60 protein-coding genes, 1 other RNA gene and 2 pseudogenes (1 of these 63 only partly in view) are annotated in these 57,671 nt (G+C 39.5%); 30 read left to right on the top strand and 33 right to left on the bottom strand.

Annotation, left to right across the window (positions count from 1 at the left end; genetic code table 11):
* Position 1: 1 nt before the first annotated feature.
* Positions 2–1,333, bottom strand: coding sequence for a cytochrome ubiquinol oxidase subunit I (locus EKQ44_RS04250; protein ID WP_237662300.1), 1,332 nt, complete (start codon positions 1,331–1,333; stop codon positions 2–4).
* A 372-nt stretch (positions 1,334–1,705) separates the two neighbouring features.
* Here EKQ44_RS04250 and EKQ44_RS04245 point away from each other — a divergent pair, with 372 nt between their 5' ends.
* From EKQ44_RS04245 to EKQ44_RS04200, 10 genes are all read left to right on the top strand, one after another.
* Positions 1,706–2,926 (top strand): tetratricopeptide repeat protein, encoded by a 1,221-nt coding sequence (locus tag EKQ44_RS04245; protein WP_237662299.1) that lies wholly within the window; start codon positions 1,706–1,708, stop codon positions 2,924–2,926.
* A gap of 489 nt (positions 2,927–3,415) precedes the next feature.
* Positions 3,416–3,901 carry a zinc metalloprotease gene (locus EKQ44_RS04240; RefSeq protein WP_237662298.1) on the top strand — a complete coding sequence of 162 codons (486 nt, stop codon included), beginning with the start codon at positions 3,416–3,418 and terminating at the stop codon, positions 3,899–3,901.
* Between the two features lie 381 nt (positions 3,902–4,282).
* The gene (locus tag EKQ44_RS04235) at positions 4,283–5,419 is read left to right on the top strand and encodes a sensor histidine kinase (RefSeq protein ID WP_237662297.1); all 1,137 of its coding nucleotides are present in this window, start codon (positions 4,283–4,285) and stop codon (positions 5,417–5,419) included.
* Positions 5,416–6,015 (top strand): response regulator transcription factor, encoded by a 600-nt coding sequence (locus tag EKQ44_RS04230; RefSeq protein WP_237662296.1) that lies wholly within the window; start codon positions 5,416–5,418, stop codon positions 6,013–6,015. The genes EKQ44_RS04235 and EKQ44_RS04230 overlap by 4 nt, the downstream gene beginning before the upstream one ends.
* A gap of 125 nt (positions 6,016–6,140) precedes the next feature.
* Positions 6,141–7,367, top strand: a complete 1,227-nt coding sequence (locus EKQ44_RS04225) for a DEAD/DEAH box helicase (protein WP_237662295.1) — start codon at positions 6,141–6,143, stop codon at positions 7,365–7,367.
* A 17-nt stretch (positions 7,368–7,384) separates the two neighbouring features.
* Positions 7,385–7,675: a DUF6509 family protein gene (locus EKQ44_RS04220; RefSeq protein ID WP_237662294.1), complete on the top strand. Its 291-nt coding sequence runs from the start codon at positions 7,385–7,387 to the stop codon at positions 7,673–7,675.
* A 43-nt stretch (positions 7,676–7,718) separates the two neighbouring features.
* Positions 7,719–7,907, top strand: a non-coding RNA gene (gene ssrS / locus EKQ44_RS04215) — 6S RNA.
* Between the two features lie 180 nt (positions 7,908–8,087).
* Positions 8,088–8,357, top strand: a complete 270-nt coding sequence (locus EKQ44_RS04210) for a DUF1292 domain-containing protein (RefSeq protein ID WP_237662293.1) — start codon at positions 8,088–8,090, stop codon at positions 8,355–8,357.
* 191 nt (positions 8,358–8,548) lie between these two features.
* Positions 8,549–9,943, top strand: a complete 1,395-nt coding sequence (locus EKQ44_RS04205) for an L-cystine transporter (protein WP_237662292.1) — start codon at positions 8,549–8,551, stop codon at positions 9,941–9,943.
* Between the two features lie 276 nt (positions 9,944–10,219).
* Positions 10,220–11,266 (top strand): ATP synthase beta subunit C-terminal domain-containing protein, encoded by a 1,047-nt coding sequence (locus EKQ44_RS04200; protein ID WP_237662291.1) that lies wholly within the window; start codon positions 10,220–10,222, stop codon positions 11,264–11,266.
* Positions 11,267–11,320: 54 nt separating this feature from the next.
* On the opposite strand, the gene EKQ44_RS04195 is transcribed toward EKQ44_RS04200, so the two are convergent.
* Entirely contained in the window at positions 11,321–12,676 is a 1,356-nt protein-coding gene (locus EKQ44_RS04195) for a glucoamylase family protein (protein ID WP_237662290.1), read from the bottom strand.
* A 275-nt stretch (positions 12,677–12,951) separates the two neighbouring features.
* Here EKQ44_RS04195 and trhO point away from each other — a divergent pair, with 275 nt between their 5' ends.
* A complete protein-coding gene (trhO, locus tag EKQ44_RS04190) occupies positions 12,952–13,911 on the top strand; it encodes an oxygen-dependent tRNA uridine(34) hydroxylase TrhO (RefSeq protein ID WP_237662563.1) in 960 nt (319 codons plus the stop codon).
* Between the two features lie 134 nt (positions 13,912–14,045).
* Positions 14,046–15,434, top strand: coding sequence for a class II fumarate hydratase (gene fumC, locus EKQ44_RS04185; RefSeq protein ID WP_237662289.1), 1,389 nt, complete (start codon positions 14,046–14,048; stop codon positions 15,432–15,434).
* Between the two features lie 51 nt (positions 15,435–15,485).
* On the opposite strand, the gene EKQ44_RS04180 is transcribed toward fumC, so the two are convergent.
* Positions 15,486–15,809: a hypothetical protein gene (locus tag EKQ44_RS04180; protein ID WP_237662288.1), complete on the bottom strand. Its 324-nt coding sequence runs from the start codon at positions 15,807–15,809 to the stop codon at positions 15,486–15,488.
* Positions 15,810–16,002: 193 nt separating this feature from the next.
* Here EKQ44_RS04180 and EKQ44_RS04175 point away from each other — a divergent pair, with 193 nt between their 5' ends.
* Complete coding sequence (locus tag EKQ44_RS04175; protein WP_237662287.1) at positions 16,003–16,698, top strand: sigma factor-like helix-turn-helix DNA-binding protein; 696 nt, start codon at positions 16,003–16,005, stop codon at positions 16,696–16,698.
* Between the two features lie 15 nt (positions 16,699–16,713).
* A pseudogene (gene clpP / locus EKQ44_RS04170) lies at positions 16,714–17,298 on the top strand (ATP-dependent Clp endopeptidase proteolytic subunit ClpP); the annotation flags it as partial.
* Positions 17,299–17,337: 39 nt separating this feature from the next.
* Here the strand turns inward: clpP and EKQ44_RS04165 are convergent.
* Complete coding sequence (locus tag EKQ44_RS04165) at positions 17,338–17,922, bottom strand: TetR/AcrR family transcriptional regulator (protein ID WP_237662285.1); 585 nt, start codon at positions 17,920–17,922, stop codon at positions 17,338–17,340.
* Positions 17,923–18,085: 163 nt separating this feature from the next.
* Between EKQ44_RS04165 and EKQ44_RS04160 the strand changes: the two genes are divergently transcribed.
* From EKQ44_RS04160 to EKQ44_RS04145, 4 genes are all read left to right on the top strand, one after another.
* Positions 18,086–19,000, top strand: a complete 915-nt coding sequence (locus tag EKQ44_RS04160; RefSeq protein WP_237662284.1) for an ABC transporter ATP-binding protein — start codon at positions 18,086–18,088, stop codon at positions 18,998–19,000.
* The gene (locus EKQ44_RS04155) at positions 19,000–20,604 is read left to right on the top strand and encodes an ABC transporter permease (RefSeq protein ID WP_237662283.1); all 1,605 of its coding nucleotides are present in this window, start codon (positions 19,000–19,002) and stop codon (positions 20,602–20,604) included. The genes EKQ44_RS04160 and EKQ44_RS04155 overlap by 1 nt, the downstream gene beginning before the upstream one ends.
* Before the next feature lie 89 nt (positions 20,605–20,693).
* Complete coding sequence (locus tag EKQ44_RS04150; RefSeq protein ID WP_237662282.1) at positions 20,694–21,143, top strand: DUF2512 family protein; 450 nt, start codon at positions 20,694–20,696, stop codon at positions 21,141–21,143.
* Between the two features lie 79 nt (positions 21,144–21,222).
* Positions 21,223–21,753: a cupin domain-containing protein gene (locus tag EKQ44_RS04145; RefSeq protein ID WP_237662281.1), complete on the top strand. Its 531-nt coding sequence runs from the start codon at positions 21,223–21,225 to the stop codon at positions 21,751–21,753.
* Positions 21,754–21,787: 34 nt separating this feature from the next.
* On the opposite strand, the pseudogene EKQ44_RS04140 reads toward EKQ44_RS04145, so the two are convergent.
* Positions 21,788–22,140: pseudogene (locus tag EKQ44_RS04140) on the bottom strand (winged helix-turn-helix transcriptional regulator).
* 202 nt (positions 22,141–22,342) lie between these two features.
* On the opposite strand from EKQ44_RS04140, the gene EKQ44_RS04135 reads away from it, so the two are divergent.
* Both EKQ44_RS04135 and EKQ44_RS04130 read left to right on the top strand, forming a co-directional pair.
* The gene (locus EKQ44_RS04135; RefSeq protein WP_237662280.1) at positions 22,343–23,560 is read left to right on the top strand and encodes an MFS transporter; all 1,218 of its coding nucleotides are present in this window, start codon (positions 22,343–22,345) and stop codon (positions 23,558–23,560) included.
* Positions 23,561–23,670: 110 nt separating this feature from the next.
* A complete protein-coding gene (locus EKQ44_RS04130; protein ID WP_237662279.1) occupies positions 23,671–24,609 on the top strand; it encodes a helix-turn-helix domain-containing protein in 939 nt (312 codons plus the stop codon).
* A 451-nt stretch (positions 24,610–25,060) separates the two neighbouring features.
* On the opposite strand, the gene EKQ44_RS04125 is transcribed toward EKQ44_RS04130, so the two are convergent.
* The gene (locus EKQ44_RS04125) at positions 25,061–27,457 is read right to left on the bottom strand and encodes a S8 family serine peptidase (RefSeq protein WP_269151528.1); all 2,397 of its coding nucleotides are present in this window, start codon (positions 27,455–27,457) and stop codon (positions 25,061–25,063) included.
* A gap of 377 nt (positions 27,458–27,834) precedes the next feature.
* Here EKQ44_RS04125 and EKQ44_RS04115 point away from each other — a divergent pair, with 377 nt between their 5' ends.
* A complete protein-coding gene (locus tag EKQ44_RS04115; protein WP_237662278.1) occupies positions 27,835–28,311 on the top strand; it encodes a nucleoside deaminase in 477 nt (158 codons plus the stop codon).
* Positions 28,312–28,332: 21 nt separating this feature from the next.
* Here EKQ44_RS04115 and EKQ44_RS04110 read toward each other — a convergent pair whose 3' ends face one another.
* The 4 genes from EKQ44_RS04110 to EKQ44_RS04095 all read right to left on the bottom strand — a co-directional run bounded on the left by EKQ44_RS04110 (position 28,333) and on the right by EKQ44_RS04095 (position 34,512).
* Positions 28,333–28,893 (bottom strand): cysteine hydrolase family protein, encoded by a 561-nt coding sequence (locus EKQ44_RS04110; RefSeq protein ID WP_237662561.1) that lies wholly within the window; start codon positions 28,891–28,893, stop codon positions 28,333–28,335.
* 358 nt (positions 28,894–29,251) lie between these two features.
* The gene (gene parC, locus EKQ44_RS04105; protein WP_237662277.1) at positions 29,252–31,690 is read right to left on the bottom strand and encodes a DNA topoisomerase IV subunit A; all 2,439 of its coding nucleotides are present in this window, start codon (positions 31,688–31,690) and stop codon (positions 29,252–29,254) included.
* 3 nt (positions 31,691–31,693) lie between these two features.
* Positions 31,694–33,670, bottom strand: coding sequence for a DNA topoisomerase IV subunit B (gene parE / locus EKQ44_RS04100; protein WP_237662276.1), 1,977 nt, complete (start codon positions 33,668–33,670; stop codon positions 31,694–31,696).
* Positions 33,671–34,098: 428 nt separating this feature from the next.
* A complete protein-coding gene (locus tag EKQ44_RS04095) occupies positions 34,099–34,512 on the bottom strand; it encodes a CoA-binding protein (RefSeq protein WP_237662275.1) in 414 nt (137 codons plus the stop codon).
* 187 nt (positions 34,513–34,699) lie between these two features.
* Between EKQ44_RS04095 and plsY the strand changes: the two genes are divergently transcribed.
* A complete protein-coding gene (plsY, locus tag EKQ44_RS04090) occupies positions 34,700–35,305 on the top strand; it encodes a glycerol-3-phosphate 1-O-acyltransferase PlsY (protein WP_237662274.1) in 606 nt (201 codons plus the stop codon).
* A gap of 35 nt (positions 35,306–35,340) precedes the next feature.
* Here the strand turns inward: plsY and EKQ44_RS04085 are convergent, their stop codons facing one another.
* The 6 genes from EKQ44_RS04085 to EKQ44_RS04065 are packed head-to-tail and all read right to left on the bottom strand — an operon-like array spanning position 35,341 to position 38,203.
* Positions 35,341–35,808, bottom strand: a complete 468-nt coding sequence (locus tag EKQ44_RS04085) for an 8-oxo-dGTP diphosphatase (RefSeq protein ID WP_237662273.1) — start codon at positions 35,806–35,808, stop codon at positions 35,341–35,343.
* A gap of 1 nt (position 35,809) precedes the next feature.
* Positions 35,810–35,941 (bottom strand): hypothetical protein, encoded by a 132-nt coding sequence (locus tag EKQ44_RS21385; RefSeq protein ID WP_269151526.1) that lies wholly within the window; start codon positions 35,939–35,941, stop codon positions 35,810–35,812.
* A 22-nt stretch (positions 35,942–35,963) separates the two neighbouring features.
* Positions 35,964–36,362: a VOC family protein gene (locus tag EKQ44_RS04080; RefSeq protein WP_269151525.1), complete on the bottom strand. Its 399-nt coding sequence runs from the start codon at positions 36,360–36,362 to the stop codon at positions 35,964–35,966.
* A complete protein-coding gene (locus EKQ44_RS04075; RefSeq protein ID WP_237662272.1) occupies positions 36,359–36,940 on the bottom strand; it encodes a nucleotidyltransferase family protein in 582 nt (193 codons plus the stop codon). Before EKQ44_RS04075 ends, EKQ44_RS04080 begins: the two co-directional genes overlap by 4 nt.
* A 52-nt stretch (positions 36,941–36,992) precedes the next feature.
* Complete coding sequence (locus EKQ44_RS04070; RefSeq protein ID WP_237662271.1) at positions 36,993–37,619, bottom strand: zinc dependent phospholipase C family protein; 627 nt, start codon at positions 37,617–37,619, stop codon at positions 36,993–36,995.
* Positions 37,620–37,621: 2 nt separating this feature from the next.
* Positions 37,622–38,203: a histidine phosphatase family protein gene (locus EKQ44_RS04065; RefSeq protein ID WP_237662559.1), complete on the bottom strand. Its 582-nt coding sequence runs from the start codon at positions 38,201–38,203 to the stop codon at positions 37,622–37,624.
* A 208-nt stretch (positions 38,204–38,411) separates the two neighbouring features.
* On the opposite strand from EKQ44_RS04065, the gene EKQ44_RS04060 reads away from it, so the two are divergent.
* Positions 38,412–38,669 carry a hypothetical protein gene (locus tag EKQ44_RS04060; RefSeq protein ID WP_237662270.1) on the top strand — a complete coding sequence of 86 codons (258 nt, stop codon included), beginning with the start codon at positions 38,412–38,414 and terminating at the stop codon, positions 38,667–38,669.
* 29 nt (positions 38,670–38,698) lie between these two features.
* On the top strand, positions 38,699–39,118 hold the full coding sequence (locus EKQ44_RS04055; protein ID WP_269151564.1) for a DUF3139 domain-containing protein: 420 nt from the start codon (positions 38,699–38,701) through the stop codon (positions 39,116–39,118).
* Positions 39,119–39,153: 35 nt separating this feature from the next.
* Here EKQ44_RS04055 and EKQ44_RS04050 read toward each other — a convergent pair whose 3' ends face one another.
* From EKQ44_RS04050 to EKQ44_RS04020, 7 genes are all read right to left on the bottom strand, one after another.
* On the bottom strand, positions 39,154–39,654 hold the full coding sequence (locus tag EKQ44_RS04050; protein WP_237662268.1) for an arsenate-mycothiol transferase ArsC: 501 nt from the start codon (positions 39,652–39,654) through the stop codon (positions 39,154–39,156).
* 10 nt (positions 39,655–39,664) lie between these two features.
* Positions 39,665–40,216, bottom strand: a complete 552-nt coding sequence (locus tag EKQ44_RS04045; protein WP_237662267.1) for a GNAT family N-acetyltransferase — start codon at positions 40,214–40,216, stop codon at positions 39,665–39,667.
* 40 nt (positions 40,217–40,256) lie between these two features.
* Positions 40,257–40,406 (bottom strand): hypothetical protein, encoded by a 150-nt coding sequence (locus tag EKQ44_RS04040; protein ID WP_237662266.1) that lies wholly within the window; start codon positions 40,404–40,406, stop codon positions 40,257–40,259.
* 390 nt (positions 40,407–40,796) lie between these two features.
* The gene (locus EKQ44_RS04035) at positions 40,797–41,384 is read right to left on the bottom strand and encodes an SGNH/GDSL hydrolase family protein (protein WP_237662265.1); all 588 of its coding nucleotides are present in this window, start codon (positions 41,382–41,384) and stop codon (positions 40,797–40,799) included.
* 788 nt (positions 41,385–42,172) lie between these two features.
* A complete protein-coding gene (locus EKQ44_RS04030) occupies positions 42,173–42,361 on the bottom strand; it encodes a hypothetical protein (RefSeq protein ID WP_237662264.1) in 189 nt (62 codons plus the stop codon).
* A 112-nt stretch (positions 42,362–42,473) separates the two neighbouring features.
* Entirely contained in the window at positions 42,474–45,530 is a 3,057-nt protein-coding gene (locus EKQ44_RS04025) for an efflux RND transporter permease subunit (protein WP_237662263.1), read from the bottom strand.
* A 288-nt stretch (positions 45,531–45,818) separates the two neighbouring features.
* On the bottom strand, positions 45,819–47,597 hold the full coding sequence (locus EKQ44_RS04020; protein WP_237662262.1) for a S9 family peptidase: 1,779 nt from the start codon (positions 47,595–47,597) through the stop codon (positions 45,819–45,821).
* A gap of 155 nt (positions 47,598–47,752) precedes the next feature.
* Here EKQ44_RS04020 and EKQ44_RS04015 point away from each other — a divergent pair, with 155 nt between their 5' ends.
* Positions 47,753–48,943 (top strand): CapA family protein, encoded by a 1,191-nt coding sequence (locus EKQ44_RS04015; RefSeq protein ID WP_237662261.1) that lies wholly within the window; start codon positions 47,753–47,755, stop codon positions 48,941–48,943.
* A 277-nt stretch (positions 48,944–49,220) separates the two neighbouring features.
* Positions 49,221–49,508: a HesB/YadR/YfhF family protein gene (locus EKQ44_RS04010; RefSeq protein WP_237662260.1), complete on the top strand. Its 288-nt coding sequence runs from the start codon at positions 49,221–49,223 to the stop codon at positions 49,506–49,508.
* Positions 49,509–49,552: 44 nt separating this feature from the next.
* Here EKQ44_RS04010 and EKQ44_RS04005 read toward each other — a convergent pair whose 3' ends face one another.
* From EKQ44_RS04005 to EKQ44_RS03985, 5 genes are all read right to left on the bottom strand, one after another.
* On the bottom strand, positions 49,553–49,855 hold the full coding sequence (locus EKQ44_RS04005; protein WP_237662259.1) for a hypothetical protein: 303 nt from the start codon (positions 49,853–49,855) through the stop codon (positions 49,553–49,555).
* Positions 49,856–49,858: 3 nt separating this feature from the next.
* Complete coding sequence (locus EKQ44_RS04000) at positions 49,859–50,284, bottom strand: acyl-CoA thioesterase (protein ID WP_237662258.1); 426 nt, start codon at positions 50,282–50,284, stop codon at positions 49,859–49,861.
* 119 nt (positions 50,285–50,403) lie between these two features.
* Positions 50,404–50,646 carry a small acid-soluble spore protein Tlp gene (tlp, locus tag EKQ44_RS03995; RefSeq protein ID WP_237662257.1) on the bottom strand — a complete coding sequence of 81 codons (243 nt, stop codon included), beginning with the start codon at positions 50,644–50,646 and terminating at the stop codon, positions 50,404–50,406.
* 92 nt (positions 50,647–50,738) lie between these two features.
* Positions 50,739–50,882 carry an acid-soluble spore protein N gene (locus EKQ44_RS03990; protein WP_010193544.1) on the bottom strand — a complete coding sequence of 48 codons (144 nt, stop codon included), beginning with the start codon at positions 50,880–50,882 and terminating at the stop codon, positions 50,739–50,741.
* A gap of 67 nt (positions 50,883–50,949) precedes the next feature.
* A complete protein-coding gene (locus EKQ44_RS03985) occupies positions 50,950–51,084 on the bottom strand; it encodes an FbpB family small basic protein (RefSeq protein WP_082153446.1) in 135 nt (44 codons plus the stop codon).
* 278 nt (positions 51,085–51,362) lie between these two features.
* Here EKQ44_RS03985 and EKQ44_RS03980 point away from each other — a divergent pair, with 278 nt between their 5' ends.
* Together EKQ44_RS03980 and EKQ44_RS03975 are read left to right on the top strand one after the other, a co-directional pair.
* A complete protein-coding gene (locus EKQ44_RS03980) occupies positions 51,363–51,821 on the top strand; it encodes a DinB family protein (RefSeq protein ID WP_237662256.1) in 459 nt (152 codons plus the stop codon).
* A 14-nt stretch (positions 51,822–51,835) separates the two neighbouring features.
* Positions 51,836–52,531: a DUF1287 domain-containing protein gene (locus tag EKQ44_RS03975; protein ID WP_237662255.1), complete on the top strand. Its 696-nt coding sequence runs from the start codon at positions 51,836–51,838 to the stop codon at positions 52,529–52,531.
* A 39-nt stretch (positions 52,532–52,570) separates the two neighbouring features.
* Here EKQ44_RS03975 and EKQ44_RS03970 read toward each other — a convergent pair whose 3' ends face one another.
* The 3 genes from EKQ44_RS03970 to acnA all read right to left on the bottom strand — a co-directional run bounded on the left by EKQ44_RS03970 (position 52,571) and on the right by acnA (position 56,344).
* Entirely contained in the window at positions 52,571–53,077 is a 507-nt protein-coding gene (locus tag EKQ44_RS03970) for a TlpA family protein disulfide reductase (protein WP_237662254.1), read from the bottom strand.
* Positions 53,078–53,091: 14 nt separating this feature from the next.
* Positions 53,092–53,382, bottom strand: a complete 291-nt coding sequence (locus EKQ44_RS03965) for a hypothetical protein (protein ID WP_237662253.1) — start codon at positions 53,380–53,382, stop codon at positions 53,092–53,094.
* 256 nt (positions 53,383–53,638) lie between these two features.
* Positions 53,639–56,344 (bottom strand): aconitate hydratase AcnA, encoded by a 2,706-nt coding sequence (gene acnA, locus EKQ44_RS03960; RefSeq protein WP_237662252.1) that lies wholly within the window; start codon positions 56,342–56,344, stop codon positions 53,639–53,641.
* A gap of 296 nt (positions 56,345–56,640) precedes the next feature.
* Here acnA and sspO point away from each other — a divergent pair, with 296 nt between their 5' ends.
* Positions 56,641–56,790, top strand: coding sequence for a small acid-soluble spore protein O (gene sspO / locus EKQ44_RS03955; RefSeq protein WP_063561000.1), 150 nt, complete (start codon positions 56,641–56,643; stop codon positions 56,788–56,790).
* A gap of 120 nt (positions 56,791–56,910) precedes the next feature.
* Here sspO and EKQ44_RS03950 read toward each other — a convergent pair whose 3' ends face one another.
* Positions 56,911–57,177, bottom strand: a complete 267-nt coding sequence (locus EKQ44_RS03950) for a hypothetical protein (protein WP_010193531.1) — start codon at positions 57,175–57,177, stop codon at positions 56,911–56,913.
* A gap of 135 nt (positions 57,178–57,312) precedes the next feature.
* Here EKQ44_RS03950 and EKQ44_RS03945 point away from each other — a divergent pair, with 135 nt between their 5' ends.
* Positions 57,313–57,456, top strand: coding sequence for a small acid-soluble spore protein P (locus EKQ44_RS03945; protein WP_010193529.1), 144 nt, complete (start codon positions 57,313–57,315; stop codon positions 57,454–57,456).
* Here the strand turns inward: EKQ44_RS03945 and selA are convergent.
* Positions 57,440–57,671, bottom strand: partial view of an L-seryl-tRNA(Sec) selenium transferase gene (selA, locus tag EKQ44_RS03940; RefSeq protein ID WP_237662251.1) — the final stretch only. It continues 1,166 nt past the right edge of the window; 232 of the gene's 1,398 nt are visible here — the last part of the coding sequence; the start codon falls outside the window, past its right edge — the gene reads right to left on this strand; it ends in the stop codon at positions 57,440–57,442. The two genes, EKQ44_RS03945 and selA, sit on opposite strands and share 17 nt — an antisense overlap.

The following is a 57,671-nucleotide window of genomic DNA, read 5'->3' as shown; positions in this document are numbered from 1 at the left end:
CTTACTCCATGCCCCTGTCGCGGAGCTCTTTCTCCACGGGGTTATTTTTGAACATTTTCCTTAGGACGGTCGCACATGTGGTACATAAGACAATGTAAAGAAGGACAAACAATACAATCATCAGGTCTACATGTTCAGAAGTTGTTGCGCCTTCCTCCACTGTCATATAACCGACAAGAAGCCATGGCTGCCTGCCTAGTTCAGCGAAGAACCATCCCATTTCAATTGCCAAGAGGGACAATGGACCGCCAGCAACAATTGCCCATAATAAAGGCTTGTTCCATTGATTCCACTTTCTGACCCTAGCAAATAGGACGTATAAGATAGAAACCAATGCAAGAAACATTCCGATTCCCACCATCAAGTCAAAGAAATAATGCACAATCAGTGGGGGAAGTTCTTCTTCAGGGAATTCTTCCAGACCAATTACCTCGGCATCGGGAGAGCCATGAGCTAATATACTTAATGCATAAGGAATTTCCAATGCATACTTTACCTTATTATCATCTTGCAGGACCCCACCCAATATCAGGGGTGCTTCGGTTGATGTTTCAAAATGCCACTCTGCCGCAGCTAGTTTTTCTGGTTGATATTTTGCTAGATACTTACCTGAAAAATCTCCAATCATTGCTGTGGAGATAGCGAATACCGCCGCTGCAGTCATGGTTAAGTGCAAAGCTTTTTTATGATAAACATGATCTTTTCCTCGTAGTAGTGCAAATGCTGCAATTGCAGCAAGCAAAAAGGCGGTCGTCAAATAGGCGGATGATAACACATGCGCAACCTTTGTTGGGGTCGCTGGATTGAACATCGCTTCTAATGGCCGGATATTCGTCAGTACTCCATTTTCTAAATCAAATCCTCTAGGGGCATTCATGAAACCATTTACCGTGGTGATGAAAAATCCGGAAGCAGTGGCTCCAAGTGCAACTGGTATCAAAATAAAGAAATGATAGATTTTCTTTTTAAAACGATCCCATGTGTAAAGATAAATACCTAGAAAGATAGCTTCAAAGAAGAAGGCGAACGTCTCCATAAACAAAGGCAAGCTTATGACATGGCCCGCCATTTGCATGAAATTAGGCCAGAGCAAACTCAATTGGAGACCAATAGCGGTACCTGTTACCACTCCGATTGCTACGGTTATAACGAACCCCCGGGCCCAGCGTCTTGCAAGCAGGCGATAATGTTCATCGTTGCGTTTTATTCCCATCCATTCCGCTAACAAGATCATGAGGGGGACCCCTACACCGACAGTCGCGAAAATGGCATGAACAGCCAATGTAATACCGGTTAGTATTCGACTATATAAGACCGGATCGTATTCCAACATCCATATTCACTCCTTTTAAACACATTCAACATAGTTCGTTAATTTATGCTCTCTCACATTATACAACAGTTTGCTCAATACTTCACAATATTAAATCTGAGCAAACTCTCTTTCTAGTATATTCCCTATAAAGAATAAGAAAAACCGGGTAATGGCATTTGTTTATGACATCTTTATGGCAAAGTTTCGGCTAAATTGTGACATTTTAAGTCTCCTAACTACCTATGAACAAATTATGGACTAAAGTTTGACACCTATTACACTAGTTATAATAAAAATGTAAGAAAAAACATAGAAACTAATGGAAAATTGTATAATTATGCTGAATAAGGTGATAAAATATTCTTATAATTCACACAAAGGGTGTTTGCGATGAGGAATATAAACAATCATACGATGGGTCTGTCACTGGACAAATCTTCACTGAATTCTAGTAAAGATAATAGAATCGTTGGCACTGTTAATTTAACCGGTGAATTGCACCACAAATCAAGAGCAGATTACACGAGAAATATCACATCTCCACTCGAAGAGCTGCTGTACTCCATTTATGATTGTACGGTAAAACAAGATAAGAAAGGCGCGAAAGAAAAATATATCTATTTAAATGATGAATTCAGCATTGGGAAGGAAAACATACCTGAAGAGTTATTATTGTTTTTTCTTGTGGTTAAATTGAAATATTTCATGTTGGTAAATGATAAGAAGCTTTATGAGCCTACATATAAACAGATTGATGTATTATCTACAAGTTTGAACCCCTCTATAGAATATATTCATTTTAAGACATTAGGAATCTACTATTATAGGACTGATAATTTTCTACAATCCACACTTGCACTTGAACATGCCCTTAATTTATCCAACAAGCTCCCTTTCATTTCAGATGAAGATAAAGCAGAATTGTATTACCAAGTAGCATTGACCAAGATAAAAACGAGCGATTCGTTTGAATCCATCTATTATGCTGAAAAAGCACTGGCTATCTACCAAGGTCTATATCATAATAAAAGGTCAGCTGAATGCCATGTGATTTTAGGGATTAACTACAATTATTCCAAGCGTTTTGAACTGGCAGAGAAACACTATCTGTCAGCAAAGAATATTGGGGAAAGCATACAAGATAGATACCTAGAATCCATGGCCTTAAATAATCTCGGGGAAATCAAATCTTATATGAAGCAATCAGAGGAAGCTATCTTTTATTATTTAGAATCACTGAAATTAAAGAAGGGGGAAGAGAGAAGCGTATTTTCAATTCTTGGCCTTGTAGAAGAGTATTACATTTTAAACCAAAAAGAATTTTCTAAAGAATGGGCAGAGCAGGGACTTTCTTTGGCTGAGAGAATCAACTTAAAAGAATACATCCTTCATTTCACCACCCACCTTTACCTTTTGGAGAAGAGCGACAAGATAGAAGATTACATCTTGAACCAGGTACTCCCTTACTTCAGAAGTGCAGGCAACGAGAGGTATACCAATAAATACACAGAGCTGTTGGCAAAGTATTATTACCAAAATAACCAATTCAAATCAGCAAGTGATTTTTACAACAGCTGTCTACAAAATATCAAATCTAAATTGGCCTATTGACCTAAAACCTTTTAAGTGGCCTCGGCGTAGCCCGAGGAGGCTTCCGGAATTCCCTTCGGTAAGCGAAGCGCATAGAACGAAAATCAACAGTTAAATGCAAATCTAAAGATTAATTGGGTTTGTAAACCACCGCTGTTGCTTTCCACAAAAGACTCCGCTTTCCGCGGGGCGACCTTGAGCCTCCTCACTTTCGTTGCGGGGTCTCAAGATTGCCGCTACTCCCCCGCTGGAGTCTACGCCTTTTGTTCCAAGCTACAGCTAAAGACACCATTTACTCTAATAATCATTTTGAAAAGCAGAAGAAAGTTGATTTCAATCAAACTTTGTCTACACACTGACCGGATCTCTTTAGATCCGGTTTTTTTATTGGAAGGGAAATGGGGATTTTGACTTAGTTTCAACTTTCTTATCATTTTTTAGTTTGATTTTTGAAAAACGGGTATGGTAGGACTATTTAGTTCTATTACTTCGTTAAAGGGTGTGCTTCTATTGTTCGGCTTCAATGATTTATGGAAATTTTTCTTATCTTTTTTCCTGGTATTGCCTATGGTGACCATTATCCATGAAATGGGGCATTACTTCTTTGCAAAGGTTTTTGGCGGCAAAGTCATTGTCCATATCGGTACTGGAAACGTTCTATTCAATATAGGTTCCATCCGGATCAGAAAATTATATTTCTATGACGGATGGTGTGAATATATTTCACTCGGTAAGAAAGCCACTAAGCCAGAAAAAATACTTGTTTACCTGGGAGGGTCCATTTTCAACATCTTGTCCATTCTAATCTTGAACACACTTATTTTAAATGGAGTCCTCGAGCCGAGCATTTTTTTCTACCAATTTACCTATTTTTCATTCTATTTTATCTTCTTCTCCTTGTTCCCGATCAACCATTTGAACGGCTGTCCAAGTGATGGGATGGCAGCGTTGAATATATTAACCAATAAACGATTTGATAAGAATCCAACAAACTAAATAATGACACGATACGGGTTTTTATCTTCCAAGATGAAAGCCTGTTTTTGTTTCCCATGACATTTGTCATAATTGGGGCATGACACATATGACTGTGTCTCCCGCTTGGAAATGAAGTAAAATAACTTTGATCATGAAAACGTTGCAAACTTACATAACTTTCCTTTTAAGTGTGTTAAAATAGTTGTACAACATAGAAAAAGCTCTTTTCGTAAACTTTGTTGTTTTTATATTTGTTATTGTTGCGCTTTTTTTCCTGCAGTACTAAATTAATTAATGCATCTTTTAAACTTTCTAATCAGTAAAAAGTTCAATGTTGACTTTTTACTAGAGAATAGCAACAATTTTTGAGAAAAGAGTATAGAAAAATGAGGGTTCATTATGAGAAAAAGGTTTTCTATTTTCCAAAAAGGGTCAGGAATCTCTCCATACATTTGGAGTGTTTTTAGTATTCTCCCTTTCTATTTTATCTTTCAATCATCCTCTACAACGGAGGTCATAATCGGTTTTATTTTAACAATTCTATTTTTTGTGGCATACAGATTTGCTTTCATCTCAAATAAGTGGCCAGTCTATTTATGGACTTGCCTGTTAATTGCGATTTCCATCACCATGACTATCTTATTTCATTTTATTTATTTTGCATTCTACATTGCCTATTACAATGGAAAGATTAAAAATAAAATAGCATTCATCGTTTTATATATCATCCATTTAATAGCTACCACAGTTGCCATCAATATAAATGTTGTCATGCGGGATGAATTGTTTTTACAGCAGATTCCTTTTGTTGTCATCATATGGATAGCAGTAATATTGCTTCCTTTCAACCTATATAACAAACGAAAACAAGACCAATTGGAAGAACAGCTAGATGTGGCAAATAAAAGAATTTCGGAACTGATCATTCAAGAGGAAAGACAACGGATTGCCAGAGATTTACATGATACTCTTGGTCAGAAACTTTCATTGATAGGCCTGAAGAGCGATCTTGCGAGGAAGGTTCTTAACAAAAATCCTGAACAGGCTAAATCAGAGCTAAAAGATGTCCAACAAACAGCACGGACCGCTTTGAATGAAGTGAGACAGATGGTTTCGCAGATGAGAGGTATCCGGTTGAAGGAGGAATTCATTAGAATAAGGCAGATACTTGACGCTGCAGAAATAGAGCTAAAATTGGAGCATGACCTGCCATTAAAAAATAATTCCTTATTTTTGGAGAACATATTGAGCATGTGTTTGAAAGAGGCCGTCACCAATGTGGTTAAACATAGTAAGGCAACCATCTGCCATATTAAATTGGAACAGCTTGGTGATGAGATTAGGGTTACCATTAAGGATGATGGAATCGGCATGATGGAGGAAAACGACATCGTCAAAGGAAGCGGTCTCCTTGGGATGAAGGAACGCTTGGAATTCGTAAACGGCTTGATGGAAATTGAGGGTGACAATGGAACAACTATTATCATAAAGGTGCCCAAAATGGTCAATCAGAGGGAACAGGAGGAGCATGTATGATACGTATAGTAATAGCAGAAGACCAACGGATGATGTTAGGGGCCTTAGGTTCGTTACTGGATTTGGAAGATGACATGGAAGTTGTTGGAATGGCAGGTAATGGAGACGAAGCAGTGGAACTTTTTCATAAGTTAAAACCAGACGTTTGTATCATGGATATAGAAATGCCTGAAAAAACCGGATTGGAAGCAGCAGAAGAGCTAAAAGGTCTGGGTTGTAAAATAATCATTTTGACTACATTTGCAAGAACAGGTTATTTTCAAAGGGCATTAAAAGCGGGGGTTACTGGTTACTTATTGAAAGATAGCCCAAGTGAAGAACTGGCAAACTCGATAAGAAGCATCATGTCAGGAAGGCGGATATATGCCCCTGAACTGATGGATGATTTTTACGGTGAAGAAAATCCTTTGACAGAGAGAGAGAAAGCAGTACTCGAACTGGTTGCTGACGGGAAGAATACACAAGAAATTGCCAATGAACTGAGCATCAAATCCGGTACAGTTAGAAATTATATCTCTACCATACTAGATAAACTAGAAGTTAAGAACAGAATTGAAGCAATCACCCAATCCAAGGAAAAGGGTTGGTTTAAATGAAATTGGATAGAATGGTAAAAACCGATCTTGTTAGTGGATCGGTTTTTATGTATGCTTGCTTTAAAAATATGGTATAGTAATTGGAGCTAATTCAAGCTTTAAACTAGAAAAGAGACGTGATAAGAGTGACTGATTTTATAAAATTAGGGGTGCGGAAAGAGATAAATCACACCTTAAAATCTTTGGGAATACATACTCCAACCCCAATCCAAGAAAAAACCATCCCTACGGTGCTTCAAGGCCATGATGTAATCGCCCAGGCACAGACAGGAACAGGGAAGACACTAGCTTTTGTATTGCCCGTATTAGAAAAAGTAGATGTAAATAACCCCGATACTCAAGTATTGATCCTGACACCGACGCGGGAGCTGGCCCATCAAATTACAAAAGAAATGAAAAAACTGAAGGAAAATATAGATGACCTGAATGTTCTCGCCGTTTACGGTGGTCAAGATGTAGAATCCCAACTGAAAAAGTTGAAAGGTGCACAACATATCGTCGTAGCAACACCAGGTCGGCTATTGGATCATGTAAGAAGAGGGACCATTGACCTTTCCACCATCTCCATACTTGTTATTGATGAAGCGGATCAGATGCTATTGATGGGATTTCTTCCTGATATAGACACCATTACAGCAGAAACCTTTTCTTCCCGTCAGACAATGCTGTTCTCCGCCACCATACCTGATCAAATACACGCACTTGCAAAGAAATATATGAAGGAACCAAAACATATCGAAATAAGAGAAAAGCAAGTGACAGTTGAAACCATCAGCCATTATGCTGTTGAAACGACTGACCGCCGTAAAGAAGGTACCATGCTTTATTTGATCAAAGAGCAAAATCCTTATCTAGCCATTATCTTCTGCCGCACGAAGGCGAGGGTACAAAAACTATCGGAAGTCCTTAAACAACAAGGTGTCGAGTGTGAAGCATTGCACGGGGACATTCCTCAATCCAAACGTAACAGAGCGATGAAATGGTTCCGAGAAGCCAAACTTCAATATTTGATCGCTACAGATGTGGCTGCTCGTGGTCTTGATGTAGAAGGGGTTACACATGTTTATAATTATGATATCCCACAGGATTTAGAAACCTATATCCATCGTACCGGACGTACAGGTCGTGCAAACGGAGCTGGAGAAGCTTATACGCTTTATGCACCAAGAGACGTCGATTTTCTTCATATGATAGAGAAAGGGATAGGTACACCATTAGAAAAGATAGTATATAAGGGTGTCAGTATTCCTGATCGTGACGATTATGAGGAAGAGCGCCAAAAGAACATTCTCAAAGCGCGAAAAGATAAAGCACGTAAGAAAGATTTTACCAATAAAAATTTCAAGAGATAGGAAGGAAGACCTCAACCATGAACATTAAAGGACATGAAGTCGAAAAACTAAAAGACCCTACAGGAATCATTGAGGGAGATAGATACGAATTCTTTCTGGACCTGGAAATTGATGAAGAGGACGAGTTGTACTCCGAGCAAGGAGTTTATCTAAAAGTAATCTTCGCAGTAGATGATTCAGGGTTCCGTATTGCACAGTACCAATTCCTCGAAGAGAATACCAATAAAGCCCTGGATTTCGAAATGGAAGAAGAAGAAGAGCAGGCAGTGCTTGCCTATTGTGGAGAACATTTCAAAACCGTTCTGTAACAAAACCATTTGCATTTTCTCTCGTTCTCCTGTACTATAGGGAAACAAGCTACGATGTACGTAACCATAACAAAGTTTTAACCTTTATACTTAGCTAGGGAGTTTTATATAAAAGCAGGAATGTCATGCCTCCATGGATAGAGGACGACAGGAATGTTTTTGCGAACACCCACTTTCAGGAGTGGTGGTTTAAAACTTTCTTATACTAAGTTACGGCAGTTGTGGCTTGTTCCTTTAAAAACACACTAAAAAACGAGCTTCCATTTTAGCGATGGAGGCTCGTTTTTATTTTCTCCCCTATTATTAGATTAGCACAATATGGTAAGATTAGTACGTTCCATATGAAGTATAGATTAAGGTAGATAGGGAATGACTTACTAAGGCAATCAATTATGGAAGGGAGATAGCATTTATGGACAAGGTAGAAGTAGGAGATATCTTTATCGTGACAGATGAAAATGACCAAGAACAGGAACTCGAAGTCCTTGGTACGATGAAAGTGGAAGGATCTGTCTATGTTGCAGTCGGTTTTGTAGAAGAAATAGAGAAAGAAACAACTGGAGATGTCGATATTTTCTTCCTTAAACTAGAGGAAGATGGAGAACTCTCTGAAATTGAAACAGACGAAGAATTTGATAAAGTATCCGCAGCATTCGAAGGAATGGTGGAGGAAGAGCAGTAATACATGAAGGGTTGTCCTATTAAAAAGGACAGCCTCTTTTTAATTTTGAGGGCATGTATGTAAATAAGCCCCATAAAATGTATTAAAGAATAATTTTCCCATGGAAAGATATTCTTTATTATCCAATTCCTACTTGACAGGGTTGTTTTAGTGGATTAAAGTAATTAATTAAGTAAGAAGGGGGAGAGAGTATGGATACTTTGTTTATTGTACTTAATATTATTTTATTACTTTTACTTTGCTTTGGGCTTTATACAATGCAAAAGAAAGGCGTCTCTTTTTCTAAGCGTGTTTTCTCCGCATTAGGGATTGGAATAGTTTTTGGACTTGGACTCCAATTTGTTTATGGATCAGGGTCAGAAGTTTTGACTGGTTCTATCGACTGGTTCAACATTGTAGGTTCAGGGTATGTTAAATTTCTTCAAATGATTGTCGTGCCTTTGGTGTTCATCAGTATCATTGCCGCTTTCACAAGACTTACTTTAAAGAGTAACATCGGAAAAATCAGCGGATTGATCATTGGTATCTTGATCGGTACGACAGCTGTGGCAGCGGCCGTTGGTATCGGTACCACGCTTGTCTTCGATTTGGAAGCAATTCAGATTGAACAGGGAGAAGCGGAAACAGCCAGAGGGGAACAGATGGAGCAGCGAGCAGGGGACCTTGCATCTAAAACATTCCCACAACAGATGCTAGACTTCATTCCATCCAATGTGTTCCTTGATTTCACAGGTGCACGTTCCACATCCACCATAGCAGTAGTCATCTTTGCCGCTTTTATCGGGATTGCCTACTTGGGGGTCAGACGTAAGAACCCTGAACAGGCGGAATCCTTCGCTAAAATAGTAGATACATTCTATACCATCATCATGAGAGTTGTTACACTGATTCTTCGATTAACTCCGTATGGGGTATTAGCACTAATGACAAGGGTGACCGCAACGAGTGACTATGGAGCCATTGCGAAACTAGGGCAATTTGTAGCAGCTTCTTATGTGGCACTGGCAATTGTTTTCGGTATCCATTTAGTTTTGTTGGCGATTGCAGGCTTGAATCCGTTGACATATGTGCGTAAAGCGATTCCGGTCCTATCGTTTGCCTTCACATCGCGTACGAGTGCCGGAGCTTTACCATTGAATATTAAGACTCAGACCAAAGAATTTGGTGTGTCAGATGGAATTGCCAATTTTGCCGGATCCTTCGGATTATCCATCGGTCAAAATGGTTGCGCGGGTGTTTATCCGGCTATGCTGGCAGTCATGATCGCACCAACTGTTGGAATCAATCCTTTAGATCCATCGTTTCTGTTCATGTTGATTGTCATAGTAGCTATCAGTTCGTTTGGGGTAGCAGGAGTAGGAGGCGGTGCGACTTTTGCAGCCATTCTTGTGCTTTCTGCCATGGACTTACCGATTGCACTGGCAGGTTTGTTGATTTCTGTAGAACCACTTATTGATATGGGACGTACGGCAGTGAATGTAAGTGGTAGTATGACAGCTGGTGTCCTCACAAGTAAGGTAACGAATGATCTGGATACTTCAGTCTATAACAGTAAAGCATCTACGGATATGGAGTTGGATGTTTGATACATTTTTATATGTGGAGAGAGCAGCTTAAATGCTGCTCTCTTTTTTTTTTGTATTTTTATTACGAAATCCGAAATGTCACAATGACCGGTTTAAATATCACAATAACCTTAGAGAAAGTTACAATAACGAAAGAAATAGTTACAATCAGCCTTCCAAAAGTTACAATTAAAACTACTGAGCGGAAAAAGTAAAAATAATTACCTCTAAACGTAATTTTCTGTTGCTTTTGAATATAACATCAGTTACTCTAAAAAGTAACAGGAGGTGAAAATAATGGAAAATGTGAGATTGAATGTTGCTTTATTGCGGAGAAAGGTACCAAACCTAACGAGTGCGGCCAAATCAGTTGGGTTAAGGCCCGCGACAGTTTCAAACCTGTGCACAGGGAAAATTCCAGTTGGAAGAGCAGAGGTTCGCACCATTATTGCGTTAGCTGATCTAGCAGAGTGTAGCTTGGATGAATTGATACTCAGAGGGGAGAAGGTTGACATGATTGAAACAAAAATAAAAGCGATCGATTTGCTGGCTCCATTGACTAAAGGAGGCACCAATGGTCTTGTAGCACGACCAGGCATGGGGCAACTTGTCGTGTTGGCAGAATTGTTTTATCGGCTTAAGCGAGAGGGATACAATACCCTTATGCTCACACCTAAGGGGGAACATCCCGAAGTGAACGATATCCTTGACTATGTTGATCATACTGTTAATTCAATAGAAGAAGCTTATCAAAAAATCATGGAACTTGGACCAAATAAAGATGTAATATTCACTGCTGACCGTGGCCATGTAGCGAATGGTAACATACAAGACCTACACAACAAACTAGAAAAGGTAGGAATGAATACAGTTACAACCTTCCTACTTGATTTAAGCGGGCAAGTTGTTGATGAAGAACTACCTTATGGACCATTAGAAACAATATGGCAATTTGATGCAGACCTTGCGGCAAGACATAAATATCCGGCAATTAATCCCTTACAATCCACCTCCTCCGTATTAGAAGGTGCCCACCTAGAGCAACACCATTTATCCATACAACAACGTTCGCAGAAGCTTCTTAGAAGATACCGAGAATTACGTTCACTTGTTCAAGTAAGAGGAATAAAACAACTCCCTGACACTGAGGTACAAACGTATAAAAGGGGGGAGAGATTAGAAGCATACTTAACCCAACCATTCTTTGTTGCAGAACCATTCTCCGGTAAGAAAGGAGAAGATGTTGACCTGCATACGATGCTTGAGGATATAAGAAAAATACTGGATGGTTCCTTTGATTCTGCAGAAGTGGATTCCCTATCCTATATAGGTTCAATAAAATAGTCTCTATTCCATGGAAACATAAAAAGAGCAGCTTAGATGCTGCTCTTTTTATGTTTAATCTCTAATACCAAAATCCTCTTCTTCCAATAAGTGTTCCGGCTTATTCCCAATTGGATCCTGATGAAAATAATCCCTAATGACACCTTCCTTTAAATAATTGGTGATAGAAGCCAAAATCATTCCCTGGTCTAAGGAAAGATAGGTATGTGCAACTTCTCTTGTTTGAAGATTCACCGTATCAAAATAACCGTAATCCTCCCCATATACTCCCATGCTTTTAAGTATTTTAAGATTTTCATATACTTCTTCAAGAGCATGATCTAAAGCAAGAAAGCTTGCATGTGGTGTTACAATACCTTTATCCTCATACCCTTCTACTCCTAAAACAGGAGCTCCAAACTCGCCATAATTATTTCGGATTGCTGCAGGGGAAAAGCCCCAAGCCTCCAACCCATTCACTTTCGCATAGCGGATTTGACCTTGTACATGATGGTTATTATTCAAGCCGAGACCATTTACGGCAAGTTCATTTTCCTTCATCACCAGACTAGGCATCAACGCTTCAAACATACTGCCTCCCCAGCTTGGTACATATTTGATTCCTTCGTATTCGTAGACACCTTGAAATACATTTACGCCATCGTAATCTTTCATTGGTCCCGAGGGAATCTGAGATTGCCAATCAAACTTTGGTGGGAATGCCCGGTACAATCTCCACCAATGCTCTTCAGGGACATCCCCTTTTCCTATAGCAAGGTAACTTGCTACACGTGGCTCTGTATATAAAAGACCGTAATGATGGGATGTGAGACTTTCTTTTTCCTTATCATACCCACCATATAAATGACCAACAGAAGGGTCATAAAGTGTGGAATAGTCCATTTGCTCCACAAGTGGCTCTGTTAGTTCTTTTAATCCATCAAAATATTGGCCCGTTACAATCAATCCGGCAGTCAACCATCCATTATCAACACTAGAGATGAACTGTCCCCAATCCTTTTTTTGCGTGCCATCCTTAGTGAAGTACCAATTGTAATAAAGTCCGTTCCAAGTTTCCATTTCATTTAATGTCCGCAAGGTTATATCCAGTTTCCGCTCGGCTTCTTCTTTGGAAATGTATCCAAGTTCCACACCTGAAACCATGCTCAACATATACATGGCGATATTAGTTGGGGAGGTGTGCTCCGCTTTTGTTTCTTCCTTTTCATAGTCTACACGATCCATGGTAAGGCCAGTTTGAGGATCTGTATAATCTTCAAAAAATCGAAACGTTTTTTCTGCAGTTTCCAGTAGTTCTTTTTGCATTTCATCTTTCGGTTCTACGGTAGCCTTTTCCGAAATGCTTGTAAAATAAAGAACCGAAATAACCACAATAATGGTTATTGAAAAGAACCCAAGCAATCTTTTCAAATTCAACAACTCCTTTTCGAATGATTAGTGAAACGTTTCGATAAAATGGTCTGAAAACGCCTTCATTTGAGTAAAATATACCCCTAATCTTAAAGTAAATCAATACATATTAAGTAAAAACAATGGAATGAAACCAACCACTTTGCGTTATAGTAATAAAAGCTTGTCACATTCCTAATATTTTTGATATAGTAATATGTTGTAACTTCTTATATATAGAAATAATTATGTCAACTATGTAAATAGATAAATTTATAAAGGTATTGGTGATAATGATGAGTCAAGAATATAGAGTATTATTGTATTATAAATATGTGGATATTGAGAATCCTGAAGAGGTCACTCAGCAACATCTAGAATTCTGCAAAGACCTAGGTTTAAAAGGTCGTGTATTAATTGCAAAAGAAGGAATCAATGGTACAGTTTCAGGGACGGTAGAGCAAACAGATGCTTATATCGCACATATGAATGCACATCCGTTATTCTCAGAAATTACGTATAAAGTAGACGAAGTATCTGAACACGCTTTCCCAAAGATGAAGGTTCGCTATCGTCCAGAACTGGTGACCTTACGATTGGAAAATGATATCGATCCACGTAAAACAACAGGTAAGCACTTAAAACCAAAAGAATGGTTAGAAGCACTTCAAAGTGAAGATACGGTTGTAATCGATGCTCGTAACGATTATGAGTACGATCTAGGGCACTTCCGTGGGGCAGTAAAACCTGACATCAACACGTTCAAGGAGCTTCCTCAATGGATCAAGGAAAACAAAAAGAATTTTGAAGGCAAAAAGATTTTGACGTATTGTACTGGCGGCGTGCGTTGTGAAAAGTTCTCTGGATGGTTACTTGAGGAAGGTTTTGAGGATGTGTCCCAGTTGGATGGAGGAATTGTCACTTACGGGAAAGATCCAGAAGTGCAAGGAGAACTATGGGATGGACAATGCTACGTATTTGATGAGCGGATCAGTGTTCCTATCAACCAGAAAGAGCATGTGGTGGTTGGGAAAGATCATTTTTCCGGGGAACCTTGCGAGCGTTATGTAAACTGTGCAAACCCTGAGTGTAATAAAAAGATCTTGAGCTCAGAAGAAAACGAACACAAATACCTGCGCAGTTGTTCACATGAATGCCGTGTACACCCAAGAAACCGCTATATTACAGAACACGGTCTAACAGAAGAAGAAGTCAGCAAAAGAATGGATGCAATTAAAGAAGAAGTTACAAATTAATTAGCTAATCTGTTTCTCAAATGAGAGGCAGGTTATTTTTGTGCACTTAAAGAAATACTTATCTGAAAAGCCTACGTTTTTCTTTTAACAATAGAGGTAAATAGTAAGTAATGAATAGAAAGGAGAGTACATATATGGAATACAGAATTGAAAAAGATACAATGGGAGAGATAAAGGTCCCAAAGGATAAACTGTGGGGTGCGCAAACTCAAAGGAGCATTGAGAATTTCGCTATTGGTGCTGAGAAGATGCCACTCGAGATTATTCACGCTTTTGCGCTATTGAAAAAAGCAGCAGCCAAAAGTAATCAAAGGCTAAACAAGCTATCCACCGCAAAAGCCGACGCGATCACAGAGGCCTCAGACGAAATTATAAATAAGAAATGGGATGATCAATTCCCTTTAGCTGTATGGCAAACAGGAAGTGGGACACAATCCAACATGAATATAAACGAAGTGATTGCCAATAGGGCAAACCAGCTATTAATTGAAAAAAATTTTAAGGAAAAGAAGATTCATCCAAATGATGATGTCAATATGTCACAAAGCTCCAATGATACGTTTCCCACTGCCCTTCACATCGCTGGAGTGTTAGCAGTGGAGGAAAGACTCCTTCCGGCTCTAACTAGACTAAAAGAGACCTTGCTTCAAAAGTCAGAGGAATTTATGGATGTCATTAAAATAGGTAGAACACACTTACAGGACGCAACCCCACTGACACTGGGCCAAGAAATCAGCGGTTGGCATCATATGCTTGAAAAGGATGAAAAAATGATTTCAGAGAGCCTTCCTCATATGAAAGAACTGGCTATAGGGGGAACGGCAGTAGGGACAGGTATAAATGCGCACCCAAAATTCGGAGAAATGGTGGCGGAAGAGATTACACAGCTAACCGGGAAAAGTTTTACTTCTGCAACAAATAAATTTCATGCACTGACAAGTCATGATCAAGTTGTATATGTACACGGAGCATTAAAAGCGCTTGCCGCTGATTTAATGAAGATAGCCAATGATGTAAGGTGGCTTTCCAGTGGTCCAAGAAGCGGAATCGGGGAAATTATCATCCCGGAAAATGAACCCGGAAGCTCCATTATGCCAGGCAAAGTCAATCCTACACAAAGTGAAGCACTCACAATGGTTGCAACGCAAGTAATGGGAAATGATGTCACGATAGGAATAGCTGCGAGCCAAGGGAATTTTGAATTAAATGTGTTCAAACCAGTAATCATCTACAATTTTCTTCAGTCTGTCACGCTTTTGACTGATAGCATGAATAGTTTCAACGATAGATGTGTCAGCGGAATGGAACCTAATCTTGAAAAGATTGCATTGCACCTTCAAAACTCCCTCATGCTAGTGACATCCTTGAATCCCCATATAGGTTACGAAAAAGCAGCGCAAATCGCCAAACTTGCACATATTGAGGGGACCACTTTGAAAGAGGCTGCCCTTAAATTGGAACTGCTTACAGAAGATGAATTCGATGCCTTTGTGGATCCAAGTAAAATGGTAAAGCCACAATAAAAAAGGAAGGCTGTCTGAAATGCATTGAAATTCCAGACAGCCTTAATAACCCTATTTTTCCACCAATTCTGTATCACTTACTTTATCTATTTTATCTACAAACATTTGAAACACTTTACGCTTTTCATCCAATTCTTTTATGTATTGTTTAAGTTCATGGAACTTTTCTTCATAAGGTCTGTGATAGGACTCTTTGATATTTTCAATGATTTCATCATTTATTGTAGATTGTATCACTTGTTTTGTGATACTGAACTTTATGGAGTAAAGCTGGAGATCGGATTTTACTTTTTCATATTCATCATCGATTTCCTTTTTTTGCTTGAGCATCTCTTCCTTCCATTCTAATAAAGAATCCTTTACATATGTTTGCATAGCTACCTCCCATGAACATAATGATACTTGGTTATGTATTGTATATATAATATTAATGAATAATGTAAAATTTGTGGGGGTATTTTTCTTTACAGTATGTTTACAGACTTCCAAAAATATTTAATATTACCCCGTATCTTCAGGGGCGTATGAAACGTTTAGATAATAGAGTGGAGTAAAGGAGTGATTCAGTTTGAAAAATGCAGAGGGAGATCATGGTAACTTAACATTCTGCTATCAGGATGAGGAACTAAATGAGACATATCAAAACTTGCTTAGGTACTGCCTTTTTCTCACAAAAAATGAATGGGACGGAAGTGATCTTGCTCAAGAAGCCATAACCAAAACAATTCAGCATTACAGTAATTCTGCGGTTATAAGTAATCAGTTGCTAAAAAAAATTGCTTATAACCAGTGGATTGATATTGTACGAAAGAGACAAAATGAACTCTTGCAGGATGTCCCGGACGAGCAAACGTCTACAAATCCTCATGTGGAAAAAGCAATCATCACAACAGAAGTCCTTTTGACGAATATGACACCAAAACAGGCCATCATTTTCTTTTTGAAAGAAGCGTTTGATTATCAGGCTCTAGAGATAGCAAACCTTTTGGGAACAACTGAGGGTGCGATTAAATCCTCTTTACACCGTTCTAGAAAGCGACTGAAAAATGAGGAAACGACAAAAAGTGATTTTGTCGAAAACTTCTGGAACGAGAAAGAAAGGGAAATCATTCCGGTGTTATTCCAGGAAAGTCTCAGGGAGGAAGATCCTAGTCCTTTGATAAAGGCTTTGCCTACACTATTTGCATTTGTATCGAAAGATCTAGACAAACCTCAATCACTCTCTACTCCACCTCCAATTAACGTATTTAAGTGTGCAGCATAACAAAAGGAGGAAGAAAAAATGACGGCCATACCTTATGTAATAGAACAATCCAATAAAGGAGAGCGTTCCTACGATATCTATTCCCGTCTGTTGAAAGATAGGATCATCATGATTGGGGATGAGATTAATGATCAAATCGCTAACAGTGTAGTTGCCCAGCTTTTATTTCTAGCGGCAGATGATCCGCAAAAGGAGATATCCATCTACATCAACAGCCCAGGCGGCTCCACTACCTCGGGATTTGCCATCCTTGATACTATGCACTATATTAAGCCGGATATAAGGACCATTTGCATCGGAATGGCGGCTTCTTTTGGCGCGATGCTCCTTATGGCGGGAACTAAAGGGAAGAGGATGGCATTACCGAACAGCGAAATCATGATTCATCAGCCACTCGGTGGGGCAAGAGGGCAGGCGACGGATATTGAAATATCCGCCCGCAGAATCTTGAAATTAAAGGACGATTTGCACAAGATGATTGCTGAATATACTGGACAGCCAATTGAAAAAATTGAGCGGGATACCGACAGGGATAATTTTATGACTGCAGGGGAAGCAAAGGATTATGGGATTATCGATGAGGTCATTAAAAAAGGATAAACACTACAAACAGGCACCTATCTTAAGGGAGCCTGTTTTTTAGTCTTTTTTGCCGATAATACCGTAAAAAAAGATATTGGTTATGTCCTCTGTCAGGGGAAGTACTTTCTGATATACATCTTCCCGTTGCATATAGTCCTTCAGCATCTGTACATAGAATAAGATCGCTTCTTGGGAGAGGTTGGGGTCTACATATCCTTGCTCCTTACCTTCTTCGAACAGTTGTGAAAAATAGGGCAATGCCTTTTCCACGTAGATTTTCTCAATGATATTACCTTCCGCCGAATATTCCTTCATCATAAAAAGATAGAACTCTTCATGTATCTGCTTGGAGATTTCTTTCTTATTAAAGATAATCTGTTTGATTTTTTCCGGGAATGGTATATCGCTATGAATGAGTTTTTCAAAGTCATCCGTAGTTTTGTTTATGTAATATCCAAACACATCACTTGTTAATTTATGTTTGCTTTCAAAGTAGTTATAGATCGTTACCTGCGAAACATTTGCCTTTTGTGCAATTTCTGAAATAGATACTTTCTGGATGCCATATTCCATAAAAAGAGTCATGGCTGCCTCAAGGATATCTTGTTTCTTTTGTTCTCTACGACGTTGAAAACCGTCCATTTCGTTCACCTCCTCTTTATTTTAAATAAAAATATGTAATAAAACAAATAAAATATTTCATAAACTCTTGTCAAAGGAGATTTTACTATATATTATGAACTATATAAGTTAAAATATTTCATATTTATTCATTTGAATCAGATATGAAAGAGGAGGGTCTTTCATGACCATATTAGAGACAAACAATTTAAGTAAAACTTTTGGGAAATTCACTGCATTGGACATGGTTAATTTGAACGTAAACAGCGGTGAGGTATACGGGTTCATCGGACCAAATGGAGCTGGGAAATCCACCACCATCCGTATATTATTGGGCATTCTAAAAGCTTCACATGGGGAAGCGAAGATATTTGGGCTTGATGCATGGAAGGACGCTGTAGAAATCCATAAACGCATTGCATATGTACCTGGTGATGTGACATTATGGCCGAACCTAACTGGAGGAGAAGTAATTGACCTCTTCATGAAGTTGCGCGGAGGCACTGACAAGAGGAAGAAGGAAGCACTTATTGAAAAATTCAAATTGGATCCTTCTAAAAAATGTAGAACTTATTCAAAGGGGAACCGGCAAAAGGTAGCTTTAGTTGCTGCATTTGCTTCAAATGCAGATCTATATATATTGGATGAACCAACTTCTGGTCTTGATCCATTAATGGAAATGATTTTTCAGGAATGTGTGATGGAGGCAAAGGCTGCCGATAAAAGTGTCCTTCTATCTAGCCATATACTCTCTGAGGTAGAGAAGCTTTGCGACCGTGTCGGAATCATTCGCCAAGGTAAGATCATAGAAACAGGCACTTTACAAGAGCTGAGACACTTAACTAGAACAAATCTTTTGATTGAAACGAAACAAACGATAGAAGGTTTACATTCGTTGAAAGGTGTTCATGAAATTGAACAAAAAGATTCTGCATTATCTTTTCAAGTGGATTCTGAAGAACTCCATACTGTGATGAAACATGTAAGCCAGTATGGACTCTTGAAATTGGAGAGTTCTCCTCCGACACTGGAAGATTTGTTTATGCGTCATTATGAGGGCGTCGACACTCCCATTACAGGAGCGGGAGGGGAAGCCTGATGTGGAAGCAACGATTTAGTAACACGGGTAGCCTGATTTTCTTCATTTTTAAGCGGGATAAAATACGTATCCCAATCTGGCTAGTTTCCATTACATTGGTGACTATATTAACAGCCACTTCTTTTTCTGGTTTATATGCGAATGACCAAGAAAGACAAGCAATTGCTGAAACCATGAAAAATCCTGCTATGACCGCCATGGTCGGAAAAGGCTATGGGTTGGAAAACTATACAGAAGGACCGATGATGGCACACCAGATGCTTTTATTTACAGCTATCGTGGTTGCCATCATGAGCATCCTGCTCGTTACTCGTCATACAAGAAATGATGAGGAGGAAGGACGAGTTGAATTAATCCGTTCCTTGCCTGTTGGACGGCTGGCAAATGTGACCGCGACAATAATTGTTTTGGTTTGTACAAATCTACTACTCGCTCTAATTATTGGTTTCAGTTTATTCTCTTTAGGAATTGAGAGCATGAGTTTGAATGGTTCTCTTTTGTATGGAGGAGCGCTTGGAGCAACAGGGATTCTGTTTACAGTTATAACAGTCTTGTTTGCACAACTTTCGGCAAATTCAAGAGGGACCATCGGCTTGTCTTTTACCGTGCTGGGGGTCGCATATTTGATTCGTGCAATAGGGGACGTTAGTAATGAAGCATTATCTTGGACATCGCCACTGGGCTGGATACTTGGAACAGAAGTTTATGTAAACGACTATTGGTGGCCAATATTACTTACATTAGGTGTAGCTGCCCTAATAGCTCTGGTTGCACTTTCCTTACATGCTATCCGGGATTTAGGATCTGGATTTATTGCTACCAAGCCTGGTAAGATTCACGCTTCAGCCTTTTTGAAAAGCCCTTTTGGCTTGGCATTCAGGCTTCAACGGACAGGGATAATATCATGGGCGATTGGGATGTTCATTTTGGGGGCTTCTTATGGTTCCGTCCTGGGAGATCTGGAGTCTTTCTTTTCCAGTAATGAAATGATGGCTGAGATGCTTCCACCGGTTGAAGGATTCACATTGACCGAACAGTTTATGACCATGCTCATGGCCATTATCTCCATGCTTTGCACCATTCCTCCTATTATGTTTTTATTGAAGCTTAAAGGGGAGGAGAAGAGGGGGCTTACTGAGCATATCCTTGCGAGAGCTGTTTCTCGATCCAGGTTATTAGGAAGCTACTTGACTTTGTCCTTGGTTTTTGGTTTGGTGATGTTGCTCCTAGCTATATTGGGCTTGTGGGTGGCAGCAGATTCAGTCATGGACGATCCGATATCCCTTCAGTCGTTTTTAAAGGCCGGGTTGGTCTATTTGCCTGCTTTGTGGATTATGACTGGTATTGGAGTTGCCACACTTGGTTTAAAGTCGAAAATGACCGGTCTCACTTGGATTATACTAGGTTATTCATTCTTTGTTGTTTATCTTGGTGGCATGCTGAAGCTACCTGAATGGATGGCAAACCTTTCTCCATATGGACACATTCCACAGATTCCAGTGGAAGAAATCAACTATCTGACCCTTTCAATCCTTACACTGATTGCCATCGTTCTTACACTTGTTGGTTTTGTAGGGTTTCGAAACCGCGATATTGCAGGATAAGGAGGGCCCCTCGTTTTAATAACGAGGGGTTTTAACTGTATAAAACACCTTTTCATCGAGCAATCTACATAGGAAAAGGAGTGAAGCATATGAAGCATGTTATGCCTATATTGATCAAGTTTATCGTTAGTTTTTTAATCTTATCCTTTTTCTTGAATGGGTTTGCTGCAATCTCATTTCTAAATATTCTCTTGACGACTGCGATACTTGTCACTTTTTCTTATTTTGTGGGGGATAATATGGTATTGCCACGAACCAATTATACATTTGCTGCTGTATTTGACTTTGTATTTAACTTTGCCACTATCGCATTTTTGGTGTATATCCTGACCAATTTAAGTGCAGGATTCCTCTTACCATCTGCAATCGCCGCATTAACGATCACTGTGTTTGAAGTGTTCTTTCATCTATACCTGGTCAAAAGTATATTCCCTGATCATCCTAGGAAGAGAACGAAGAGGTCTGCCCAGCCAATGGAATTACAAACGGAATTTTCGGAAGAACTAACTATTCATGATAAAAAGAATAGAGAAGACTAAACCCAATAATTCTGTTGGGTTTTTGTTTTGTTTGCTATAATTTAGCTGTTAATAAAGACATAAGGAGCCTGTAGAAATAATGAGCCTAGATAAAGTGAACGAATGGGTAGAAGCGTTAGAACTTGAAGCACATCCGGAAGGTGGCTATTACAAGCAAACATACGTTTCAGAGGAGAATATCACAGATAATGAATTAAGTGTGTCTTTTGAAGGAAAGAGGAAGCTGTATTCGAGCATTTATTTCTTGCTCACTGATAAAAACATTTCACACTTTCATCGCTTAAAATCGGATGAATTATGGTACTTCCATGGGGGAAGCTCGTTAACCGTGCATGTCATCACAGAAAGCGGGGAGTATGTACAGCATAAGCTAGGTTTAAATATAAAAAGAGGGGAGAAACCACAAGTATTAGTCCCTAAAAACTCTATTTTCGGATCTACAGTGGATTTCCCAGACAGCTATGCATTAGTTGGTTGTATGGTGTCACCTGGATTTGAATTCAAGGATTTTGAAATGTTCACCCAATCAAAGTTAATGGAAAAGTACCCGGAACATGAAGTCATCATCCGTAAAATGGCTTATGAAGTGTTGCCAAGTGGGAATGAATGAGTAAAACCCCTTTCTAAGTAGGAAAGGGGTTTTATTATATTTCATTGTTATCCATTAATACCGTTTCTTTATCTGGATAGGTTTTTTCTATATGGTGTTCTCCCCACGCACAAAGCATATCTAAAGCAGGCTTTAGGGACCATCCGTATTCCGTCAATTCATACACCACTTTAGGGGGAACTTGATTATAAATAATCCGATTGACAACACCATCAGACTCCAGTTCTCTTAGTTGTTGCGTTAACATCTTTTGCGTAATAAAGGCATCAGTCTTTTTAGTTCGCTTGTTCGCCTTTTACTTTTTATTAAGTGACACAGGATTACTACTTTCCACTTGCCACCAATAACTTCCAATGCAGCTTCCACTGGAATGTTGTATTTCTTCATAAAGTATCCCTTCTTTTTTTGGAATTCATTTCACTCATTATACCACCATGCCCTAAAAGGTAAATAGGGTACTTCCAGGTGCCTACCTCACTTTAAAGTGCGTACTTACATATATAAACAACTGCCTCCATAATAAGAACTCGAAAGGATGCCCGAAAGGCGCCAAAGGGTTATCCGTAATTTAAGAAGGAGGCTATTTACTATGAATTCACGAACAGTTTCTATAAATCATCCTAAAACAAAAAGGAAAAATGGTACGTTAGCATTGATTGCACTAGCAATTAGTGCATTTGGAATTGGTACCACTGAATTTGTTCCAGTGGGATTATTGACAACGATTTCTAATGATTTGAACATCTCCATCACTTTGGCTGGTTTGTTGATATCAGGTTATGCAATGGGTGTTGCCGTAGGAGCACCTGTTTTAACGGCACTTACTAATAAATTGAATCGCAAGACACTACTCATCTCACTTATGGTTGTATTTATTATTGGTAATACCGTCGCAGCATTATCCAACAGCTATGAATTACTTTTGGTAGCACGTTTTATAACCGCTTTTTCACACGGAATCTTTATTTCCATAGGGGCAACAATTGCTGCAGATCTAGTTCCGCAGGATAAAAGAGCCAGCGCTATTGCATTGATGTTTACAGGCCCGACAGTGGCGACGGTAACAGGTGTACCCCTCGGGACATTTATAGGTAAAATGTTTGGCTGGAGAGCGACTTTCTGGGGTGTAGCTTTATTAGGAGTGATTGGTGCCGTAGCAAGTGCCATTCTGATTCCACGTAATTTGAAAGAGGCACCACCATCCAAATTACGTAAGCAACTTGATGTTTTGAAAAACAGTAAATTGCTGATGGCTTTTGCCATAACCGCTTTAGGCTATGGAGGAACTTTCGTTGCATTCACTTACTTGACACCACTTTTGGAAAATGTCACAGGATTCAGCGCAAAATGGGTGAGTGGTATCTTACTTGTATATGGAAAAGCAGTTGCTCTCGGAAATGTTATTGGTGGGAAAGCATCAGATAAAAATCCTCTAAAGGCACTAATGTGGATGTTTATTATGCAAGCCGTCATTTTGATAGGTTTAACATTTGCTGCACCATTTAAAGTCGTTGGGCTAATAGTGATCTTTTTAATGGGGATGTTTGCATTTATGAATGTACCCGGACTGCAGATGCTGGTCGTGAATCTGGCAGAAGAATATGTACCTTCTGCAGTAAATGTCGCTAGTGCACTAAATATCGCAGCATTTAATGTAGGTATTGCGATTGGTTCGTTTTTAGGTGGGATTATTGTAGATTCCATAGGTCTGATCCATACTCCGTGGATTGGAGGATTGATGGTTTTGGGAGCTGTTGGGTTGACAGTAAAGTTGATGAATTTGGAGGGGAAAGCTGCTCAGGGATGAGCGGTTTTTCTTTTTTTTATGGAGGGAAGTGCTATTATTTGCTAGCAAGAACAAATGTTCGTATAATATAGATATAGGTAATTAGATCTATATGAGAGGAAGGGGAAAATATGAAGCAGATGCCAAATAGAAAAATCACCTTAAACCTCCCAGAAATTATTAAAATGTATGATGATGGAATGAGTACCACTGAGATCGCAATCGCGGGGAATGTATCAAGTCGAAGAATTACACAAATTCTTAAGAAAAATAATGTAGAACTGCGACCAAGGGGACATTGGAAAAGGAAGTATCAAATTAATGAAGATTATTTCAAGTACTGGTCACCGAACATGGCATATATATTAGGTTTTTTCTTAGCGGATGGAGTTATAAGTGGAGAAATGCAAACAGTAAGCTTCGCTCAAAAGGAAATCGAGATACTAGAACAAATAAGGGATGAAATGGAGTCTAACCATCCAATTGGTGAATATAAAAATGGCGTACACTTCCTTAATATAAACAGCAAAATCATTAAAGATGACCTTATGAATATCCATGGTTTAACACCAAACAAGTCTAAAACTGTGGAATTTCCTTACGTACCAGATAAATATATGCATCATTTTGTCAGAGGGTATTTTGATGGGGATGGAAGTATATACAAAAAAGGAAATATGATAAACTTTGTTGGAGGCTCGTATTCCTTTATTTCAGTTTTAAGAAATATACTGGATGTTAGAGGGTATGATCCTAATATAAAAAGTAAAGATAATCACTTCAGGATTTACATTAGCGGTAAAAAGACCATAAAACAATTTGGTGATTGGATATACACAAATAAGGGATTATATCTTAAAAGAAAATTCGAGATTTTTAATAAAGAAAAGTTATCAGCTGAACAGTTAGTAAATAAAACATCAAAAAAACCAACAAAGCAACGAGTATTCCTTAAAGAGTTTGATTTTTACAACTCCATAGAAAAAGCACGTTTACATGCAAATATTACTGTTGAGCAATTAGAAAGTTGGATAAAAACTGATGACCGGTTTGCTAGTATTCAATTATAACAAACGTATAAATACTTGAGAGCAGAGGAGTATTTAGGATACTCCTCTAAACTTTATTATTTTTCGGGGTAGACATAATACTTATTATAGGAACTTTTATAAAATCAGACATTTTGTATCAGAAACAGAGTAAACTTATGATAGTGAGACGAAAAAGAGAAAATATAATATAGTTTATTAAATTAATTTTATTGTTAAGTTTTCTTGATCCAGCTTATCAAACTAATAAAATTAACTTTAGAGCTTAAATTACTGATATTAAATGCTACAGATAAATTTAAGTAAAATTTTTAATAATTATCCCTTATAAAATCCTCAAAGTTCTATCGTTCACTCCCCCCTTATGTCAGTATCATTTGAGTTTACATAATAAAGTTATTGCTTTCTGTAAAATTAGTTATGCTTTCATAAAAACACCTCCAAGGTTCTCCTTGAAGGTGTTTTTCTATCATCAGTTCTTTGTTACTAAATATGCCTTATATTCTGTAACGCCTGCTTTTTCAACATAGACAGCCATTACCCAATCACCATTCGGTAAGTTAATTCCGTTTTGGACAGTTCCATCCCAGAGGAATTCATGATATGGTGTTGGAGCATTTTCAAAAGATCCGATTGTGTCTACAAATCCACCTATCGTACCATTAGAATTGAATACATAAATATCATATTCAATTTTTTCTGCGCCACCCGGTAAGTAAGCACCTACATAATAGTTACTTTCTTCAGCCTTTTCCATGAAAGCTCCAGTTACACGTGGATAATCTGGCTCGCCTACAAATAAAATTGTTGGAACTTTAATTGTACTTGCCCCGTCACGAACCAAGATGGTACCTTCGTAATAACCTGGATCCAATTTAGATCCGTCGACTTGAACATTAAAGTTAACTTTCTGGGATTTCCCTGCATTTACTTTCAAGTTGTTACTTGTCATTACTTTGATGCCTTCAGGGTTACCTGCAAACTCAACATCAAAGCTGTACGTTTTTCTTTCTTTTGAAAGATTTTTGATTTCAAAGTGAGATTTTTCAACTTGTTTACCATTACCTTTTACAAACTTCCCAAAGGAATGGCTACCAGGTGCTACTAAAGTTTTAGTTTGGATAGCATCTAATACACGTATGCTACCTGCACCTTGTGTGTTGTGAGGATAAACTTTCCCAGTAGCTGGATTAATCATATCTTCTGCGGTATTCATTAATGCTGCTTTAACATCTTCAGTTCCCCAAGTTGGGTTCGCTTGTAAAATTAACGCTGCAGCTCCTGCTACGTGTGGAGATGCCATACTAGTTCCTTGTAAGGCTGCATAGCTGTTGTCTGGGAATGTACTTACAATATTTACACCAGGAGCAGAAACGTCCGGCTTGATCATCCAAGTCAGTGTTACAGGACCGCGGGATGAGAAATCAGCCATTGTTTCGCCGACAGCTTTATCAAAATTAATATCAAATGAAACTTTATTGTTTCCAGCATTTAATTCTGCCAATAGCTTTTGACCATCTGCTAGAGTTGTTTTAATTGTTGGAACTGCCATACCTGGAACATCAGGGTTTTCTCCGGCTACATTATTGAAAATGATAGCGCCTATAGCCCCTGCATTTTTTGCATTTATAGCTTTATCAACAAATGCAAACTCACCACGGCTAATTAGAGCAATTTTCCCTTCTAAATCTTTACCTACAAAGTCTTCTTCTGAACCCAGTCCTACATATACAAACTCGTATTCATCTCCATTAAGAGCAAGTAATTCTTCATCAGATGGGAAGCCCATTACTTTTGCACTTGGGTATGATATAGCCTCTGATGTATTAATAACAGATGAATAAACATTGTATGGTAATCGTGTCGCCCCTACAGAAATCGCTTCACGTGAAGTACCTGGAGATCCTACTGTCCAATTGTTCGGACCAGCATTCCCATTTGAAGTTACCGCCACTACCCCTTCAGCCATTGCCCAGTCAAGCGCAATAGAAGTTGCCCAATCCGGATTGTTCAGAGAGTTACCTAAAGATAGGTTCATAATGTCTGCACCATCTTGAACAGCAAGTTCAACACCTGCGACTACATCTTCAGTTGTTCCACCGTTAGGGCCTAATACACGATACCCTAAAAGTGTAGCATCTGGAGCTACCCCTTTTATACCACCATTTGCCGCTACAGTACCTGCAACGTGAGTACCATGGTATTGACCTGGACCTTCTTGTGGATCATTATCATTGTCTACAAAGTCATATCCTTTGTAGTCACCAAATGCATGAGTTAAATCCGGGTGTGTGTAATCAACCCCAGTATCGATTACAGCAACCGTTACACCTTTACCTGTGAATCCAGCATCCCATGCGTCATGAGATCCAATAAACGGTGCACTGTCCATCATTGCAGGGCTGAATGATTCAGCTGAAATTTCTTCTGCTGAGATTACATCTGCCGTGTAATGAATGTTCGGGTAAACCGCTTTAACTCCAGGAATTGCTAAAAGTTTAATAATCTCATTTCCTGGTAGTTCAACAGAGAATCCGGAGAATACATAGTCATATTCTCTGTTAACCTCTGCACTCTTGACTGCCTTGGTTAACTCGCCAATTACTTTTCCTCTCTCCTTTTTCAAACCTGCCTTAGTTTGTTTATTCCCTTTATGCTTCGCTTCCACTAGAGATTCCGCTTCCAACTCAACGATGACAGATGTCGGTCTTGAAGAAGATAATTCAATATCTCCAAATACTTCAGCTAAAGGAATTACTGTTGTATTCTGTGTTTTTCCTCCGTTCGCATATGTACTAAAGTTAAACGTGGAAAAAACTAAAGCAAGTGTTAATAAGCCAAACAATAATTTAGAAGCTTTTCTTCCCAAACTTAAAACATCCCCTCTGTTTAATTTTTCGTCATTCTCTTAAGACTTTCTCCCCAGTCCTATGTACTTGTTCACCCCCTCTTTAGAACGACAAATAATTCTAAAAATTCTTACATTGTATATAATTATACATAAATAGACCTTTTACCTTTAGGTATATAGTCCTAAAATATCGACAAGAACTATCAACTTTCTGAGAATCTCCTACAGTTCTCTACTAAAAGCGACATAGTACTTCATTCAATTAATTACCATGGGAAATTTTTGTAATATAAAATCATCGTTATTTAGTATTTTGATAGAATGCCTTTAAACAGTAATAAATATAAATTCCTGCCAATAGAATGATGTAAAGTGGAGTAATTGGAGGGGTTTGATTGGAGAAAACTATTCATGAATTCTTTCTTCACCGTGCAATTGATTTAGCCATTCAAAATGTAATAGAAAATGGCGGTCCCTTTGGCGCAGTCATTACGAGAAACAATCAAATTATAGCGGAAGGTGGAAACAAGGTCACTGCAAACATGGATCCTACCGCTCACGCTGAAGTAATGGCGATTCGTCTTGCATGTCAGAAGTTAAATTCCTTTGAGTTAAAAGATTGTATTTTGTATAGCAGTTGTGAGCCCTGCCCGATGTGCCTTGGAGCTATCTATTGGGCAAGAATTCAAACAGTTTATTTTGCTGCGGACCGAAAAGATGCTGCTTCCATTCAGTTCGATGATGACTTTATCTACCGCGAAGTTCAGTTAGCCCCAGCCAACCGTACACTTCCCTTCATCCAACTCTCTCTTATAAATTCCCTACAACCATTTATGAATTGGAATACAAAAAACGATAAAACCCACTATTGAAAAAACAACGTCCAGTTATAATTAGGACGTTGTTTTTGTAGTCTCTTCTACTAGATTTATTACCTGATAACAAGACACAACCTCTGCAAATTCCTCATGCAAAGCGGATAGTGCATGCCGGTGCACTTCTTCCGCGGTTAGGTGCAAACCATCATAGGAAGTGGCCTCAAATGCTGCTGTAGCATCATCACAAACATATGTTCTATACCCCAGATTTCCTGCCATTCTTACAGTTGTGGATATACAGTGGTTTGAAGTGAGCCCAATAACAATTAAAGTCTGATAACCATTGTTTTTTAGGTAATTGTCCAATTCCGTGCCGATAAAGCAGCTGTTCACTTTTTTTCGGATGAAATATTCTTCTTCTAAAGGTTCAAACCCCTTCTTAAATGCAAATCCTGAATTGCTTGGATGAAGTTTGGAGTTTGGATCTTGGGAAACATGTTGAACATGGATGATAGGAAAATCTTTATTTCTCCATATCCTCATGAGTTCTAGCATTTTAGTTTCTGCTTCTGGATTATTACGGTCCCCCCATGCAGGATCGTCAAATCCTCTTTGTACATCTACAACCAATAACACCGGTTTCAATATTGCATCGCCCTCTCTTCCTTCCCATATATTATTTAGATTATTAGATGATATGCCTTGAGAGTTGTCCAATTTCTGCTATGTTGTCAATTATATGTATTATACCAGGGATAGATATAGCATGCTTACTTGCCATTCTACCATTTAAGCTCCACCTTCTCCATTTCCCAATCTCCCTTCTACCACTTTAGTTAAATGTTCTACCATTTATAGATTCAAACCACCCAACCAGTTCACATAATATAACTCCAGTAAACTCCAATAACCACTTTCCCGTAAAATCAAAAAAACCGCGTCTCCACGCTAAACCTTAGCGCAGAAAAGCGGTACATCTATCAATATTTCCAAGTTACTTCCCTTCTACTTCCTCTTCCGTCTCCACCCACATCTCCACTACATCTCCTGATTCCTGTTGATCCAGGACGAAGGATCCGTTGGAATAGCGGTCATTGTTACGGTACGAGGCGGCTGCAAGTTTCTCCACGGTTCCTTTTTCTGTTTGAACATAGATGAAACTAGAAGGCTCGACTAACTCCACGGCTGCTATCTGGTGAGGATTATTCTTCACTTCTCGCAGCATAACCAGACCACGTTTGGAACGTGTGGCTTTATCAAACTCGGTAATTTTCAATTTCTTTACGGCACCGCGATGGGTTGCGATAAACAACATGGCCTTTGATTCTTTTTCAAATACTAAGCCGCTCACAACAAAATCACTATCTTTCAAATTAATGCCTTTCACCCCAGCTGCACGGGCTCCTACGACATTGATTTCTTCTTCTGTAAACCACAGTCCGTATCCGCTTCTCGTCGCCAAAAAGATATCTTGAGCTCCATCTGTAAGGTGTACATCCACAACTTGGTCATCACCTTTTAGGTTTACTGCCATCAGCGGCTTGGAGTAACGCTGGGCTTTATATGCATTCAGCTCTGTTTTCTTGACCATTCCGTTGCGGGTGACAAACAACAAGAATTTAGGTTCCTCGAAGTTGCTGACCGGAATCGCTTTGATAATGGATTCATCTCTATCAATTGGAACAATATTTGCTACATGCTGGCCCATGTCCTTCCAACGGATATCCGGCAGTTCATGGACAGGTAGATACAAGTAGTTACCCTTGTTTGTGAACAATAACAATGTTTGGGTTGTGTTAATGTCCAACTTGGAAATGATTCTATCCGTTTCCTTCATGCCAAAATCCTGGCCATTGGAAGCAGAGTAAGAACGCAAGCTTGTACGCTTCACGTATCCATCCTTCGTGACCGTGACGATGACATCCTCAGATGGGATCATCACTTCCAGGTTGATCTTGATTTCCTCTATTTGTTCTTGGATTCTCGAGCGGCGATCATTCGTATAAAGCTTTTTCACGCGCTTCAAGTCCGATTTAATGACAGAGAACAGCTTTTTTTCGCTTGCAAGGATTGCTTCTAGTTCCGCCACCTTTTTGGCAAGGTCATCTGCTTCGGCCTGCAATGCCGTGATATCTGTATTGGTTAAACGGTATAACTGCAAGGAAACGATGGCTTCTGCTTGCGGCTCCGTAAACGTGAATTTCGCAATCAAATTATCTTTTGCGTCCCGTTTGTCTTTTGAAGCACGGATGGTTGCTATCACTTCATCCAGGATGGATAGGGCTTTCATCAAGCCTTCCACTACATGCTGACGCTCTTTCGCTTTTTCTAGCTCAAAACGGGAACGGTTGGAGATTACTTCTTTTTGATGATCGATGTATGCATCCAAGAAGTGTGGCAATCCCATCAAAGTCGGCCGCTTTTTATAGATGGCAACCATGTTGAAGTTGAAGGTGATTTGCAGGTCTGTATTTTTATATAAATAATTTAAAATACCATTTGCATCTGCTTCTTTTTTCAACTCAATGACAACACGTAGACCGGTCCGATCGGTTTCATCACGTACCTCGGCGATTCCGTCCACTTTTTTGTCAAAACGGAGTTCATCAATTTTTTTAACAAGATTTGCTTTGTTTACTTCGTACGGCACCTCTGTAATGACAATTTGTTTCTTGCCCCCACGGATATCCTCCACTTCCGCAAGACCACGGACAATGATTTTCCCTTTGCCAGTTTCATAGGCTTTCTTGATCCCCTCTACCCCTTGAATGATACCGCCAGTAGGGAAATCCGGTCCCTTTATCACAGTCATGAGTTCATCGACAGTGACTGTTGGGTTATCAATTCGCATGATGGTCGCATCGATTACTTCTCCCAGGTGGTGAGGGGGAATGTCTGTTGCATAACCAGCCGAAATACCGGTAGACCCATTTACTAAAAGGTTTGGATACATCGCTGGAAGGACGACCGGCTCCTGGGATGTATCATCAAAGTTCGGAATAAATTCAACCGTCTTTTTATCAAGATCTCGCAAAAGTTCAGACGCAATAGGTGATAACCTTGCTTCTGTATAACGCATTGCTGCTGGAGGGTCACCATCAATGCTACCGTTGTTTCCATGCATCTCGATTAGCATATTACGAACCTTCCAGTCCTGACTCATACGTACCATGGCATCATATACAGAGGAATCTCCATGTGGATGATAGTTACCGATTACGTTACCGACTGTTTTGGCTGATTTCCGGAACGGTTTATCGTGTATGTTTCCTTCCGCATACATCGCATATAAAATACGGCGTTGCACTGGCTTAAGTCCATCACGGGCATCTGGTAATGCACGTTCTTGGATAATATATTTACTATAACGTCCAAATCGGTCGCCTAAAACTTCTTCTAGGGGTAGGTCGTGAAATTTCTCTGTCTGTGTCATCTGTTATACCTCCTCTGTTGCGACCAACAAGTTATCATTTTCTAGAATATTAGGATCTTCTTCAAGTCCGAACGCTACATGGCTCTCAATCCATTTACGTCTTGGTTCCACTTTATCACCCATAAGTGTGGTCACACGACGTTCTGCACGGGCCGCATCATCGATTCGTACGCGAATAAGAGTACGGGTATCAGGGTTCATCGTTGTCTCCCAGAGTTGGTCCGCATTCATCTCACCAAGACCTTTATAACGCTGGATGGTATAGCCACGCCCAATCTTCTGGATGGCTCCTTGCAGTTCTTCATCGGACCATGCGTATTCCAATACCTCTTTCTTTCCAGTACCTTTGCTCACTTTGTAAAGAGGAGGAAGTGCAATGAACACTTTTCCAGCTTCAATAAGCGGCTTCATATAGCGATAGAAGAAGGTAAGCAGCAACACCTGGATGTGCGCCCCATCCGTATCGGCATCCGTCATGATGACAACTTTGTCATAGTTGATATCATCCACTGAAAAGTCCGGTCCAACTCCCCCGCCTATCGCATGGATAATCGTATTGATTTCTTCGTTTTTGAAAATATCGGCTAGCTTGGCTTTTTCGGTATTGATCACTTTACCCCGAAGTGGCAAAACCGCTTGAAAACGGCGATCACGGCCTTGTTTTGCTGAACCTCCTGCAGAGTCCCCCTCCACGAGGTAAATTTCGTTTTTCTGAGGATTACGGGATTGAGCAGGAGTCAATTTACCGCTCAACATAGCGTCTGAACGCTTACGCTTTTTCCCGCTTCTGGCATCTTCCCTTGCCTTACGAGCTGCTTCACGTGCTTGGAAGGCCTTAATAGATTTTTTTACAAGCATGGAGCTTGTTTCTGGATTTTCCTCTAAGAAATATGCCAGATGCTCGGACACTACACTGTCCACTGCAGATCGTGCCTCACTCGTTCCAAGTTTTCCTTTCGTTTGACCCTCAAATTGTAAAAGCTCTTCAGGAATGCGCACAGAAATAATGGCAGAAAGACCTTCACGAATATCTGAACCGTCCAAGTTTTTATCCTTATCCTTGAGAAGATTCACTTTCCTGGCGTACTCATTAAAAATACGGGTCATGGCCGTTTTCGCACCCGCCTCATGTGTACCACCATCTTTTGTTCTCACGTTATTTACAAAGGACAAAATCGTTTCTGAATACCCATCGTTAAATTGAAAGGCAAAATCAATTTCAATACCATTCTGTGCACCTTCAAAGGATACGACATTATGTAGGGAATCCTTTTCTTCATTCAAGTAGGAAACAAATGCTTCAATTCCACTTTCATAATGAAAGACTTCCTTGACGGAGTTCCGCTCATCGTTAAGCTCTATTTTTAAACCTTTTAACAAAAAGGCTGATTCACGAAGACGTTCACACAAAGTTTCAAAGTTATAAGTGATGGTACTGAAAATAGTTGTATCCGGTTTAAAATGTATGGTAGTACCTGTTTGATTCGTTGTACCGATTTTCTCAAGTGTGGTTACCGGCTTTCCACCATTCTCAAAACGTTGTTCATAAACGATCCCATCTCGCTTGATCGTAACAATCAACCATTCTGATAAAGCATTCACGACAGAGGCACCTACACCATGTAGTCCTCCACTTGTTTTGTATCCACCTTGACCAAACTTTCCTCCTGCATGCAATACGGTTAAAATTACTTCGGGGGTAGGTTTTCCCATCTTATGCATTCCGGTAGGCATACCACGGCCTTTATCCTTCACGCTTATGCTATTATCTTTGTGTATGGTCACAATGATATGATCCCCGTACCCGCCCAACGCTTCGTCGACGGAGTTATCAAGGATTTCGTATACAAGGTGATGAAGACCTCTGCTGTCCGTGCTTCCAATATACATACCAGGACGTTTACGTACAGCTTCAAGACCTTCTAATACCTGTATCGCATCATCGTTATATTCAATCGTATTTTTTGCCACCAAAAACATACCCCTTTCAATGCTACTGCCAATAAATCTTTATGTATAAGTAAAACGGTTTAGTATACGCATTTGTCGTTTAAGAACAACAAATATTCGTTTATATATTATCATACATTTGAAACTTGTCTATGTTCTATTGTATAGAGTTGTTAACGATTAGCCAACATAATCTGGCTTATTTTGTAATAAAAGGTTGTGTTCGTAAAATTTATTGTAATTTCGTATGTATAAATTAACCGTTACATTTCTTCCTATCATGCTTTTTGACTTACTGTACAAAAAAGCTACATACATATTTTAGAGTAAATCTGCTTTAAAAAGCCCAATTTCCCGATATTTTACGAGAAAATAGAAAACAACAATTGTTGAGAAAAGAGCCTAATAAAAAGAATAAAAATCCTTGTTTTTAATGATAAAAACAAGGACGACTTGATCTATTTTGTTAAAGCGTGTTCCACTTTAATACAACGATCCATAATGACAGTATAGCCCTTTTCCTTTAATAATTCATACGTTTTCTGGTCTGCAAGCCCAAGTTGTGCCCAATAAACGTCTGCATCTACTTGTAGAAATTCTTCGGCAACTCCATATAGATGCTCGGAACGGCGGAATACATTGACGATATCAATATGGCCCTCGACATCTTTCAAAGAAGGTACTGCCTTTACGCCAAGAACTTCCTTGGCTGTCGGGTTAACTGGAATTATTTCATAGCCTGCATCCTGCATTGCTTTAGATACCATATAGGAGGTACGGGAAGGATTATCCGACAACCCCACTACTGCAATTCGCTTGCTCTTTTTTAGAATTTTCCCGATCTCTTCACGGCTAGGTATTTCCATATTCATGTTATCATTCCCCTTCATCTTTATTTATTCATTGTTATACCCGTTTAAGAGCTATTTAACAACTTCTCATACCTGATATTAAGACTTACTCATAAAAAATTCGTGATAAGTTGCAAGAAATCCTTTGCTTCGTGTTAAAATTAACATATATTAAAGATAGGAATTATTACATAAAGGGGTTTAATGAATGACTGAACTACTTATTATTATAATTGCATACCTTCTCGGCTCCATCCCATTTGCACTTGTTGTTGGGAAAGTGGGCTATGGGATCGACATCCGCGAACACGGAAGCGGAAACCTTGGTGGAACGAACACGTTCCGGACACTCGGGATTAAAGCCGGAATGATTGTGACCATTTGTGACATCTTGAAAGGAACACTTGCTGCATCCTTGCCATTTTTGCTAGGAGCTGACATTCATCCGCTTCTTGCTGGTGCGTGCGCAGTTGTCGGACATGTTTATCCCATTTTTGCAAAATTTCGTGGGGGGAAGGCTGTAGCAACTTCTGGCGGCGTGTTGTTGTTTGCCAATCCGCTTATGTTCGGACTTATGTTGTTCTGCTTTTTCCTGTTCTTGTTCTTGACAAAATATGTATCATTATCCTCCATGCTTACAGGAGTGGTGACAACCATCTATAGCATTCTATATGGAGATCTTCCACTAATAATTGCTGTCTCTCTCCTTACGGCGTTTGTCATATTTAAACACCGGGCAAATATCGGGAGGATTATCCAGAAGACGGAACCAAAAATTACTTGGTTATCCTTAAAAAAGAAAAAGGCATCCTAAAAGCATTCGAGTTATGATCGGATGCTTTTTTTCTCCTAATGCCTCGTTACCACCGCGTTTATTGCTTTCTTCTCCTTATCATCCCAGACGATATGTTTTTCAAACGTACCCTTTTCAAAAAATAGAGGAAATCTTTCCTTGAACCAATCTTGCATAGGGAGTTCCATAGCTTTTGAAATGTCCACCCATTTCAATTCTCCCTCTGGTGGAGAGTCTAAGAGATGCCCTTTAAAGGTGTTCGTTATGTAGTTAAAGACCATGTATCTTTCATCATTTATTTCGTCCACATATTCATCCAAGCCCTTGTATCTAAGATTACTTATCACAAGACCCGTTTCTTCACGCACTTCTCGTATAGTACCTTCTGTCAGGCTTTCTGGAAATTCCACTTTCCCACCAGGTCCAATATAACCGGGAAACCCTTTGTCAGGTGGCCTATTTATCAAAAGAACTTTTTCGCCATCGATTACAAGACACATCGTATACATGCTTATATTCGTCATCTTAATTCTCTCCTGTAGTTTTCGTTTCCAGCAACTCTATAATTCTCTTATTCTGCTTTACTACTTGTCCCAGATAGGAGATGATGGTTCCAACACCTATCGCAATCCCTATCAATAGCAATGTGATAAGCAAGCTAAAACACCTCCTATAATTTTTATTCTGAACGTGCTACAAGCTCCACCTTAATCCGATCAGGATCTTCAAAAAACACAGCATAATAGTTTTTTCCACCCGCATAAGGATGCTTATCCATGTATAGCATGTTTACTCCACGTGACTTTAGTTGTTCTGTCAGATAATCTACCTGCCCCCTTGTTGATGCGTGAAAGGCTAGATGATTAAGGCCGACTCGGCATCGGTGATAAGGAATATCCAGAAATCGTTCCTCCGTTTGGACAAATACAATGTATGTATCCCCTAACTTCCAACTCTTGCCCTTATCCCATTCCTGATAAGGCGTATAACCTAATTCTTCTAGCAACCAACCCCAAAACTCTTTCGTTTCCTTCAAGCTAGACACATACAGCTCGATGTGGTGTATCAATCCTGTCATGATTTTACTCCTTCCGCATGTAAAACCGTTATGTTCGGCCAAAGTTCTTGCCAATTTTTCTCCTTCAATCGTTTCTCATAGATAGTTACTAGATCAGGAGATGTTCGAAACGTAGCAGTGGGTTTTACAGTCAGGTTCACTAAATCTTGTAGTCCGCAGGGAGATGCCAATACCAAATTATTGTCTCCATTCAACTTCACGCCAATCGCCGTTGCCGTTTCAGGATATTTAGACATTGCTTCCATGGAGTTCTTGTAGGGTGGTACTTTATTCACCACGTGCATCCTTGCCTGATTTTTAACCGACCAAGGAGCTTGTGGGTATTGTTGCAAAAGTCGTCTTTCTAACTGTTTTTCTTTCTCCTCGGATACATCGTTTCGATCATAATAAATGACATCTATATCTGGTAGTGGCGTTCTAGTGGTATAACTGTGCAAGGCGTCCCACACCTTCGACCGTACAAACCCAGCACATACCCACCAATCGGGGAGATCTAGCGCACTTGCAGCCTTTATGATTTTCATCATCCACTCATCTGATTGAATGAGGTTCAGGATATCTTCTTCCGTTTTAATCAAGAACTGTGCCTCCTTTTACGGCATGCGAACGTATATTCTCATTATACCTAAGTCAGCCTGATGATAGCAAGAGTTTCCAATTAGTTGTTTGCTTAATTGCTTGACACCCTTTGTCGATGGATGTTTCCACATATCCAATCATCATTTCCATCGTAAATACTTGAAGCGGATCTTCGCTAAGTGCAGCTTTCATATCTTGTTCAACATATGGTAAAAAGTTTGATACTTGCTCGGTAGATACTTCATCAAGATTTTGCGCTTGCCCCTTAAAATAACTTTCTTTCAGCCTATCCCCCTCTATATTATAATGATGCATCAACTTTGCATTTAGGAGCTTAAAGTCGTTGTGATACCTCTCCAAAATGGAAGAATCAATCTCCATACGGTTTTTCAACCATGGCAAAAAGAAACCCGTTAGCCATATCTCATCGGCAACTAAGTGGGTATAATAGCCATGGATGAATGCAATATTTTGATGATCATGATATTTTTGAAGAAATGCTTTATAATCTATGCTCCGGGTATAGTCCCCCGTTTCACCTTTATAAAAATGGGAAAGATCCTTAGGAGAAACCGCATCAGGAGCAATTGCCCCCAAAAGAAAGGAACCAACATCCTCTATCTGAAGTCTGGATGCAATCTCGTAAGCTATAATCGTATGCATAAGGCGTGAACCCATTTTTATTTTGCTCCAAGGTGCTTCGTGCAGTTATATAATTCACATTCCCAAAGCCCTTCTCTAACTTTTACAGTCGAGACAGAGGTGTTCTCCAGGTGGTCTTCCATTTTAAGATCTTTCACTAATTCACCAAGAAGATGTCTTATATAGGCACCATGACTGACTACCAAAACATTCTGGGCTGGATGTTTTTCCGAAACTTCTTCGATAAAGGAGAGGGCTCTTTGCAGCACCATCTCTTTCGATTCGATTCCTAAGTCCAGTTCTCTCCAATTTTCTCCCCATTTCTCTATTCTCTCCGGCTCAGTGGTACCTTCAATCTGACCGCCGTTGACCTCTTGGAGCCTGGAATCTAGGAATACCTCGCTTACATTTAGGTTTCTTGCCACAATCTCAGCTGTCTGTTTTGCTCTTAAAAGATCACTAGAGTAAATGACATCCCAGCCTTCACTTTTAATTCTTTTCGCTAACAATTCTGCATCTCTAATGCCATCCTGATCAAGAGGGATGTTGGAACTGCCCTGTGCTCTACGCTCTTTATTCCAAGCAGTACTTCCGTGGCGTACAAGTCCTAATTTAGTCATCATTAAACACTCCTTTGTTTGGAATAGAATGAATTTTTAGTTTAATGGATAATTTCAGGAATGACAACTTATTTTAAACAGATACAAAGGTATACAAAACCTGATTCCTTAAAAAGAAAGTTAACCTTTCAAAAAGCTATATACAACCTTAGAACAATTGTGTAAAATTACACTAAAGGAAACTTATTTACTACAGGAGGTTCATAATATGAAGAGTTTTGCCCTTGTTTTATGGAATGTATTGTCTGGTTTATATGTATTATTATTTTCCTTATGGCTAGCAGGACCAGGAATCGCGGAAACTGAAACTCCTACATACAACCTTTGGTATTTACTCTTCTTTGTTGTTTGGCTTATCGGATTAACCCTTCAATTTAAACGTCCCCTCAGAAAAATTGGAATTAGCACAACACTGCTTCCCTTTATGTTTTATCTGGTCCTTACCGTTCAGGCAATAACAATTTAGTTTTGAATGAAAGAAAGAGGTGATCCACGCTGCCGTCAAAAAAAGGTCCTATCGTACTCGTAACCGTATTCATCATCATTATCGGAATCCCTAATGCATTTCTTTATGTGCTGAACAACGGAAATCCGATTAACAAATACTATGTTGAGAAGCATATACCTGCTCACCTGTCAGAAATGGGATACTCAAAACAGGATATTAACTTACAGGACTACATCGAGCCCAAATACTTGATTAATAAAGATGTCTATCATGGACACTATAGGGTTGTGTTCAAGGATGAACCAAACCTGGAGTACTTGTATGGACTTACGAAAAACAGTAAGGAAGTAGTACAATTCTGCGAAAAAGAATCGCGGATCGGCGACCATTCCTATGGAGACATGACAGCCGAGAAGACTAACCATAGTGAGGAAAATTGCTTGGGCTACTTCGAGAATAGAGAATAATAGCTTTGTAGTTAGCCGGTCGACTTTTAAGCCTTCTAGAACCCGAGCGGCTTTTCCTTATTCCACTTATTAGAGTAAGGAAGTGACAATAGATTTTCTAAAAATATTGGCATGGCGGAGTTTATATAATCCACCATATTTTTTATTTCCATCAAGTAGATGCCTTCCTTATCAGGAGGAGGGACATGGATCGAGGTTTCCTCCTGCTTATAAATTTGATTAAAAAGAGAAATTCTTTTACCATACTTAGCAAAAACATACTCTTTATGCTCAATTCCCATAGCGACAACTACATCAAACTCCTCTAGAAAGGACACTTTAAACTGCCTTCTTTGAAAGGTTGAGGTGTCAATCCCTAATTCATCCATTCTATTGAAATGAACATCTGAAAATTTGCTAAGGTCGCTGGATGATTTAAAGCCGGCTGAGAAAACCTCTATTCCATTCTTCCCCTGGAGCTTTAAATAGTGCTTCAAGCAAAACTCTACGGTGACACTCCTCGTATAATTATCCGTACATACAAATAGAACTCTCAACAAAGGCACCTCACTTGCTGTTTTTATGGATAATGCATTCCATCAACCAACAATCTCTATATTTCCCTTCATGTAGCATATGCTTGGAAAGTACTTTTACTTTTTGAAAGCCGCATTTTTCATAACACTTTATTGCTCTTCCATTGGATGTCATTGGATCCATAATAATGCGACTAGCCTTGTTTTCACTAAAAAGATAGTCCACCATGGAGGTGACTATCTGGGTACCTATCCCTTTGTTCAAGAATTCAGATTCTCCTATAAACTGATCTAGTCCATATACCCCATCCATTCCCTGATAGACTGATAAGTTGCTTGTATCAGAATTGATAGGATAGAATTGAATATAACCAATTTCTTTTCCTTTGTAGACAACCATACACCTTTTCACTTCATCTTCTCTATCGAAGAATTTCCTCTTAACATCTTCCATATCAAACGAAACATCTCGTCCTTCATAGAATTCCAATACTTTAGGATCAGACAGCCATTTAAGTAAGTAACTTTCGTCCATACCTTGTTTAAGTTCCCTTATTTGCAATTCTTCAGTTTGATAAGACATCTTATCCTCCAATTTCAAAATTATTACAGACCTTTTCCATTTATGGATGTAGCGATTCCAGAAAAAGTATCGAGATCACCTGTCTCACAATCAGCATTTGCTTCAACCCTATATGAATATTTTCCATACGGTATTCATCCCCACTTTTAGCAGCACTTATATCATTCTCGGGATGATCCCCAACAAACAAGCACTCCTTCCTCGAGAAATGAAGCAAATGAGCAGTCCTTAAAAAGATTTCAGGATTGGTTTTCTTTTTCTGGAGGAAAATTTTAAGTCGAGATTTTCATCATCGAGGCTATAAAGACAATCTGGAGCGGAATTTTCCGTTGAGATTGTCATTATCAGAGCTGTAAAGACAATCTAATCTGGTGGAGAATTTCCGTTGAGATTGTCATTATCAATGCTATAAAGACAATCTGGAGGCAAATTTTCCGTTGAGATTGTCATCATCAGAGCTATAAAGACAATCTGGAAGGGAATCTTCCGTTGAGATTGTCATTATCAGAGCTGTAAAGACAATCTGGTGGTCATCACTGAAACATTCCTAGTGAAGAAGGTTCCATCAAATATAACCGCCTTAATCATATTGCCTTTCTCCCTTGGAATTTATCTCATGAATTTTTTCCGAAATTAGCTTGGATAAAATGTCATATCCCGCTTCTCCAAAATGGAGACCGTCATTCAATATGCCAACTAGTAGCTTTTCATAATTTGGTCTGGAAAATAGATCAGTATAAAAATCTAAGAAGTGGCTGCCGGTTTCTTCTGCAACATATCTCACCACATCTGCATATTTAGCCAGTTCCCTATTTTTCCGGTTTTGTTGTAGGTTCTCATCCACTGGTGGCGGGGTGATTAATATGGTTTTGTCTGGTCCGATTAGACGAACAATCTTTAACATATTCTCTTTATAAGTGCTAAGTGCCACTTTCTTATGTGACGCAGCATCATTTGAACCAAAGAGAACTGTAACTAGATCAGCGTTGAAAGCCAATACATCCTTTTTAATTCTACCAAGTGCGTCCTTAGTTGTATGACCTGACACGCCTGCATTGATGACATGATAGTCAGGGAGTTGCGAGGTTAGTTTTTCAGTCAGCCGAGGGCTGTCCTTTCCTTCATACCTTGCAGTCAGACTATCACCGAAACAAACGAGAGTTTTCATATGTATGGATACCACCTTAATTCATGTTTTAATAGTTTCTATGTTACCATATAATAGAAAAAACTAAAGTAGAAGAGGACTATAATGGATAATGAATTACTTTCTGATCTATCATTAAAATTTTAATGTTAGATGTGGTTATTCTAATGGTGGGACTGGTGACGAGTCTTATTTAATGAAAGTTTACAAAAATAAGAAAAAAGTAGATAAAGGGTTTGCTTTAAGCTATTACAAGCTTAGCTCCTGACGTAAGTTTATCCGTAACTTATGGACGCTACCGCTTTCTTTAGAAGCATTTATTGCAGCCATGATTCTTACTGATATGGTTAACATATTTACTTTGATGTTTTTAGCAATCATACTCTTAGCTGCTATTATTCAATGCGTTCTTCTTTATAGAAAATGGAAGCTTGACGCTTACCGTTTTTCATATAGGTGAAGTGACTCCTCTGTTATCGCCACGTGTATAAAATCGAGATCCTCTAGAATCTCCACTCAATTTAAAACTGTTCTACCTTTTAATCTTGACCTTATACCTTAAAACTGCGACCTTCTACATTTCCCGAACCTACTTCTACATTTCCCAAGCTACCTTCTACCACTTTAGTTAAATGTTCTACCATTATAAGATTCGAACCACACAAAAAGTTTACATAATACAACTCCAGTAAACCTCAACACGATCCCTCACGAACCATTTAACCATAAAATCTAAAAAACCTAAAAACCGCCTCCCCACGCAAAGAACTAAGCGCAGAAAAGCGGTCCGTCTATTGAGAAAATTCAACTTACTTACCTTCAGCTTCCTGTTGATCTAGGACGGAGAATCCATATTGAACAGGCGTCATTGTTACGGTACGAGGTGTCAGCAAGTTTCTCCACCATTCCTTTTCTGTTTGAACATAGATGAAACTAGAAGGCTCGACTAACTCCACTGCTGCTATCAGAAGAGGATTATTCTTCCCTTCACGCAACATAAAAAGTCAGTGTTTGGCACGTGTGGCTTTATCAAACTCAGTAATCTGTAAGGTAGATTGAAAAAAAGGAACAAGCACCCTTTATCTTTATGATAAGGATGCTTGAAATTATTTAACCAGCTTTTTTAGATTTCGTTACATGCTCTGATTCTTTGTTTCTATTTCGCTTAAACACTTTACGTATCCCTACTCCAAGATCATGGAACAGCATATAAACTGATGGTATCAGGACTAGTGTTATCAAAGTGGAAAACAATAGGCCAGCTATGACCACTGTGGCCAACGGTGCCTGATAGTTACTCGCTGCACCTGTAGAAATTGCAAGTGGCAGCATCCCTCCAACAGTAGTCAACGTTGTCATGAAGATTGGTCGGATACGGTTCTTACCCGCTTCCACCATCGCTTCCCCTACCCCATAATCAGCCGCTCTCAACTGCTTGGCTCGATCAATCAGGAGTATCGCATTATTAAGTACAATCCCTATCAACATAATGACACCCATTCCTGACATGATACTCAGTTCTCGTTGCGTCAACAATAATCCTATTATCACACCTGTAAAGGTCATCGGTATGATGGTCATGACAATAATCGGATGTAGCAAGTGATTGAACTGTACTGCCATAACGACATACACCAAGAAAATGGCAATCGCCAAAATGATAAGCATATCCTGTATGGCCTCTTGTTGCGTCTCAAGACTGCCGCCTACCGAGACAGTGTACCCAACCGGTGTTTCAAATGAATCAATCACTTCCTGCACGGCCCTGTTGACCGAGCCAAGATCACGATTTTCGATATTGGCAAGAACCTTAACGACTCGCTCTCCATCTTTATGGTCAATTTGCCCCGGTGCTTTCACCTGCTCAAAGCTTATATAATTTGAAACCTTTTTCACACCGTCCATAGTGGAAATTTCCATGTCCAGCAAATCAGATTTCTTATTGAATGTTTCATAAGGTGCAATCACGATTGGTGTTCCGGCTTCATCCTGCAAAGCACCAATGGTAATGGAAGAAGTAAGACTGTTCAATTCTCCTAAAATCTGTAACGGAGTAATCCCGTCCTCTTTCATGCTCTTTTCATCCAAGACGATTTGCTCTTCATCTATCATGGCTCCAAGAGAAGTGGTAGTTCCCATGATACCTTCTATTTCTCCCAACTCACTTACCATCTCTGCAGAAAGAGAAGTCAATTCATCAAGATCCTCTCCGCTTATTTCGATCTGAACTGGATAACTTGCTCCTGCGCTCATGACGGAAGCGACATCCATAATTGGATAGTCTTCTTTTAACTCAAGCAACCCTGCGAGAATCCGCTCATTTACTTCCTTTTGCTCTAGCGTGGCTTCTTCTTCAGGGGTCATATTGATTAGCAAGAACATAAATTCGATTTGATCCAGTACAAACCCTTCCCTCACGTCAGGTACGTCTTCCAGCTTGGAATTAATCGCCTCTGCAATCTCATTTTTCTGTTCAGGAGTTACTCCTTTATCCAATGACACCATTATTTCTGAATATCGATTGTACATGTCAGGCATGACGGTCATCGGAACCTTGGTAACTAACGCCAGTGATCCGACAAACATAAGGATGAACAGGAAAATAACACCGTAACGCCTGCGTTTTTTGCCAGTCAGCCACTGTATGAAGCCACCATAGGATTGTATGATTCTGCTTTCTCTTTTTTGTTTCTGTCTTTTTGTCAACATTAAAAATTTCTCCGAAAGGGAAGGAATCAACGTAAAGGAAACGACCACGGAACTTACCAATGTGACAATGACTACCACGGATAGTATGATCATGAACTTCCCTGCTTCTCCACCTAACAAACCTATTGGCAAAAACACGACAATGGTGGTCAACATTGAAGCGAATACCGCCGATGCCACTTCCTTTACCCCAACTAAAACGGCTTCACGATCCTTCAGTCCTTGTTCCTTTTTGCGATAGATAGACTCTAATATAACGATGGAAGCATCCACCATCATACCTATTCCAAGCCCTAAAGCGATCAAACTCAACATATTGATGCTATATCCCAGTATCCACATGCTTGCAAAAGTAAGTAATATCGATAATGGTATGGAGATTCCGATAATGATCGTTGCTCTTACATTTCGAAGGAACAAGAGCAGCACCATGATGGCTAATAATCCACCAATCAGGATGTTACTGGATACTCCATCCACCGCCTCACTAACATAGTCGGCTTGTGTGACTATCTCTTCAAATGCAAAGCCTTCTACCAGTCCTTCTTGCCTTATCATCTCCACTTCTGCACGGACTGCCTCAGCCATGTCAATTTGTGTTACATCTGAGACGCGGCCGATTTGGACAAGTATCACATCCTGGCTTCCATCCTTCCAAACACCAGAGGACATATCACGAACCTGTAGTTTTATATCAGCAAGTTCTCCCAATTCTTTTACACCAGACATCGTAGGGATAAGGATATTTTCCATATCCTCTACCGTCACTAAAGAAGTATTCCATCTTAAGGTTGGCCCGTTCGCTTCTTCTTTCAATTCCCCAAAGGAAGTTATTAGGTTGGATTGCTGGATAGTTTGGATGATTTGCTGGGAATCCACTCCAGATTCAGTCAGCTCGTCACGATTAAGTTGTATAATAACCTCATTCTCTTCCAATCCATCAAACTTTACATCTCTTACTTCTGGCAATGCCTCAAGTCTAGGCTCCACCACATTTTTGGCAAAAGCAGTTATCTCCTCCATGTTGCCATTGGATATATCCATGTAGAACTCGTATTCTTGACTTGTTGTCATTTGGAAACTATTAATATATTGAATTCCAGGAATCTGGTTGGACAGTGGAGCAACTGACGCCTCAATATTCTTATGTACTTCATCCCCTCTTCCCTCTTCTATCATCACGGTAATGGATGACTTTCCAGTATAGGTAGCGGAAGAGTGTGAGTCCACACCATCTAAACCGCTCAGTATCTGTTCTATCGGTTTGGTGATTTTATTTTCTACATCCAACACAGGCATCTCACCAGCATCGACTTGGACAATCGTCATATCAAAAGATATCGGAGGCATCAGTTCCTGATCTAATTTGTTCAATGAATAGAGACCGATCATAAATACAAATACAACCAATAGTCCAACTGCAATTTTTCTCCTTAGTATAAATTCCATCATCGACATCGTATGTTCTCCCCTCAATTTAGAAAAATAAGAATTAATTTCCATCTCCCAAAATTGATTATATGCGCTCAGTAAACAAATAAAAAGAGAATTTTGGAAAATACTTCTTGAGGCGTAGAGAAGTCTAGGACTGCAGGGTATGTTAACCTTCATTAAAAGCCTGTTCCAAAGTCTGTAGCATGTTAAAAAATATAAAAGCGAGTGAATGCAATGAAAAGAAATGTTCAAACTCTATAGCCAATAAAAAGGAGCCAGACTATTTAAAGTCTGACTCCTTCTCACTAGCTCCTACACATGCTTTTCAAGGAAATTCAATATAGCGCTAAATACTTTTATTTCATTTTCTTTTTTAGAGAAGCCGTGACCTTCATCATCTAGGACAAGATACTCCACTTCCCTCCCTTTTGCATGAAGGGCTTCCACAATCTGATCGGATTCTTGTTTAACCACACGTGGATCATTGGCACCTTGGATGATCAACATCGGCTTTGTCATCGTGTCAAGGTAGGTAATAGGTGAGTCTATTGTCAGTCTTTCTTTGTCTTCCACTGGATCTCCCACCCATTGCTTCATCACTGGTTTCCAGTGATCTGGTACAGAATCAATAAAGGAGAACAAGTTGCTTACTCCGAAGATATCAATGACCGCCTTAAAATATTCGGGATGACGACCATGAAGTAGCAAGGCCATGTATCCACCATAGCTTCCTCCCATAAGGAAAATCTTATCTCTGTCCGCATATCCATTTTCGATCAGCCATTCAAGACCGTGTATATTATCGAGTCTTGGTCCGTGACCCCAATCTCCTTCCACCATCTTCATATACGCTAATCCGTAGTTGGAGGAACCGCGAAAGTTAGGGGCAAATATGCTATATCCCCTATTCACAAGAAATTGGAAATACGAGCGGAAAAATTTGCGTTCTGATGCTTGAGGTCCACCGTGTGGCCAAAGCACCACATGACCGTTAGAAACTTCTTCTTTCGCCCTGAAGAATAGTGCTTCTACTTCCAGACCATCAAATGATTGGTAGCTTAGGATTTCCGGCTCGGAAAGATCCTCATCCCCTACAGCAGGTACGCGATTATTGGTTAAAGCCTCCCAGCTACCACCTTCCATTTTATATATATTGGCAGGCTTGGAAGCTGTTTTACCCAATAGATAAACGCATCCACTTTTTCCAATCACCAATTTATCAATAATGGAAACAGGAATACTCACCTCGTTCCACTCTTTTTTCTCAAGGCAATAAGTATAAAGCTTATCCTCCACTCCTTTAGATGAAACGAGATATAATTGATTTCCTTTTTTGTCTAGATAAATGTTACCCAGATGCATATCATTATCGGAAACCTTGGTAAACTTTTTTGTCACGACGTCAAAGTGTGCAAGATAACCGTTGTCTTCTCCATAATCAGTTACAAGGTAAATGGAAGAGGAATCGGTAAAAAGTGCACTGTCAACGGTGTGTTGTTTCTCTGTTTCAGGAGTCAATCGAATAGCTTCCCCATTATGTATCAAATAAGCCAATGTATGTGTATTGGCAAACTGCTTCAGAGTGATGAAACTCTCTTCATCCGCAGATACATCAATTAAGTAGGTGGATGCATCCTCTCCTTCTATTAACAAGCGCTCTTCCTTTGTCTCAAGGTCATAGCAGTAGCAGTTCAAATAGGTTTTATTGCCCTTTGTACTTGTATAATAGATCCTCTTTCCATCCTTAGAGAATTTGGGAAACATATGTCGATGTTCCTCTACCACCCTCATATCCTCTAATTCCCCTCCGCGGGTAGGAAGTGCATAGAACTGAGTGAGCTCATTGCCATCCTGGTCAAAACTTGCCAATATGTAAGTTCCATTTGGATCGTATTTCAGGCTATGGCAGCTCTGATTATTGAACGTAAGCGGATAAGGATATTGGTTTGGAAGATCCATGGCCCAGACGTTATAGAATCCAGTCAGATTTGTGCTATACACCAATTGTGTTTCATCAGGACTCAAGGTAAAATCTTCAATATTAAAGACTTTGAAAAATTGTTCTACTTCAGGTTTTTTAAACGTTAGCAAGTTGTTTCCCCCTCTATATAATCTATATCACCTACTATTTCGAGAGTCAAAACAAAAAATCCTTTATTTTTTGAACATTCGACATACTTCGATAAAATGCGCAAAAATAATGTATTATGTTGGAAGAGTAAAATATAATTAAGGGGTCTATTATCATGAACCAAAAATCAAAATATTTATTCCCAATCATCATCATATTAGGTTTGGCTATCATTTTTTCGGTACTTACTTTCAAGCATTACGAAGGTTTTATGACAGGTGAGGACCAAAAGGAGTTCACCGCAACCGACATCAAACATCATAAGACGAAGGAACTCATAAAAACGGAAAAAGCTTTTCGGACAGAAGCAACTATCTCCGCGGTTGGAGACCTCCTCATTCATAGTACCGTCTATAATGCAGCGAAAACAGGAGAAAATTCATACAACTTCAATCCGATGCTTGAGCGGGTGAAGTCCTATCTGCAAGAAACCGATATTTCCATCGCCAATCAAGAAACCATCATCGGGGGAACTGAAATCGGATTATCTAATTATCCAAGTTTCAACAGTCCCTTTGAAGTAGCAGATGCCCTCCAGGAAGCCGGTGTAGATATCGTCAGTATCGCCAACAACCATACATTAGATCGTGGAGAAAAGGCAATTATGAACGCAATCAACCATTACGAAACAATCGGAATGGAATATGTCGGTGGTTATAAGAGTAATGAAGATAAAGCTCGATTGCGTACCATTTCCAAAAATGGCATTGAATTCTCTTTCTTGTCCTATACTTATGGGACGAACGGAATTCCAATTCCGGAAGGGAAGGAGTTCTTTGTAAACCTGATCGATCGTGAGGCGATAAAAAAGGACGTGGAGGAAGCTAAACAAAATTCTGATGTCGTAGTGGTTGCCATGCACTGGGGAGTAGAGTACATTCTTTTCCCTAACTCAGAACAGGAAGAACTAGCAGATTTCCTTGCAGAAATTGGGGTGGACATCGTTATCGGCCACCACCCCCATGTACTACAGCCGATGAAATTTATCGAAAGGCCGGATGGCAAGAAGATGTTTGTTGTCTACTCACTCGGTAATTTCCTGTCTGGCCAAAAGGATGACTATAAAGATATCGGCGGGATCTTGCAACTTCATGTAGAAAAACTTGTGGATGGGAAGGAAAAGAAAATCGACATTAAAGTAGATGATTTTATTCCCACCTATGTTTCTCAAGTGGATCCAACCAAATACCATGTGGTTCCACTGAAGGATGCCGCTTCTTTCGGATACTCACAGGCAGAAGTCAAAAACAAAGAAATGTTGGATCATATGTATCAATGGTTAGAAGAAGATGAAATAAATCATTGATTGAACAAGCATCGTCCACCATAATGGATCGATGCTTGTTTCTTTATTTTAGTGAACATTCTGTTTCCAAACAGGAGAAGAATGGAATCCTTCTATTTGATAAAACATATGGTAGATGGTAAATCCGTTGCATTTTCTCTAAGTGGTTTTATTTGGTTGCACTTATGGAATTCAGTTATAATAAAGGTTGTATGTACATATTGCGTTCAAACGGAAGCATCATTCCTTTTTTCAAGGTAACGTAATACAATCTATGAGACAAAAAGGAGTTGCTGTTATGAATATTTCCATGTCAGATAAAGCATTGGAATGGTATAAAAAAGAATTGCACCTAGAAAAAGGGGATAACATTCGTTTTCACGTCCGATATGGTGGGTGCAGTACGGTCCAGAAAGGATTTTCATTGGGTATTGTAAAAGAAGATCCGGACCAGCCGGTTGCTACCATCGAAAAAGACGGCATAACATTCTTTGTGGAAGAAAAAGAAGCATGGTATTTTGACGGACATGATCTTCACATCCAATTTGATGAAGAACTAAACGAACCAAAATTTGATTATGAATAATAGCAACAAAGAAAGAATTAGGAGCAAAACCCCTGATTCTTTCTTTATGATTCAAAAAAACGATGAATCTGTTCCCATTGGCCTTCTTTTTTCAAAATCTCCAGTTGAGTATCTCCAATTAGATCAAAATGGGGATACTCTTCCCTTTTATGTATCCATTGCTCTTTCAAGCCATATTGCTTTCCCCATTCGATCAGCTTTCTGATATCACAGCATCCCGCTTTCGTCACAGTGGTTATTCCATTAAAACGAGGATGAATCCAATAGTGGGTGATGAATGCCATTTCACCGCTTTTTACTCTTGCTTTCCATTCCTGAAGTTCCCCACGCTTGATTCCAAACGCCATGATTTATTCTCCTTGCTTTTTCGCATTTTCGTATGCAGTATGCCACTCCGGATATTTTTTACGAATGATGATCGGTTTGAAGTTTTCTTTCTTGACGCATACATGTGAGGAACTTCCCAACAATGCTACCTCTTCATTTGGTGTACGTATTTCATAACCGTAAACGACCCGGAAGCCATCGTAGCTCTCGATCCATGTTTGTATAGTCGCCACTTCCCCATAGCGAAGAGGTTTTTTATAGGTAACATTTATATCTATGACAGGTGAAATGACCCCATCCTGTTCCATCTGAGCATAGGAAAACCCCAAATCCTTTATTAACTGTGTTCGTCCAAGCTCCATCCAAACGAGATAGTTTGCATGATAAACTACTCCCATCTGGTCTGTTTCTGCGTAACGCACTTCTATTTCCTTTTTAGATACTAGCATTTTTACTCTACTCCCCCATTTACTTGGATGTGTCTAATTATGATAACACAAAAGAATATTTTTCCACATAAAAAAGCCTGGCAAAAAGCGGGCACCGTATATGCCCGCCTTGTTGCATGTTACTTATAACCGTTTTCGCGACTGCTGGCTTCGTCTTTGATTTCAGCCCTGAAAGCTGCAATGCTTTCTTCACGACGATGATTTTTTGCTTCAATGCGAGCTCTTTCCTCATCATTGGCAAATTGCATGGAATCATGTGCTTCCTCAATATTCTCTATTGTATTCTGCACCATGCTTTGTAGTTTTTCTACATTATCACTGCGATCATCCGGGTTTGCACGATGTTGTTTGTTTTGGTCCATAACAAAACGCCTCCCTTTATCGAATGAAAAGTTACTACAAATTGTATTGTTTGCAACAGCCGCTACATTAACACAAGAAATAGTTGGATATATTACTCGCCCTTTGTTTGAATAACTTGAGCATGTTTACCTGAAGTATCTTGCATCTGCTTGCCTTTATTGCCTCCAGCCTCTTGTGGCTGAGTTCCGATATGGTTTGGCATAAAGTGCTTTCTGCTTCCTTTTGGATTACTCATAAAAACATCCCTCCTACCTTTACTATCTCAAGGAAGAGGGATATTCATAACAAGAAATATTTGAAAGTTATTCTGCTGCTTTATTTAACATCTTTTCTTCCAAGCGGTCCTCGATTTTGCGTAATGCTTCTTCATCTTTTAACAGAAGTTGCTTATTTTCCAGTACTAGCTCTTCAAAAGAACGTTTACGGATTCTTCTCATCATCTCACCTACTTATTTGTTATTGTAATAGTATTAATGTCCAAAATACTCTAAAATTATGATAACTTTCTGACGAATTGGTTAGAATTTCATTAAAAATTAGCAGATGACAGTAAAACGGAGTGTTTTAAGAAGGTTGTTTAATATGTTTATATCCATATTCTGAAAATTAAAAACTGGTATATATAGCCATAAACATCGAATATACGTTCTTGTATCTTTTAAAAATCTACGATAATATTAAAAGGTATGAATATTCTAAAAAGTGAGGGTTTCTTATGACATTATCTACATCGACTTACCAATCATATGAAAGCAATATGGAATTCTTTCGCTCGTTTAATTCAAAAGACGAAACTGAATTAATCACTCCAATAAGTAATAGGAAATGGTCGGTGAAAGAAATCATCGGGCACATTTATTATTGGGACCTTTTTTTGTTGGAAAAGATGGTACCTAAAATGAAAGAAGGTGGAGTCTTGCCTGACTTCCCTGATCATGATGAATATAATGAAAAAGCGATACAGGCAATAAAAGTTTTCAATGATACGGAAGCTCTCTTAGAGGAATTTGTCCTCATTAGGAAGGAATTAATAAGAAATATGGAGAATTTGAATCAAGGGGTACGATTCACAATAGGAAATAAAAAGCGCAAATTCACTCCTGAATCATTTCTGAAAATGTTTCTTAATCACGATAAACATCATATGGAGCAAATCAAAAACCGAGCTATATGACCTGGAGGTGGAAAATGATACAGAAAACTGGAATATTGATTGCGGTTTTTTTCACTTTCGTTGTTTGTTTTTCATTACTTTTTCGAGATGGAATCATCTTTGATTATTTAGGTGTTAATGTACCTACGCCTTTCACGAAGAAATTAGAGGTTCCTGCCACTATCTCTGAAGTTGATTTGAACGAGAACGGAATCCCAGACCACCTTGATATTGTTTTCACTGCAAGAAGAGAAGTCGATCAACGAACACCATATAAAAGTGTTTATTATGATGGGGGGTACCCACCGGATACGGAAGGGGTATGTACAGATGTAGTGTGGCGTGGACTGTTGGGAGCAGGAATAAACCTTAAAGACCTCTTAGATAAAGATGTTAGGGAAAATACTGAACTTTATCCAAGAGTGGGCGGCACACCAGATCCAAACATTGATTTCAGGCGTGTCCCAAATCAATCCGTTTTTTTCGAGCGGTTTGCAGAACCATTGACAACAGAGATCATTAAGGGGGATATTGAAAATTTAGAACAATGGCAGCCGGGTGACATTGTAGTCTTTCTTGGTGGTGATTTCGATCATGTTGGAATAGTATCGGATAAACGTACAAAAGATGGAATTCCGTATCTCATTCACAATACTTATCCATTTGCGTCTGAAATAAAACTCACTTCCTTCACCTCACCCATCACAGGTCATTATCGATGGAAATATTAAAAGGATTCCAATCCATATGGAATCCTTTCGTTTTTTGCACTAATTCATTTTTCCAACCTGTTCTTCCATCAACTCGTATGTCATTGGTCCAAGGTGCATATAAGAAATTACTCCTTCAGAATCAATGAAAAAAGTAGAAGGCATCGTCATTACTTGGTAGTGTCTGAAAACACCCTCTTCATCCAAGAGTATCGGAAACGTATAACCACCTTCTTCCACATACTCTTTTACCGTTTCAAGATCAGGCTCCCGGTCAGTCAAATTTACCGCCAGCATGACAACATCCTCATTCTCGGTGTGGTATTTCTGCATCTCTGGCATTTCTGCACGACATGGGCCACACCAGGTTGCCCAGAAATTCACAATCACTTTTTTTCCCTCGAATTCAGATAGCTTTGCGGTTCCTCCCGCTAAAGTACTCAGTTCAAAGTCTCTTGCCTTATCACCGGGTTGCGTGCCAACATCCGGATCTTTTTCCCCGAACACCTGTAAAATTGCGTAACCGCTTAAAGCTACAAGAAATACAATAGCTATTACTTTTTTCATCTACTATCCCACCTTTATAAAATCGCCAAAATTCCATAATATCCTGCAATGACAATAAGGATGCTTGGAACAATGATAACCGTAGAAGTTTTAATATGTATGTCCGATCGATGAAGCTTCCAATATAAGAACAGGATGGTTCCTACTGTTGCCAGGTAAGCTCCATTAGTCCCCCCTGTAAAAAACAATAATCCATAGGGATTTGTCCAAATGATGGACGGCCTGAAAATAATAATACTAAATTTAAAAACGACTATCCACAATAACATGCCGGATGTTAAGTAATTCTCCACTGTCTTTAACATATCGGGCTTGTTCCTAAGGTACATGGATATATATAAATATGCAAGTAAACATGAAAAAAGAAGAACTATATAGGACTTCTTTAAAAGCAGTGGACCTAATTGAATGGCTTCCATTCCGTTCTCCTTTGCTTGTTGATAACCTCATTTAATCATAAATACGTTAACTTTTTAGGAATACCTTTTGTCTATTTTTTAACACTTTCTAGCTCACAAAAAAGCTGGCCACCTATGGAGACCAGCTTTTTCTTATATACAATTATGCTTTTAGCTTGTCGCGCAATACCATACGCAGGATACCACCGTGACGGTAGTAGTCGATCTCTACTTCACTATCGAAACGAACAAGTGCTTCAAATTCTTTCTTGTTGCCTTCTTCGTCTGTAGCCGTAACTTTTACAAAGTCACGTGGTTTAACTGTTTCGTCAACAGCTACTTCAAACGTTTCTTTACCAGTCAAGCCAAGCACTTCTGCACTTTCGCCATCTTTGAATTGTAAAGGTAGAACTCCCATTAGAACAAGGTTACTACGGTGGATTCTTTCAAAACTTTCCGCGATAACTGTTTTAATTCCAAGTAAGTTTGTTCCTTTTGCAGCCCAGTCACGGGAGCTTCCCATACCATAGTCTTTACCAGCGATGACCATTAGGCCTGTGCCTTCTTCTTTGTACTTCATGCAAGCGTCATAAATGGACATTACATCGCCAGTTGGCCAGTAAGTCGTCCAGCCGCCTTCTGTTCCTGGAGCGATTTGGTTACGGATACGGATATTCGCGAACGTACCACGCATCATTACTTCATGGTTACCACGACGGGAACCGTAAGAGTTGAACTCACGAGGAGTTACACCGTTTGCTTGTAGGTATTTCCCTGCAGGCGTATCTTTTCCGATGGATCCAGCTGGAGAAATGTGATCTGTTGTTACAGAATCTGCAAACTTTCCAACTACACGTAGACCAGTAAGTGGTTCTACCGTACCCGCATCAGGAGTCAAGCCTTCAAAGAACGGCGGATTCTGAATGTATGTGGAATCATTATCCCATGAATACAATGCCTCATCAGAAGTCTGGATTTCATTCCAACGCTTATTGTCATCGAATACATGCTCATATTCTCTGCGGAATAGCTCTGGAGTTACCGTTGATTTAACGACTTCTTTCACTTCTGTCATGGAAGGCCAGATGTCTTTGAAGAATACATCATTGCCGTCTTTGTCTTTTCCGATGACATCGTTTTGAAGATCAACATCCACATTGCCAGCAAGTGCATATGCCACAACTAGTGGTGGAGATGCAAGGTAGTTACCTTTTACAAGCGGGTGGATACGTCCTTCAAAGTTACGGTTACCAGAAAGTACAGAAGTGACAAGCAAGTCATTTTCTGCTACTGCCTCTTCGATTTCGTCCGCTAATGGACCGGAGTTACCGATACATGTCGCACAGCCGTAACCTACGATGTTAAAGCCTAGTTGATCTAGGTATGGTTGAAGTCCGGAATCGTGTAGGTATCCTGTAACAACCTTGGAACCAGGTGCTAAGGACGTTTTCACAAAGCTTGGTACTTCCAATCCTAATTCCACCGCTTTTTTCGCAACTAATCCAGCAGCGATCAATACGTATGGGTTGGATGTATTCGTACAGGAAGTAATGGAAGCAATCGCAATAGATCCTGTTTTCATTTTCGTTTTTTCACCGGAAGCTAATGTCACTTCTACTTCTTTAGCAATGTCAGTAGGAGTTAGACCATAGCCTTGGTTACCTTGTGGAGCGACTAACGCATTGCGGAATGTTTCCTGCATCATGGATAGTGGCACAAGGTCTTGAGGGCGTTTAGGTCCGGAAAGGTTTGGTTCAATTTCACCAAGATCGATCTCTACTACATCTGTGTAGATAGGATCAGCGTCAGGGCTGAAGAATAATCCGTTTGCTTTAGAATATTCTTCTACCAATTTGATTTGCTCTTCACTGCGTCCAGTTAAACGCATGTAGTCAAGTGACTCTTCATCAACCGGGAAGAATCCACAAGTTGCTCCGTACTCAGGTGCCATGTTGGCGATCGTTGCACGGTCTGCTAGTGGTAATTCAGATACACCAGGTCCGAAGAACTCAACAAACTTACCAACCACACCATGTTTACGCAATACTTGCGTAACTTTTAGTGCTAAGTCAGTTGCGGTTGTTCCGTTTGGCAGAGCGCCAGTCAATTTAACCCCTACAACCTCAGGAACTGGGAAGTATGAAGGTTGGCCAAGCATTCCTGCTTCTGCTTCGATACCACCTACACCCCATCCAAGAACACCGATACCGTTGATCATTGTTGTATGGGAGTCTGTTCCGACAAGCGTGTCAGGGAAGGCAACATATTCGCCATTCTCTTCTACAGCATGAACAACGTTAGCCAAGTACTCTAAGTTAACTTGGTGAACGATACCTGTTGCTGGTGGAACTGCACGGTAGTTGTCAAAAGATTTTTTTGCCCAGCTTAGGAACTTGTAACGCTCTGCATTACGTTCGAACTCAAGCTTCATATTGAAGTCTAAAGAATCAGCCGTACCAGCTTTATCAACCTGAACAGAGTGGTCAATTACAAGATCAACCGGAATTTCAGGATTTATTTTCTGTGGGTCCCCACCAACGTCAGCCATTGCTTTACGTAAAGACGCAAGGTCAACCACCGCTGGAACCCCTGTGAAATCTTGAAGAATAACACGGGAAGGCTTGAATGGTACATCCACGTCCTTCTGCTCGTCTGTTCCCCATTTTGCTAAGTTTTCAACGTGCTCTTTTGTGATAACACGGCCGTCTACTTGGCGTAGAACGGATTCTAATAATACTTTAATGGAATATGGTAAGCGTGACACGTTACCAATGTTTGCTTTTTCAAGCGCTTGCAAAGAATAGTAATGATACGTTTTGCCGTTCACATCAAAAGACGTGCGGGCATTAAAAACATCTTGCTTCGTCATATGTATTACCCCCTGCTACTCATAGTTTAATAGGACCTCGCTATGAACAATTAATAGGCATTGAAAAACAAGCTTTCATTTGTGAGGAAAGCATTTGAGAATGTTTTTCTTTGAGACAATTTTCGAGTTGTTTCTCCCACCGAATAGTCCTTACAATATTATCTTAATACAACATTTCTCATAAGTAAATATCAATAAAGTTATCAAATCACATAAGTTACACTTATCTTTCATAATATTCCACAAATACATGCTGTTGAAACCTCAGGAGAAACTAAAAATGGAGGTGAAGCAAAGTGGCAAAAAGAAAATCGAACCATGTGATCGAAGGCATGAACAGTGCCAGTGGGCAAGGAATTGGTGCAGGGTACAATGAAGAGTTATCCAATGAACCTTTGACAGAAGCTCAGAAGCAAAATAATAAGAAGCGCAAGAAGAATCAGTAATAAGACTTAACGTAAAATCAACTCCAAGTAACCGGGGTTGATTTTTATATTTTACAAACAAAAAAGCCAATCCTAAACTTAAACTACCAGTTCAAGATTGGCCTAAACCACATCAAGCCTCTATTCCAACGTATTCCCGTCACCTTGTTGCATCAGCCGTTGCAGATCCGCTTGAAATTGCATCAGTTGAGGACGTTGCGTTTCAGAAGCTACTTCAAGGGCATTATTGATCTGCTCCATCGCTTCATTCACTTCATTTTCTAGTCGTTTGAAGTCATGTCCGTAATTTGGATCGTTTCTTACAATCGCTTCGTACACATCTCTTGCTTGTTCGGTTCCTTGTTGGGCTGCTTGAAAAGCCTGCTGTTTGTCTTTATGATATGGCATATCTATTCGCTCCTTCAGATCAAAGTAAATAATAGCTCTACCTATACTGCCCGTTTAAAAGAAAAATATACCTTAAACAGTTGAGCATAAACCTTGTCTATTTTCTAAAACTATAGGTAAAGGAGGAGATACACTATGAACAAAAACAGCCACAAGGATATGGTCAGAAACCAACCTAAAGATAATCAATCTGGGCAACCGGCTCCTTTAAGCGGATCTCATAAAGTGAAGAACCGTCAGCACACCCGTCAAAAACATAATTCTAGTCACGATATGTAAGCTCAACATTACGAAAAGCTGCCACTAGCTTATCTAACTCCCCTTGTGTGATGGTTCGGAAATCCAGAAGAACATGCTGATCCTGGATACGGACTACCACACTTGGGGTACCCATTCTTAACTTTTCAGCTAAAGATTGTGCGGACAGTTTTTCCGTAGAAACCTTAACTGCTATGGAAGGTAAGGTAACACCTGGCATGGTCCCACCACCTATC

It is taken from the genome of Sutcliffiella horikoshii, from assembly GCF_021991925.1.
GTDB lineage: Bacteria > Bacillota > Bacilli > Bacillales > Bacillaceae_I > Sutcliffiella_A > Sutcliffiella_A horikoshii_F.
This window is presented reverse-complemented; position numbering and strand designations above follow the sequence as displayed.

Bases quoted from the DNA above. Each gene is read 5' to 3' on its own strand.
- EKQ44_RS04010 (WP_237662260.1), top strand. From the start codon at position 49,221: ATGAATATTTCCATGTCAGATAAAGCATTGGAATGGTATAAAAAAGAA.
- EKQ44_RS04155 (WP_237662283.1), top strand. From the start codon at position 19,000: ATGTGGAAGCAACGATTTAGTAACACGGGTAGCCTGATTTTCTTCATT.
- parE (WP_237662276.1), bottom strand. From the start codon at position 33,670: ATGTTTTTGGTGGCAAAAAATACGATTGAATATAACGATGATGCGATA.
- EKQ44_RS04130 (WP_237662279.1), top strand. From the start codon at position 23,671: ATGAAGCAGATGCCAAATAGAAAAATCACCTTAAACCTCCCAGAAATT.
- EKQ44_RS04135 (WP_237662280.1), top strand. From the start codon at position 22,343: ATGAATTCACGAACAGTTTCTATAAATCATCCTAAAACAAAAAGGAAA.
- EKQ44_RS04015 (WP_237662261.1), top strand. From the start codon at position 47,753: ATGAACCAAAAATCAAAATATTTATTCCCAATCATCATCATATTAGGT.
- EKQ44_RS04065 (WP_237662559.1), bottom strand. From the start codon at position 38,203: ATGACTAAATTAGGACTTGTACGCCACGGAAGTACTGCTTGGAATAAA.
- EKQ44_RS04080 (WP_269151525.1), bottom strand. From the start codon at position 36,362: ATGACAGGATTGATACACCACATCGAGCTGTATGTGTCTAGCTTGAAG.
- EKQ44_RS04085 (WP_237662273.1), bottom strand. From the start codon at position 35,808: ATGACGAATATAAGCATGTATACGATGTGTCTTGTAATCGATGGCGAA.
- EKQ44_RS04210 (WP_237662293.1), top strand. From the start codon at position 8,088: ATGGACAAGGTAGAAGTAGGAGATATCTTTATCGTGACAGATGAAAAT.
- EKQ44_RS04035 (WP_237662265.1), bottom strand. From the start codon at position 41,384: ATGAAAACTCTCGTTTGTTTCGGTGATAGTCTGACTGCAAGGTATGAA.
- EKQ44_RS04160 (WP_237662284.1), top strand. From the start codon at position 18,086: ATGACCATATTAGAGACAAACAATTTAAGTAAAACTTTTGGGAAATTC.
- EKQ44_RS03965 (WP_237662253.1), bottom strand. From the start codon at position 53,382: ATGTTAAAGACAGTGGAGAATTACTTAACATCCGGCATGTTATTGTGG.
- parC (WP_237662277.1), bottom strand. From the start codon at position 31,690: ATGACACAGACAGAGAAATTTCACGACCTACCCCTAGAAGAAGTTTTA.
- EKQ44_RS04045 (WP_237662267.1), bottom strand. From the start codon at position 40,216: ATGTCTTATCAAACTGAAGAATTGCAAATAAGGGAACTTAAACAAGGT.
- fumC (WP_237662289.1), top strand. From the start codon at position 14,046: ATGGAATACAGAATTGAAAAAGATACAATGGGAGAGATAAAGGTCCCA.
- plsY (WP_237662274.1), top strand. From the start codon at position 34,700: ATGACTGAACTACTTATTATTATAATTGCATACCTTCTCGGCTCCATC.
- EKQ44_RS03950 (WP_010193531.1), bottom strand. From the start codon at position 57,177: ATGCCATATCATAAAGACAAACAGCAGGCTTTTCAAGCAGCCCAACAA.
- EKQ44_RS04250 (WP_237662300.1), bottom strand. From the start codon at position 1,333: ATGTTGGAATACGATCCGGTCTTATATAGTCGAATACTAACCGGTATT.
- EKQ44_RS04165 (WP_237662285.1), bottom strand. From the start codon at position 17,922: ATGGACGGTTTTCAACGTCGTAGAGAACAAAAGAAACAAGATATCCTT.
- tlp (WP_237662257.1), bottom strand. From the start codon at position 50,646: ATGGACCAAAACAAACAACATCGTGCAAACCCGGATGATCGCAGTGAT.
- EKQ44_RS03980 (WP_237662256.1), top strand. From the start codon at position 51,363: ATGACATTATCTACATCGACTTACCAATCATATGAAAGCAATATGGAA.
- EKQ44_RS04150 (WP_237662282.1), top strand. From the start codon at position 20,694: ATGAAGCATGTTATGCCTATATTGATCAAGTTTATCGTTAGTTTTTTA.
- acnA (WP_237662252.1), bottom strand. From the start codon at position 56,344: ATGACGAAGCAAGATGTTTTTAATGCCCGCACGTCTTTTGATGTGAAC.
- EKQ44_RS04030 (WP_237662264.1), bottom strand. From the start codon at position 42,361: ATGTTGCGTGAAGGGAAGAATAATCCTCTTCTGATAGCAGCAGTGGAG.
- EKQ44_RS03970 (WP_237662254.1), bottom strand. From the start codon at position 53,077: ATGAAAAAAGTAATAGCTATTGTATTTCTTGTAGCTTTAAGCGGTTAC.
- EKQ44_RS03975 (WP_237662255.1), top strand. From the start codon at position 51,836: ATGATACAGAAAACTGGAATATTGATTGCGGTTTTTTTCACTTTCGTT.
- trhO (WP_237662563.1), top strand. From the start codon at position 12,952: ATGAGTCAAGAATATAGAGTATTATTGTATTATAAATATGTGGATATT.
- EKQ44_RS03990 (WP_010193544.1), bottom strand. From the start codon at position 50,882: ATGAGTAATCCAAAAGGAAGCAGAAAGCACTTTATGCCAAACCATATC.
- EKQ44_RS03945 (WP_010193529.1), top strand. From the start codon at position 57,313: ATGAACAAAAACAGCCACAAGGATATGGTCAGAAACCAACCTAAAGAT.
- EKQ44_RS04000 (WP_237662258.1), bottom strand. From the start codon at position 50,284: ATGCTAGTATCTAAAAAGGAAATAGAAGTGCGTTACGCAGAAACAGAC.
- EKQ44_RS04070 (WP_237662271.1), bottom strand. From the start codon at position 37,619: ATGGGTTCACGCCTTATGCATACGATTATAGCTTACGAGATTGCATCC.
- EKQ44_RS04060 (WP_237662270.1), top strand. From the start codon at position 38,412: ATGAAGAGTTTTGCCCTTGTTTTATGGAATGTATTGTCTGGTTTATAT.
- EKQ44_RS03985 (WP_082153446.1), bottom strand. From the start codon at position 51,084: ATGAGAAGAATCCGTAAACGTTCTTTTGAAGAGCTAGTACTGGAAAAT.
- EKQ44_RS04245 (WP_237662299.1), top strand. From the start codon at position 1,706: ATGAGGAATATAAACAATCATACGATGGGTCTGTCACTGGACAAATCT.
- EKQ44_RS04230 (WP_237662296.1), top strand. From the start codon at position 5,416: ATGATACGTATAGTAATAGCAGAAGACCAACGGATGATGTTAGGGGCC.
- EKQ44_RS04145 (WP_237662281.1), top strand. From the start codon at position 21,223: ATGAGCCTAGATAAAGTGAACGAATGGGTAGAAGCGTTAGAACTTGAA.
- EKQ44_RS04235 (WP_237662297.1), top strand. From the start codon at position 4,283: ATGAGAAAAAGGTTTTCTATTTTCCAAAAAGGGTCAGGAATCTCTCCA.
- EKQ44_RS04200 (WP_237662291.1), top strand. From the start codon at position 10,220: ATGGAAAATGTGAGATTGAATGTTGCTTTATTGCGGAGAAAGGTACCA.
- EKQ44_RS04220 (WP_237662294.1), top strand. From the start codon at position 7,385: ATGAACATTAAAGGACATGAAGTCGAAAAACTAAAAGACCCTACAGGA.
- EKQ44_RS04005 (WP_237662259.1), bottom strand. From the start codon at position 49,855: ATGGCGTTTGGAATCAAGCGTGGGGAACTTCAGGAATGGAAAGCAAGA.
- EKQ44_RS04205 (WP_237662292.1), top strand. From the start codon at position 8,549: ATGGATACTTTGTTTATTGTACTTAATATTATTTTATTACTTTTACTT.
- EKQ44_RS04025 (WP_237662263.1), bottom strand. From the start codon at position 45,530: ATGTCGATGATGGAATTTATACTAAGGAGAAAAATTGCAGTTGGACTA.
- EKQ44_RS04095 (WP_237662275.1), bottom strand. From the start codon at position 34,512: ATGAATATGGAAATACCTAGCCGTGAAGAGATCGGGAAAATTCTAAAA.
- EKQ44_RS04180 (WP_237662288.1), bottom strand. From the start codon at position 15,809: ATGCAAACATATGTAAAGGATTCTTTATTAGAATGGAAGGAAGAGATG.